The 49,774-nt window shown below is 64.5% G+C and carries 45 protein-coding genes, 1 tRNA gene and 2 pseudogenes; 14 read left to right on the top strand and 34 right to left on the bottom strand.

The window, feature by feature from the left end; translation table 11 throughout:
• Both AC13EK_RS01420 and AC13EK_RS01415 read left to right on the top strand, forming a co-directional pair.
• A pseudogene (locus AC13EK_RS01420) lies at positions 1–159 on the top strand (IS30 family transposase); the annotation flags it as partial.
• 54 nt (positions 160–213) lie between these two features.
• Positions 214–1,107, top strand: a pseudogene (locus tag AC13EK_RS01415) (IS110 family RNA-guided transposase); the annotation flags it as partial.
• Positions 1,108–1,520: 413 nt separating this feature from the next.
• On the opposite strand, the gene AC13EK_RS01410 reads toward AC13EK_RS01415, so the two are convergent.
• From AC13EK_RS01410 to AC13EK_RS01385, 6 genes are all read right to left on the bottom strand, one after another.
• Positions 1,521–2,375: a hypothetical protein gene (locus AC13EK_RS01410; RefSeq protein WP_069338094.1), complete on the bottom strand. Its 855-nt coding sequence runs from the start codon at positions 2,373–2,375 to the stop codon at positions 1,521–1,523.
• A 104-nt stretch (positions 2,376–2,479) separates the two neighbouring features.
• Positions 2,480–3,073, bottom strand: coding sequence for a histidine phosphatase family protein (locus AC13EK_RS01405; protein WP_069338093.1), 594 nt, complete (start codon positions 3,071–3,073; stop codon positions 2,480–2,482).
• Complete coding sequence (locus AC13EK_RS01400; RefSeq protein WP_069338101.1) at positions 3,070–3,870, bottom strand: 3-deoxy-manno-octulosonate cytidylyltransferase; 801 nt, start codon at positions 3,868–3,870, stop codon at positions 3,070–3,072. The genes AC13EK_RS01405 and AC13EK_RS01400 overlap by 4 nt, the downstream gene beginning before the upstream one ends.
• An 8-nt stretch (positions 3,871–3,878) precedes the next feature.
• Entirely contained in the window at positions 3,879–4,886 is a 1,008-nt protein-coding gene (locus AC13EK_RS01395) for a KpsF/GutQ family sugar-phosphate isomerase (protein WP_069338092.1), read from the bottom strand.
• A 150-nt stretch (positions 4,887–5,036) separates the two neighbouring features.
• Positions 5,037–5,195, bottom strand: a complete 159-nt coding sequence (locus AC13EK_RS01390; RefSeq protein ID WP_483021988.1) for a hypothetical protein — start codon at positions 5,193–5,195, stop codon at positions 5,037–5,039.
• On the bottom strand, positions 5,185–6,183 hold the full coding sequence (locus AC13EK_RS01385; RefSeq protein ID WP_069338100.1) for an NAD-dependent epimerase/dehydratase family protein: 999 nt from the start codon (positions 6,181–6,183) through the stop codon (positions 5,185–5,187). Before AC13EK_RS01385 ends, AC13EK_RS01390 begins: the two co-directional genes overlap by 11 nt.
• 172 nt (positions 6,184–6,355) lie before the next feature.
• Here AC13EK_RS01385 and AC13EK_RS01380 point away from each other — a divergent pair, with 172 nt between their 5' ends.
• Positions 6,356–7,507, top strand: a complete 1,152-nt coding sequence (locus tag AC13EK_RS01380) for a GNAT family N-acetyltransferase (RefSeq protein WP_069338091.1) — start codon at positions 6,356–6,358, stop codon at positions 7,505–7,507.
• Positions 7,504–8,376, top strand: coding sequence for a cupin domain-containing protein (locus tag AC13EK_RS01375; RefSeq protein ID WP_069338090.1), 873 nt, complete (start codon positions 7,504–7,506; stop codon positions 8,374–8,376). The genes AC13EK_RS01380 and AC13EK_RS01375 overlap by 4 nt, the downstream gene beginning before the upstream one ends.
• Here the strand turns inward: AC13EK_RS01375 and AC13EK_RS01370 are convergent.
• The 3 genes from AC13EK_RS01370 to bla form a co-directional block, all read right to left on the bottom strand.
• The gene (locus AC13EK_RS01370) at positions 8,354–9,424 is read right to left on the bottom strand and encodes a GNAT family N-acetyltransferase (RefSeq protein WP_483021987.1); all 1,071 of its coding nucleotides are present in this window, start codon (positions 9,422–9,424) and stop codon (positions 8,354–8,356) included. The two genes, AC13EK_RS01375 and AC13EK_RS01370, sit on opposite strands and share 23 nt — an antisense overlap.
• 150 nt (positions 9,425–9,574) lie before the next feature.
• Positions 9,575–9,940 carry an Mpo1-like protein gene (locus AC13EK_RS01365; protein ID WP_017498987.1) on the bottom strand — a complete coding sequence of 122 codons (366 nt, stop codon included), beginning with the start codon at positions 9,938–9,940 and terminating at the stop codon, positions 9,575–9,577.
• Positions 9,941–9,971: 31 nt separating this feature from the next.
• On the bottom strand, positions 9,972–11,039 hold the full coding sequence (bla, locus tag AC13EK_RS01360; protein ID WP_069338099.1) for a class A beta-lactamase: 1,068 nt from the start codon (positions 11,037–11,039) through the stop codon (positions 9,972–9,974).
• Between the two features lie 96 nt (positions 11,040–11,135).
• Here bla and ung point away from each other — a divergent pair, with 96 nt between their 5' ends.
• Positions 11,136–11,828 (top strand): uracil-DNA glycosylase, encoded by a 693-nt coding sequence (gene ung, locus AC13EK_RS01355; protein ID WP_069338088.1) that lies wholly within the window; start codon positions 11,136–11,138, stop codon positions 11,826–11,828.
• Positions 11,825–12,901, top strand: a complete 1,077-nt coding sequence (locus AC13EK_RS01350; RefSeq protein ID WP_069338087.1) for a D-alanine--D-alanine ligase family protein — start codon at positions 11,825–11,827, stop codon at positions 12,899–12,901. Before ung ends, AC13EK_RS01350 begins: the two co-directional genes overlap by 4 nt.
• 90 nt (positions 12,902–12,991) lie before the next feature.
• Here the strand turns inward: AC13EK_RS01350 and rpoZ are convergent, their stop codons facing one another.
• Positions 12,992–13,336, bottom strand: coding sequence for a DNA-directed RNA polymerase subunit omega (gene rpoZ, locus AC13EK_RS01345; protein ID WP_004208279.1), 345 nt, complete (start codon positions 13,334–13,336; stop codon positions 12,992–12,994).
• Between the two features lie 87 nt (positions 13,337–13,423).
• Here rpoZ and AC13EK_RS01340 point away from each other — a divergent pair, with 87 nt between their 5' ends.
• Positions 13,424–14,653 carry a phospholipase D-like domain-containing protein gene (locus AC13EK_RS01340; protein WP_069338086.1) on the top strand — a complete coding sequence of 410 codons (1,230 nt, stop codon included), beginning with the start codon at positions 13,424–13,426 and terminating at the stop codon, positions 14,651–14,653.
• Here the strand turns inward: AC13EK_RS01340 and AC13EK_RS01335 are convergent.
• Positions 14,613–16,703, bottom strand: coding sequence for an FUSC family protein (locus AC13EK_RS01335; RefSeq protein ID WP_234792459.1), 2,091 nt, complete (start codon positions 16,701–16,703; stop codon positions 14,613–14,615). The genes AC13EK_RS01340 and AC13EK_RS01335 overlap by 41 nt on opposite strands.
• A gap of 316 nt (positions 16,704–17,019) precedes the next feature.
• Here AC13EK_RS01335 and AC13EK_RS01330 point away from each other — a divergent pair, with 316 nt between their 5' ends.
• Positions 17,020–18,453 (top strand): M20/M25/M40 family metallo-hydrolase, encoded by a 1,434-nt coding sequence (locus tag AC13EK_RS01330; protein ID WP_069338085.1) that lies wholly within the window; start codon positions 17,020–17,022, stop codon positions 18,451–18,453.
• Positions 18,454–18,518: 65 nt separating this feature from the next.
• Here the strand turns inward: AC13EK_RS01330 and AC13EK_RS01325 are convergent, their stop codons facing one another.
• From AC13EK_RS01325 to ald, 6 genes are all read right to left on the bottom strand, one after another.
• A complete protein-coding gene (locus tag AC13EK_RS01325; protein ID WP_069338084.1) occupies positions 18,519–18,911 on the bottom strand; it encodes a hypothetical protein in 393 nt (130 codons plus the stop codon).
• Between the two features lie 175 nt (positions 18,912–19,086).
• A complete protein-coding gene (locus AC13EK_RS01320) occupies positions 19,087–19,650 on the bottom strand; it encodes a hypothetical protein (protein WP_026108717.1) in 564 nt (187 codons plus the stop codon).
• Positions 19,643–20,995 (bottom strand): sensor histidine kinase, encoded by a 1,353-nt coding sequence (locus AC13EK_RS01315; protein ID WP_483021986.1) that lies wholly within the window; start codon positions 20,993–20,995, stop codon positions 19,643–19,645. Before AC13EK_RS01315 ends, AC13EK_RS01320 begins: the two co-directional genes overlap by 8 nt.
• The gene (locus AC13EK_RS01310; protein WP_069338082.1) at positions 20,988–21,686 is read right to left on the bottom strand and encodes a response regulator transcription factor; all 699 of its coding nucleotides are present in this window, start codon (positions 21,684–21,686) and stop codon (positions 20,988–20,990) included. Before AC13EK_RS01310 ends, AC13EK_RS01315 begins: the two co-directional genes overlap by 8 nt.
• A 102-nt stretch (positions 21,687–21,788) precedes the next feature.
• Positions 21,789–22,619 (bottom strand): sulfite exporter TauE/SafE family protein, encoded by an 831-nt coding sequence (locus AC13EK_RS01305; RefSeq protein ID WP_004208288.1) that lies wholly within the window; start codon positions 22,617–22,619, stop codon positions 21,789–21,791.
• Positions 22,620–22,979: 360 nt separating this feature from the next.
• On the bottom strand, positions 22,980–24,095 hold the full coding sequence (ald, locus tag AC13EK_RS01300; protein ID WP_069338081.1) for an alanine dehydrogenase: 1,116 nt from the start codon (positions 24,093–24,095) through the stop codon (positions 22,980–22,982).
• Positions 24,096–24,270: 175 nt separating this feature from the next.
• Here ald and AC13EK_RS01295 point away from each other — a divergent pair, with 175 nt between their 5' ends.
• On the top strand, positions 24,271–24,738 hold the full coding sequence (locus AC13EK_RS01295) for an Lrp/AsnC family transcriptional regulator (RefSeq protein WP_069338080.1): 468 nt from the start codon (positions 24,271–24,273) through the stop codon (positions 24,736–24,738).
• Here AC13EK_RS01295 and AC13EK_RS01290 read toward each other — a convergent pair.
• Entirely contained in the window at positions 24,735–25,637 is a 903-nt protein-coding gene (locus AC13EK_RS01290) for a peptidylprolyl isomerase (RefSeq protein ID WP_069338097.1), read from the bottom strand. The two genes, AC13EK_RS01295 and AC13EK_RS01290, sit on opposite strands and share 4 nt — an antisense overlap.
• 138 nt (positions 25,638–25,775) lie before the next feature.
• Here AC13EK_RS01290 and AC13EK_RS01285 point away from each other — a divergent pair.
• Both AC13EK_RS01285 and AC13EK_RS01280 read left to right on the top strand, forming a co-directional pair.
• A tRNA-Ser gene (locus AC13EK_RS01285) sits at positions 25,776–25,866 on the top strand.
• Between the two features lie 576 nt (positions 25,867–26,442).
• Complete coding sequence (locus tag AC13EK_RS01280; protein ID WP_069338078.1) at positions 26,443–26,682, top strand: hypothetical protein; 240 nt, start codon at positions 26,443–26,445, stop codon at positions 26,680–26,682.
• Between the two features lie 27 nt (positions 26,683–26,709).
• Here AC13EK_RS01280 and AC13EK_RS01275 read toward each other — a convergent pair whose 3' ends face one another.
• The 16 genes from AC13EK_RS01275 to AC13EK_RS01200 all read right to left on the bottom strand — a co-directional run bounded on the left by AC13EK_RS01275 (position 26,710) and on the right by AC13EK_RS01200 (position 44,997).
• The gene (locus tag AC13EK_RS01275; RefSeq protein ID WP_069338077.1) at positions 26,710–27,354 is read right to left on the bottom strand and encodes a pentapeptide repeat-containing protein; all 645 of its coding nucleotides are present in this window, start codon (positions 27,352–27,354) and stop codon (positions 26,710–26,712) included.
• A 112-nt stretch (positions 27,355–27,466) separates the two neighbouring features.
• Positions 27,467–29,329: a methanol/ethanol family PQQ-dependent dehydrogenase gene (locus AC13EK_RS01270; RefSeq protein WP_080727114.1), complete on the bottom strand. Its 1,863-nt coding sequence runs from the start codon at positions 29,327–29,329 to the stop codon at positions 27,467–27,469.
• 105 nt (positions 29,330–29,434) lie between these two features.
• On the bottom strand, positions 29,435–30,145 hold the full coding sequence (locus AC13EK_RS01265; RefSeq protein ID WP_081331779.1) for a response regulator transcription factor: 711 nt from the start codon (positions 30,143–30,145) through the stop codon (positions 29,435–29,437).
• Positions 30,112–31,536 carry a sensor histidine kinase gene (locus AC13EK_RS01260; protein ID WP_170828732.1) on the bottom strand — a complete coding sequence of 475 codons (1,425 nt, stop codon included), beginning with the start codon at positions 31,534–31,536 and terminating at the stop codon, positions 30,112–30,114. The genes AC13EK_RS01265 and AC13EK_RS01260 overlap by 34 nt, the downstream gene beginning before the upstream one ends.
• A 284-nt stretch (positions 31,537–31,820) precedes the next feature.
• A complete protein-coding gene (locus AC13EK_RS01255; protein ID WP_234792458.1) occupies positions 31,821–34,274 on the bottom strand; it encodes a TonB-dependent siderophore receptor in 2,454 nt (817 codons plus the stop codon).
• Positions 34,275–34,399: 125 nt separating this feature from the next.
• Positions 34,400–35,374 carry a FecR family protein gene (locus tag AC13EK_RS01250; RefSeq protein WP_483021985.1) on the bottom strand — a complete coding sequence of 325 codons (975 nt, stop codon included), beginning with the start codon at positions 35,372–35,374 and terminating at the stop codon, positions 34,400–34,402.
• 84 nt (positions 35,375–35,458) lie between these two features.
• Positions 35,459–35,965 (bottom strand): sigma-70 family RNA polymerase sigma factor, encoded by a 507-nt coding sequence (locus tag AC13EK_RS01245; RefSeq protein ID WP_069338073.1) that lies wholly within the window; start codon positions 35,963–35,965, stop codon positions 35,459–35,461.
• 212 nt (positions 35,966–36,177) lie between these two features.
• The gene (locus tag AC13EK_RS01240; protein ID WP_037512581.1) at positions 36,178–36,537 is read right to left on the bottom strand and encodes a hypothetical protein; all 360 of its coding nucleotides are present in this window, start codon (positions 36,535–36,537) and stop codon (positions 36,178–36,180) included.
• Between the two features lie 83 nt (positions 36,538–36,620).
• Positions 36,621–37,433, bottom strand: coding sequence for an energy transducer TonB family protein (locus AC13EK_RS01235; RefSeq protein ID WP_069338072.1), 813 nt, complete (start codon positions 37,431–37,433; stop codon positions 36,621–36,623).
• A gap of 4 nt (positions 37,434–37,437) precedes the next feature.
• Positions 37,438–37,767, bottom strand: a complete 330-nt coding sequence (locus AC13EK_RS01230; protein WP_234792457.1) for a hypothetical protein — start codon at positions 37,765–37,767, stop codon at positions 37,438–37,440.
• Positions 37,768–37,796: 29 nt separating this feature from the next.
• Complete coding sequence (locus AC13EK_RS01225; RefSeq protein ID WP_081331777.1) at positions 37,797–38,624, bottom strand: DUF3325 domain-containing protein; 828 nt, start codon at positions 38,622–38,624, stop codon at positions 37,797–37,799.
• Positions 38,621–38,923, bottom strand: coding sequence for a hypothetical protein (locus AC13EK_RS01220; protein WP_004207408.1), 303 nt, complete (start codon positions 38,921–38,923; stop codon positions 38,621–38,623). Before AC13EK_RS01220 ends, AC13EK_RS01225 begins: the two co-directional genes overlap by 4 nt.
• Positions 38,920–40,548 (bottom strand): PepSY-associated TM helix domain-containing protein, encoded by a 1,629-nt coding sequence (locus AC13EK_RS01215; protein WP_069338068.1) that lies wholly within the window; start codon positions 40,546–40,548, stop codon positions 38,920–38,922. Before AC13EK_RS01215 ends, AC13EK_RS01220 begins: the two co-directional genes overlap by 4 nt.
• Positions 40,549–40,761: 213 nt before the next feature.
• Positions 40,762–43,275, bottom strand: a complete 2,514-nt coding sequence (locus AC13EK_RS01210) for a TonB-dependent siderophore receptor (RefSeq protein WP_139150066.1) — start codon at positions 43,273–43,275, stop codon at positions 40,762–40,764.
• A gap of 120 nt (positions 43,276–43,395) precedes the next feature.
• Complete coding sequence (locus tag AC13EK_RS01205; RefSeq protein ID WP_069338066.1) at positions 43,396–44,376, bottom strand: FecR family protein; 981 nt, start codon at positions 44,374–44,376, stop codon at positions 43,396–43,398.
• A 108-nt stretch (positions 44,377–44,484) separates the two neighbouring features.
• The gene (locus AC13EK_RS01200) at positions 44,485–44,997 is read right to left on the bottom strand and encodes an RNA polymerase sigma factor (protein WP_004207412.1); all 513 of its coding nucleotides are present in this window, start codon (positions 44,995–44,997) and stop codon (positions 44,485–44,487) included.
• A 274-nt stretch (positions 44,998–45,271) separates the two neighbouring features.
• Here AC13EK_RS01200 and AC13EK_RS01195 point away from each other — a divergent pair, with 274 nt between their 5' ends.
• The 3 genes from AC13EK_RS01195 to AC13EK_RS01185 all read left to right on the top strand — a co-directional run bounded on the left by AC13EK_RS01195 (position 45,272) and on the right by AC13EK_RS01185 (position 49,537).
• Positions 45,272–45,778: an RNA polymerase sigma factor gene (locus AC13EK_RS01195; RefSeq protein ID WP_037517457.1), complete on the top strand. Its 507-nt coding sequence runs from the start codon at positions 45,272–45,274 to the stop codon at positions 45,776–45,778.
• A 129-nt stretch (positions 45,779–45,907) separates the two neighbouring features.
• Positions 45,908–46,885 (top strand): FecR family protein, encoded by a 978-nt coding sequence (locus AC13EK_RS01190; protein ID WP_069338064.1) that lies wholly within the window; start codon positions 45,908–45,910, stop codon positions 46,883–46,885.
• Positions 46,886–47,020: 135 nt separating this feature from the next.
• Complete coding sequence (locus AC13EK_RS01185) at positions 47,021–49,537, top strand: TonB-dependent siderophore receptor (protein WP_069338074.1); 2,517 nt, start codon at positions 47,021–47,023, stop codon at positions 49,535–49,537.
• The last annotated feature ends 237 nt before the right edge of the window (positions 49,538–49,774 follow it).

The following is a 49,774-nucleotide window of genomic DNA, read 5'->3' as shown; positions in this document are numbered from 1 at the left end:
CTGCTGCGACAGTATTTCCCCAGAGGAACCGATCTGTCGCTATACAGCCAGGCCAAGCTGAGTGCCGTTGCACGGCAACTCAACGAACGGCCAAGGAAAACGCTCGAATATCAAACGCCCGCAGAGCGTTTCCAAGCATGTGTTGCCGCCACCCGTTGAACCCACCGTGGATTGCGGACGAGAGGCAAACTGCTCGACTTCTTCGCCGGTTAGCCAGCCTGCATGGTAGCGCTCGAGGCGTGCGGTGGCGCCTATCACTGGGCGCGCCAGCGGCAGACAATGGGGCATAAGGTACGCTTAATCCCACCAGCCTACGTCAAGCCGTTCGTGAAGCGGAACAAGCACGACGCGATCGATGCTGAAGCGATCTGCGAGGCCGCGCAGCGCCCTGGCATGCGCTTCGTGGCGGTGAAGAGCGAGCTCCAGCAGGCCGCAGGGCTCGTGTTCCGCACGCGAGACCTGGCGGTGCGTCAGCGCACCCAGCTGATCAACGCGATCCGCAGACATCTGGCGGAGTATAGCGGGGTCGCGCCGCGCGGCACCGCGCATATGACGATGCTGGTTAACCTTCTGGAAGATGATGAGATGGCCTCGCCCCTACCGGAAGCGGCGCGGCCTATGTTCAAGCTCATGGTCGACATGTTGGCCGGGCTCGACAGACAGATATCTGTGCTCGACCGCGAGATCGCACGGCGTGGCAAGGAGGATGAAGCGGCACGCCTACTGATGACCATCCCGGGGACCGGCCCCATCGCTGCGACGGCCATCATCGCGCTAGCACCGCCGATCGAGACCTTCCGCAATGGCCGCGACTTCGCCGCTTGGCTTGGCCTCGCGCCGCATCAGCACTCGACCGGCGGCAAACAACGGCTCGGCAGCATATCGAAGATGGATGAGCGCACGATCAGACGGCTGCTAATCATCGGCGTCAGCTCGATAGTGCGACAGGCCTACCGGTTCGGCGCGCCGGCCGGCTCGTGGCTGGAGCGGATGCTTGCGCGCAAGCCGCGCATGCTCGTCTCGGTCGCGCTCGCCAACAAGATGGCGCGCATGGTCTGGGCGTTGCTCGCAAAGAACGAAGGTTACAGAGCTCCGGCAGCGGTCGCGGCGTATGTCAAAGCAGCGGTCCGAGGCGTCGGGGACGTAGGCGGTCGAAGAAGGGTATGGCACAACAGTCGGCGAGACGGGGCGGAAGAACCAGAGAATAGCAGGGCACTAGCCAAGCGCGTAAACCTGAAATGGATCCGGTCCGTGAACTCCCATACTGGCTCGCAGCATATGGCGCTGCTCATCAAGGCCGGACAGATGACCGGATCCGACTACGTGCCAACATGCCCTAATTTACCGCTTGCATCCGATGGGGCGACCACAGATACCATTCCGCTAACCACCCATCGTGCCCATTCAGCTGGCATCATGTCGCGGCCGTCCCATATCCGGGGTAGTCGTCTCATGGCTCCGAATGTTGTTTGCTCCGCTCCAGGGACGCTGGCCCTCGGCTTAGCCGGCTGGGAAGCCCGCTATTTCTTCGGGAACAGCAGGGTGAAGATCATGCGAATGCCCCATTCGGGGCCGCCGTCGGGCGAGACGGCATAATATTTGCCGCCAAGGCCCACCTGCACCGCCTGATCGCCGACCTTGGTCAGTTGCGTGACGGTGAGATTGACCGGGATCAGCCAGTCCTTGCCCTTCCAGTCATAGGCCGCTTCGGCATTGATGCCATAGGTGGTGGCGTGGGACGTGGTGTGGCTGAAGAAGGGCTGCATGAAGCTGGCGCTGACGTCGGAACGGTCGTCCTTGCCGGCGATCGACCAGATATGGTTGCCGAGGAAACCGACCGTGTTCTGGCCCATCTGCTTGAGCAGCACGACGGTCGGGCCGGCGCCCCACTTGTCCCCGCCCAGATAGCGATCGGTTGCCGAGGGATAGAGGATGGCGGGCCCCACGCCCCAGATGATGCCCTTATTCTCCTTGGGCGAGAAGAAGAAGCTCTGGGTGATATCGCCAAGGCCGAAGGCATCCGTGCCCGGTCCCTGATAGCTATTCTGCGCGACGACCGGCACGATGGTGCGCACGATCATGTTCCAGTCCTTGCCGACGCTGATCGGCACCACCGGCTGGATGTTGAGCGTCGACTTGATGCCGTCATCCCCGGCGCCGAAGTCGAGATTTTCCTGGAACGGCACGCTGATCAGCGAGGCGACCGGGTTGGACAATTGCAGCGCCAGATCCTGGTCGCTGCCGCCCGCCGGCGGTGGGCCGGAGGTGATGGCAGGCGCTGCCGGCGATCCCGCATCCTGCGCGATCGCCGGCAGCGGCGCCATGGCGGCCAGGCCTGCGAGCCAGGCGATCTTGCGATGATATCCGGTCTGCATGGCCAAGCGCCTTCCCCTTTCGAACATTCTGCGCGGGGACAGAATGGCCCGAACGAGAGCGAGCGCCAATCGCGGGCTTTGCGGAGATCGGCCGGGAATAATCCCTAGGGGCGCTCGTCCCAGCGCAGCAGCCGCACCTGACCCGGCGCATCGACAACCAGTTCGCCAAAGCCCCCAGTGCGCAGCTTGAGCTGGCCATGGGCGAGGCCCAGCGCCAGCAGGGCGAAGCGGGCGGCGCCGTTGCTGGTGACCAGCATTTCCGTCCCCTCCCCTTCTGCGGCGAACCAGGTGCGCCAGGCAGCGATGCGCGCGGGGGCGTCGACGCTCCAGCCATCGGGCACGATGCCATCCCGGTCCCAGGCGGCGATCGCCGCTTCGCCTAGACGCGCCACGACGGCCGCCTCCGGCTGCCCCTCGTCCGGGCCATGGTCGATCTCGTCGAGCCAGGGCAGGATGGCGTCGACCGGATGGTCGAGCGCGGCCGCGATCGGCGCTGCGGTCTGGCGCGCGCGCTGCAACGGGCCGCTGTAGAGGCGCACGGTGCCCAGCGACCGGGCCGCGAAATAGCTGGCGAGACGCTGCGCCTGGGCCATGCCGCTGTCGACCAGCGGAATGTCGGTGCCGGCCCCGACCCGGCGCGCATCGGCGCTGGAGGCGAAGGTGTTGCCGTGGCGGATGACGAAGATGCGCCGGCTCATGACAGGGCCGGCGTCGGGTCTCCATGGGCGGCAATCAGCGCCTCGACCCGCTGGATGTCGGCCTCGGTATCGATGCCGCTGCTGTCGAAAACGGGCGGATCAACCGGGACGGTCATGATATCGATGCCCAGTTCCAGCAGCCGCAACTGCTCGAGCCCTTCCAGATTTTCGAGCGCCGTGGGCGGCGATGCCTCGAACCGGACAAGTGCGTCATAGGCATAGCCATAAAGGCCGACATGACGCCAGACGGGGGATATGGGACCGGCTGCGCGCAGCCTGTCCTCATCGCGGATGGCGGGAATGATCGTCTTGGAGAACCAGAGCGCCCGGCCATCCGCACCGCGGGCGCAGGTCGTGCCGCTGAAGGGCGAGCGTTGCTTATGCTCGCGCAGCGCATCGAGCGCGGCCCAGTCGAGCCCGATCACCGGGGTCGCGACCTGCGCGCCGGCATCCAGCGCCTCGATCACCGCGCCCAGCGCTCCCTTGGGCTGGAAGGGGGAATCCCCCTGGAGATTGACGACGAAGTCGGGCTGCGTGACCTGCGCGCGGGCGGCAGCGAGCGCGCGGCCCGAGCCGGTGGCGATCGCGCTGTCGGTCATCACCGCGTCGCAGCCGGCGGCCTGCGCATGGGCCGCAATCTCGTCATCATCGGTGGCGACGACCAGAGCGACGCCGGCGCGCACGCCGATCGCCGCGCGCGCCATGGCGATCGTGCGATGCAGCAGGCTGCGCCCCGCAATGAGGCGCAGCGGCTTGCGCGGCAGGCGGGACGACCCCGCCCGCGCCGGAATGACCACCAATATGGTCAGGCGACCCCGGCGTGCAGCAGATCATGCATGTGAAGCGCGCCGACCAGATCGCCATCCTCGCACACGAACAGCAGGGTGATGTTGCGATCGTGCATGATGCGCAGCGCTTCTGACGCCAGTTCGTCGGGACCGATCGACTGCGGCGTCACGGTCATGAAACGGCCGACCGCATCGGTCAGATTCTGCTTGCCGGTCACGGCCCGGCGCAGATCGCCATCGGTGAAGGCGCCGATCAGCTGGCCACCCTGGTCGACGATGGCCGTGCCGCCAAGACGCGCACGGGTCATCTCGATCGTGGCGTCGAGCAGCGAGGAATCCTCACACACCCGCGGCACGTCGCTGCCCGCCGACATCAGTTCGCGCACCTTGACGAGCTGCGCCCCGAGACGGCCATTGGGGTGGAATTTGTAGAAATCGTCGGCCGAAAAGCCGCGCATTTCCATTAGCGACATCGCCAGTGCGTCACCAAAGGCCATCTGCAAGGTGGTCGATGTGGTGGGCGCCAGCATATTGGGGCAGGCTTCACGCACCGCCGGCATCAGCATGCAGACATCGGCAGCCTCGGCCACGGTGCTCTGCGCCTGCGCCGTCATCGCCAGCAGCGGGACGCCGAAGCGCTTGCAATAATGGATGATCGGCCCGAGTTCGGTGGATTCACCCGAATGGGACAGCATCAGCACCACATCGTCCGGGGTCACCATGCCCAGATCGCCATGGCCGGCATCAGCCGGATGCAGGAACAGCGCCGGCGTGCCGGTGGAGGTCAGCGTCGCCGTCATCTTGCGCGCGACGATGCCGCTCTTGCCGATACCGGTAACGATCACGCGTCCACGGACATTGATGATGATTCCGACGAGCCGCAGAAAGGCAGCGGAAAATTCCCGGTCGGAAAATTTGGCTTCGAGTGTATTGAGCCCCCTGGCTGCCAGGGCGAGACTGCTGCACGCTGTCTCCACAATATGTACACCCGAGCCGAACGGTACGATCTTCGAAACTGTCGACACGCTTCTTGCCCTTTTTTCCGCGCATCGTCGCCGATATGTTCCGACTGACGCCCGCGGTGTCGATGCGCCTTGACCAGCGCAACGTCCATCCCTTGTTCCGCGACCCCAAGCCGATTTCTCAATCAGCACCCGGCAACTGTCTACGCCGTTTCAGGCACTTATGGCAATGCGTTTCGCAAGTGCAAAAAAGGCTCGCAGCATTGCGCGTCGGGCGAATTTACCGAAAATTTCCGATGAGACGCCCCAAATCAGAGGCGAGTTGAGGAACTTTTCCGCCTTTCGACACATGCCGAAATAGTCATCGGCCATGATAGTCGCGATACCAGCTGACGAATCGGGGTACGCCCGACTCGATCCCGGTGGTGGGCGCAAAGCCGATATCCTGGGCAATCGCACTGATGTCGGCGAAGGTCGCCGGCACGTCGCCCGGCTGCATCGGCTGGAAGTCGAGTTGTGCCTTGCGCCCCACAGCCTCCTCCAGCACGGCGATCAGGTGCATCAGTTCCTCGGGCCGGTTATTGCCGATATTGTAGAGCCGATGCGGCGCCCGGCTGCCGCCCGCCTTGAGCGCGCCGTCGTCGCCCGGCGGGGAATCAAGGCAGCCGATCACCCCGGCGACGATGTCGTCGATATAGGTGAAGTCGCGCTGCATCCGGCCATGGTTGAAGACCGGGATCGGCTCGCCGGCGAGGATCTTCTGGGTGAAGATCCACATCGCCATGTCGGGCCGGCCCCAGGGACCATAGACGGTGAAGAAGCGCAGTCCCGTCATCGGCACGCGGAACAGATGGGCATAGGTCTCGCTCATCAGCTCGTCCGCCCGCTTGGTCGCGGCATAGAGGGAGACCGGATGATCGGTGCGATCCTCCACCCGGAAGGGCAGCACCTCATTGCCGCCATAGACGGACGAGGAAGAGGCGTAGACCAGATGACGCACCCGCCGTTCCCGCGCCAGTTCGAGCATGTTCACATGGCCGGCGAGGTTGGAGCGGACATAGGCATGGGGGTTGATCAGCGAATAGCGCACGCCGGCCTGGGCGCCGAGATGGACGATCGCCTCGATCGGATGATCGGCGAGCAGCGCCTGAAGCGCCGGCATGTCGGCAAAGTCCAGTTCGGCGAAGGTGAACAGCTTGCCATGGCGCTGTTCGAGCGCCGCGATCCGGTCGCGCTTGAGCGAGACCTGATAATAGTCGTTGAGATTGTCGATGCCGATCACGGCGCGCCCATCGGCCAGCAGCCGGTCGGCCACCGCCATGCCGATGAAGCCGGCCGCGCCGGTTACCAGGATCGTCAAAGCGTCATCCTCCTTGATCGGGCCGGCAGGCGCGTCGCCGCCAGAGCCATGGCCGTTCACAGACAATCCGACGCGCGATGTAAAGCCCTTTCCCTCATAAGCCGTTCGATACAGGCTTCCATGCGGCGGAATACTTAGGCATTCCCTAATCTTTCCCGGCTAAGGCGAGGCGATGGACATGGCAGCGCACCCATCTCCCCCCTTTCCATCCGACAGCCTGCCGCTGACGGACCCGCGCGCGCGCTGGGCGGCGCTGGCGGCGGATGCGGCCGAACCCAATGCCTTCTACGCGCCCGACCTGCTGGCGGCGGCGATCGACCATCTGGCCGGCAATGGCCCGACCAGCCATAGCGACGTGCGCCTGATCGAGGCGCAGGCGGATGGCGAGTTGATCGGCCTGTTGCCGGTGACGGTGCAGGCCCGCCATGGCCGCTTGCCGATCGGCTGCATCGCCAACTGGATGCACGACCATTGTTTCTTCGGCGCGCCGCTGATCCGGCGCGGCCAGGAGATGGCGGCGTGGCGCAGCCTGCTGGCGCAACTGGACGCGGCCGAATGGGCGCCCCATTTCCTGCACCTGCGCGGGCTGGACGCGGCCGGCGCCAATGCCGCCGCGCTGGAAGCGCTGTGCGTCGAACAAGGGCGCGGCCGGCGCGAGGTGCATCGCCTTGACCGGGCAATGCTGCGATCCGACCTGTCGGCCGACGCCTATTGGGAAACCCATGTCCGCGCCAAGAAGCGCAAGGAAATCCGCCGCCTGCAGAAGCGGCTGGCGGAATTGGGGACGGTCGAGCAGCGATTGCTGGACGATGGCACGGACCTGGCGCGCTGGTGTGGCGATTTCCTGGCGCTGGAGGCGTCCGGGTGGAAGGGGCGAGAGGGCAGCGCACTGGCGAGCAGGCCGGATGACATCGCCTTCTTCCGTGCCGCCTGCGCCGCGGCCTTTGCTGCGGGACGGCTGCATTTCCTGCGCATCGACCTGGATGGCCGGGCGATCGCGATGCTGGTCAATTTCCGCCATGGCGACGGCGCCTTCTCCTTCAAGATCGCCTTTGACGAGGAAATGGGCCGCTTTTCGCCCGGCGTGCTGATCGAGATCGCCAATCTGCACGCGGTGCAGGATGATCCGGCGATCGGCTGGATGGACAGTTGCGCCGCCGCCGATCATCCGATGATCGACAGCCTGTGGGCCGAACGCCGCAGCATCGTGCAATATCGTATCGCCCTGCAGGGCAAGGGCGCGACGCGCCTGCGCCGGGCAGCGGCCTTTGCATTGGCCGGCGGGGTCGAACGGATCGCCAGCCGCATGAAAGGACAGGAATGACCGTGCATAGCCCGATGGCGCCCGCCACCGACGCGCCGCATTTTTCGGACAGCGCGCGCGCCGCCTTTGCCGCCGCCTATCCCGACCAGCCAACCAAGCTGACGCATCAACTGGTCGGGCATGAGTTGCTGACGCTGGATGCGCTCGCGACGCTGGCCGAGCGGATGCCGGCGAGCGCGGTCGAATATAATCTCGGCAAGCTGCCGCTGGGCGTGCGGCCGGAGGATACGCCATCCAATGGTCTGAGCCTGGGCGAGACGATCCGCACGATCGAGAGCAATGGCAGCTGGGCGGTGCTCAAGAATGTCGAGCGCGACCCGGCCTATGGCGCGTTGCTGGACGCGGCGCTGGCGGAGCTGGAGCCGATCGTCGCGCGCAGCACCGGGCCGATGCTGCACCGCGAGGCGTTCATCTTCCTGACCTCCCCCGGCAGCGTCACCCCGTTCCACATGGACCCGGAGCATAATATCCTGCTGCAGATCATGGGGACCAAGGTGATGACCGTGTTCCCGGCGCGCGACGAGGAACTGGTGCCGGCGCGCAAGAGCGAGGAATTTCACAATGGCGGCCATCGCAACCTGATCTGGCAGGACGGGTTCAAGGCGCGCGGCACCCCCTTCCCGCTTGCGCCCGGCGAGGCCGTGCATGTGCCGGTCAAGGCGCCGCATTTCGTGGAAAATGGCCCAGCCGTATCGATCAGCCTGTCGATCACCTGGCGGTCCGAACGCAGCGTGGCGGAGGGCGAACTGCACAGTTTCAACGCATTGCTGCGCAAGCGCGGCCTGCCGACCGGCGCGGTGAGCAAACGCCCCGAGCAACAGGGCATTCGCCGCTTCGTCTATCGCGTCATGCGGAAGCTGGGCGTTTAAGAATCCTGCGCGCCAGTGCCTCGGCCTCCAGCCGGGGACTAAAACGCTCGACATGCCACCATTCCAGCGCTTCCTCGCGCGTGGAGAGGCTCTGCCTGTAGCGATCCTTGCCGGCGAGCAGCGAATAGAGCCGGAAATCCTGCGCGGCATAATGGCCGACGGCAGCGGCGTGACAGAGCAGGCCCGGCTTGTCCTTGGCGGTGCGTGGCTGGGCGAAGGCGGACTGATAGTTCATCGCCTGCCCGTCCTGCACGAAATTGACCAGCAGGCCGACCACGCCGCCGGCATCGGTGAAACGCAGCAGTTCGACCGCGCCCGACGGCAGGCCCCGCGCCGCGATGGTCGCGACGAACTGGCGAAAGCCCTGATCGTCCCAGGCATTGTCGGCATGGCGCCCCATGTTGAGCCCGGCCATCTCATCCAGCCAGGGGGCGATGTCATCCAGCGTGCCGACCGTGACGTCGGGCAGCGGCCCGCCATGATCCTTCATCGCGCGGCGGATCTGGCTGCGCGTATTGCTGCTGAGCAGCGAAAGATAGTCGCCGTCGGCGGCGCGCACGGCGTCGAGATCGACCTGATAGACGGGCGAGGCATCGACCCGCAATTTCCGCCGGGCCGGCAGGCCAAGCAGCGGCGAATCCGGGGCGATGCCGCTCAGCCGCAACACGCGCCAGTCACGGCGCCGGGCGATGGCGTCGATCGCGGCAGCGACGGCCGCCGCCTCCTGCCCGTGCGCGGCGAGCAGGCCATTATATTCGACATATGGCCGGTCGATCGCCGGGTCGCCCGACTGGTTGAGGCTGAGCGTCGCCACCGGGCCGAGCAGGCGCGGGCGCATCGCATGGCCGACCAGCGCCAGCGCGACATCCTGTCCGTTTTTATCGGTGACGGCGAGCAGTTCGGGCCGCACGCCATAGCTGTCGAGCCAGGCCCCCACCCAGGTCCAGCGCTGGAAGAAGGACGCATCGCTGCGCGCCTCCAGCGCCTGCCAGCGGGCGGCCAGCGCCGACCGGTCGGTCGGCAGGGAGAATGTCGCGGTGAGCCCCATCGCGCCCCTCTTGTGACAGAGCGGCGGCGGGAATCAAGCGCTTGCGCGGTGGCTAGAGCCTGTTCCCCCGCCCAACCACCCGCCCCAGTATCATCCTGTCGGGTGGCTGGGCGGGGGAGCGGGCTGGAACTGGCCTCCTCAATCGGACTCTCACCCTCGAATGCGACGCTGCGGATCGACCGTGCCGTCGGCGCGGATGCCGGCACGGGCCAGATCGCGGCGCATATGGCCGGTCAGGAAGCGCTGGAGCATCACGAAATCGGCGCGCAGCGACCAGAGCGGATAGCGGAAGGTGGCGGGGCGATTGCGCTCGATCAGCATATGGCTGACCCAGGCGAAGCCATAGCCGGCGACCGGCAGCGCGGCGGCCAGCCACCATCGACCCGTAATGGCCGCCGTGGCCGCGATACCGACCACCAGGCTGGTCCCGGCATAATGCATGGCGCGCGTCGCGGGCCGGGCATGTTCCTGCAGATAATAGGGCCAGAAGTCCCGGAACCGGGTGATCTGGGTCATAAGGGGCATCCTCTCTGTTATGCCCCATCTTTTATACGTGGACGTTCAACTTGTTAAGCGCCACGCGCCGCTTGGGCGCAAAGAGGAAATAATCATAGGCCGCGCGGGCGGCCTGGGCCATGATCTGGTCGCGCGAGACATGACCCCGGCTGTCCTTCATCACGAAGACGGTGATGGCGAAGCGGCGGCCATCGGGCAGGCCGATGATGCCGACATCATTGCCGACGCCGTTGAGCGACCCGGTCTTGTGCGCGACCGGGGTGCCGGGCGGCAACATGCCCGACAGGCGCAGCTTGCCGGTCTGGCAATGGCCCATGATGGTGAAGAGCAGTTGCGTGCTTTCCGGCTTCAATGCCTTGCCCGATTCATAGGCAACCAGAAGCTGGTTCATCGCCAGCGGCGTCGCCGTGTCGCGCGGATCGAGCATGAAGTCCATGTTCGGCAGGTCGCGCACGTCGCGCCGCTGGATCATCGGATCGGCGCGACGGGCGGCGCCGGCATTCTGCTGGAAGGTGCCGGACTGGGGATTGATGCCCATGGCGCGGTAGAGAAGATGCGCGGTATCGCTGTCGACGCGCAGGCCATGGATGCCAAGGCCGGCAACGAAATCGCTGACCGCCTTCGGCCCGCCGGCGCGGGCGACCAGCACGTCGGTCGCATTATTGTCGCTGCGCGTCAGCATCAGGTCGAGCAACTGGCTGACCGGCAGGGTCGCGCCGGGGCGCGAGAACATCCAGGCGATGCCGCCCTCGCTCGCCAGCGCGGGATCGAGCGCGAGCCGGTCGTCGAGCTTCAGGCTGCCAGCATCGACCAGCGAGAGGATACGGCCCGCGACCGCGACCTTGTAGGCGCTGGCCATGGGGAAGAGCGTGTCGCCATTGCGCGACTGGACCTCGCCGGTCTGCAGATCCTGCACCGCGACGCCAACCGTGCCGTCCGACAAAGCGGCGAAGCGGTCAAATTCGGCCAGGAGATGCGCCTCCGCCGTCAGCAGCACCTGTGGCCGGGGCGGCGGACCGAAGGCATCGGCGCTCGGCAAGGGCGCAAAGAACAGGCCAAGGGCGGCGCAGCTGGCGCCAATTTGACGGAGAGACGGCATGGTCCGTCTGTCGCCCATCATGGGTCGGGTGGCAAGATATTTGATCGGCTTTTCCCGCGGTTGACGCAGGCATGCCGGGGGTTCATCACGCCGGCCATGAACGACACCATCAAGCTGCACGAAAGCTGGCGCGCGCCGCTGCGTGACCAGTTCGCCAGCCCCCATATGCAGGGCCTGAAACAGTTCATCGAAGCGGAAAAGGCGGTGGGCAAGCGCATTTTCCCCAAGGGGAATGAATATTTTCGGGCACTGGACCTGACCCCGCTGGACCAGGTGAAGGTGGTGGTGCTGGGGCAAGACCCCTATCATGGCGAGGGCCAGGCGCATGGCCTGTGCTTTTCGGTCCAGCCCGGCGTGCGGACGCCGCCCTCGCTGGTCAATATCTACAAGGAACTGGAAAGCGACCTCGGCCTGCCGCGCGCGCGGCACGGCTTCCTGGAGCATTGGGCGCGGCAGGGCGTGCTGCTGCTCAACAGCGTGCTGACGGTCGAGATGGGCCGCGCCGCGTCGCACCAGGGCAAGGGATGGGAGACATTCACCGACGCGATCGTCCGGCTGGTGGCGCAGAAGGAGGAGCCGGTCGTGTTCCTGCTGTGGGGCGCCTATGCCCAGCGCAAGGCCGGCTTCGTCGATTCCGGGCGCCATCTGGTGCTGAAGGCCGCCCATCCTTCGCCACTGTCGGCGCATAACGGCTTTCTGGGCTGCCGCCATTTCTCACAGGCCAATGACTTTCTGGAGGCCAAGGGGCGCGGTGCGATCGACTGGCGCCTGCCGGAGGTGGTGGCATGAGCGGGCCGGCGGTCGCCCTGCTCTACCAGGCGCTGCCGCCGCCGGTGATCGACGGGCTGCGCAAGGATGCCAAGCCCGGCGGCTATTCCGACGGTGGGGCCGATATCGGCTTTGCATTGAAGGGGCTGGGCCGCACGGTGGTAACGCCGGTGCCCGCGCCCGATCCGGCGCAGGCGATGCAATGGGTATTCCCCGACACGGCCGACGGGATAGCAGCCGCGATCGCGGCGGGCGCCGACACGATCTGGGCCAATAGCGTGCTGTTCGAGGGGCATCCGATCGAGGCCGTGATGGGTCAGGTCGCGATCGTCGGCCAGACGCCGGCTGCCACGCAGAAGTTCGACGACAAGTTCGCCACCAATCGGATGCTGGAACAGGCCGGCTTGCCGGTGGCGCGCGGCTTTTTGCTGGCTGATCGGCCGAGCGAAGGCGTGCATGCGCTGGCCGATGTCAGGCAGGTTCTGGCCGATCTGGCCATCCCCTTCCCGCTGATCGTGAAGCCCGTGCGCGGCCGGGGCAGCCAGGGCGTGACGCTGGTGCGCGATGGTGATGCGCTGAACGCCGCGGCCCGCAGTCTGATCGATGAGGGCAAGTTCGGCACGCTGCTGATGGTCGAGGAATTTCTGGACGGCGAGGAAATGACCATCACCGTCCTGCCGCCCGCCGCGCCGCGCCCGTCAGGCGAAAAGGGCGATCGCCATTTCGCGCTGCGCCCGGTGCTGCGCTTCGACCAGAAAGACGGTGTCGCCCCCTATAATGGCGATGTCGCGGTGACGCAGAACAGCGTCGCGATCGGCCCGGAACAGATGACGGAGGCGCCGGTGCTGGCGATGCTGGATGCCTGTGTGCAGGCGGCGGCGCTGGTGGAATCGCGCGCGGTGATCCGCATCGACTGCCGCGCCGATGCCAGCGGCCGGTTCAAGCTGTTCGACCTCAACATGAAGCCGAACATGACCGGTGCGGGCCGGCCGGGCCGCGCAGACCAGGATTGCCTGTCGGCGATCGCCGCGCGGGCCGATGGCTGGTCCTATGCCCAGATGCTCGACGCGATGCTGGCGACGGCCTGGAAATAACGCAACAGAATCCAGTGCCCAGAATCATTGAGGCCCGGTCCCGCTTGCGCGGGCCGGACCCCTTCCCTCTCCAAACCGGAAAGTGGAAAATCAGCCGTCGTAATCGCCGCCGATATTCTGGTTGCGCGGCGGCGCCGCAGCGGTCAGGCGCAGGGCCTCCGCCGACTGGGCGATCGAACCGATTTCATCGGGCGTATCGTCATCGTCAATCTGGACCTTCTGCAGCGACGCAACGACCGAATCATGCAGGTCGGCGGGCAGAATGGTTTCCTCGGCGATTTCGCGCAGGGCGACGACCGGATTCTTGTCGCGGTCACGCTCAAGCGTCAGCTCGGCGCCACCGGAAATTTCACGCGCGCGCTGGGCGGCGAGCAGGACGAGATCGAAACGGTTGGTAACCTTGTCGACGCAATCTTCGACGGTGACGCGGGCCAATCGGGCCTCCTGAAAAATCAATAGGGAATCTTGAACTTGGCGCCTAGCAGTGGCGGCCTGTCGAGTCAATGAAAAGCCCATAAAGCCATGGCGCGCCGCGGCAAAGCGGCGCATGAAGGGGCCATGGCGTCGCGACAACAGGAAGCCCCGACCAGCCCGATCAGCGTCACGCTGAACGGCAACCGACTGACCGTCATCGAAGAAGGCGCGGCGCTGCGCGATGCGCTGGTCAGACTGATCGACGGCGCGCGCACGAGCCTGAAACTCTATTATTATATCTTCGCCGACGATGGCAGCGGCCGGCTGATCTGCGAGCGGCTGGTGGCGGCGCGGGGGCGCGGCGTGGCCGTGACGCTGATGATCGACGGCTTCGGATCGTCCGATACGCCCGACAGCCTGTTCGCCCCGCTGATCGCGGCGGGCGGCCATTTCGGCCGGTTCGGGACGCGCCGGTCGACCCGCTATCTGATCCGCAACCATCAGAAGATCGCCCTGGCCGACGACAAAAGACTGATGATCGGCGGCTTCAATGTCGAGGATGGCTATTTCGGCATACCCGCCGAAGATTGCTGGCGCGACCTGGGGCTGCTGCTGGAAGGGCCGCAGGCCGAGGCGATGGCGCGCTGGTATGGCCAGCTATGGCGCTGGGTCACGAGCAAGGGACAAAGGTTCCGCACGCTGCGCGCGATGGTGCGGCACTGGCACCCATCGCTGCATCATGATCCGGCCGATCCGTTCCGCTGGCTGATCGGCGGGCCGACACGGCGGCTGAGCCCCTGGGCGCAGGTGGTGAAGCATGACATGGACCGGGCGCAGCGGCTGGACATGGTCGAGGCCTATTTCTCGCCCGGCCGGGGCATGATGAAGCGGATCGCCCGCGCCGCCCGGCGCAGGGGCGCGCGCCTGATCCTGCCGGCCCTGTCGGACAATGGCGCGACGATCGCGGCGGCACGGCTGCTCTATGGCCCACTGCTGCGACGCGGGGTCGAGATATATGAATATCAGCCCTGCAAGCTGCACATGAAGCTGATCGTGATCGACGATGCGGTCTATATCGGATCGGCCAATTTCGACATGCGCAGCCTGTTCCTCAACCTGGAGCTGATGCTGCGGGTGGAGGATGCCGGCTTTGCCGAGGCGATGCGTGGCTTCATCACCCAGCGGACGGGCGAGAGCCGGCAGATTTCGCTGGAAACCTATCGCGCCAGCCGCACCGGCCTGACGCTGATCAAGCAGTGGATCAGCTATCTGCTGGTCGGCGTGCTGGACTATACCGTCACGCGGCGGCTGAATTTTCGCGATCCCGACGCGGACTGAGCGGAATATCGGGCGCGATGTTGCGGCGCAGGCTGGTGAGCGCCAGCAGCGCCAGCCGCCGATCATCGACCGCGCCGTTCCGGCCGATCGTGGCGAGCGCCGTATCGATGGCCCGCACCAGCGCAGGATCGGGGTCACCCTGCCCCCTGGCGCCAAGCCGATCGAAATGCTGGCGCACCCGCCCCAGCACGACATCGAGCAGCCGGTCGTCGCGGGCATGGGCGCGCACCCGGAAGCGGTGGAGATCGTCGAGCGACATGCCCACGCGCGTGTCGCGCAGGATATCGAGCAAGGGCGCGGTGGTGTCGCTGCCCAGTTCGGCAAGGCGCGGGGTCAGCAAGCCGATACGGTCGAGCATGGTGTTGATCCATTTGACCGTGTCGGGCTGCTGGCGCGGATCGGTGCGCAGGGCAAGATCGCGCCAGCCCGCGCGCAATAGGCGCAGCGCGGATTGTTCGGCGCCCACGGTGCGGACCATCTTGAGCGCCCAGACCGCGAGCAAGGCGCCCAGCATCTGGGCGATGGCGGCATTGGCGAAACTGTCGAATTGCCCGGTATAATAGCCATCGAGGCCCATCAGGCCGGGCAGCGACAGGATCATGCCGATCGCCATCGCCGCCAGCCGCCGCCGTACCATCATCGCGCCGACCAGCAGGAAGGCCGGCGCCAGCACCGCGACCAGCACCGGGAAGTCGGACACGCGCGGCAGGATGGCAAAGGCATAGGGCGCGGCCACCAGCACCGCGCAGCAGGTGCCCTGCCACACTTTCCAGGCGGCGGGCGCGGGATCGTCCATATTGCTGAACAGGGCGCAGATGATGCTGGCGATGACGACCGCCCCTGCCCCGGCCGGCCAGGCCGACAGGATCCATAGCAGGCAGCCGATCAGCACGGTGAGGCTGGTCGCCAGCGCGCCGCGCAGCGCCAGGCCATAGTCGCGGTGCAGGACGCGGCGGCGGGCGTTGCGGATCGCTTCCCGCGCAGGCGGTGACAGGGGGATGCGATCGGCCCCCATCGCCGCCTGCAACTCGCGGCAGATGGCATGGACGGCGATCAGTTCGGCCAGCCGGTCGAGCATGCTGAGCTGCAATGCCGCGTGCCAGGCGAAGGGCAAGCGACAATCGGGCTCGCAGGCACGAGCGCGGGCGCGCAGCGCTTCAGGCAAGACCCCTTCCCCGTCCGGCGCGCCCAGCCAGGCGACGACATCGTCCAGCAGGACATGGACGGCCGGCGGCAAGGCATCGGCGCGCTGCAACTGGCGACAGCGATCCTCTACCGCGCTGGCCAGCGGAAGCAGCAGGCAAAGCTGCGTTTCCAGTGCGCGCAGCACCCCGGCCTTCAGCCGCAGCGCGCTGCTTTCGAACGGCAAATGGGTGGCAAGCTGGTGCAGTTCGTGGATATCGGTCGCCAATTGCCGGCGGTCGCGGGTCACGACCGCATCGCCATGGTCGACCCGCAGGGAATCGCGCGACCAGCGTTCGGCATCGATCATGATCGCGTCGATCCGCGCCTGGAGGCGAGCCGACACGGTGCGCGGGAAGACGAGGCTGTGCACGAGCGTGGCCGAGGCGATGCCGATGCCGATTTCCTGCGCGCGCAGGCTGGCGGCGGTGAAGATCGTCGCCTGCGCCTCGACCGCCGGGAAGGCGACGATGCCGGCGGTATAGCCCGCCAGCAGGAAGGTATAGGCGCGCGGCGTCCGGTCGAGCAGCGCGACGAAGGTGCAGAGCCCAAGCCACAGCGCCAGCGCGAGCGAGAGAAGTTCGGGGGCATTGCCGAGCAACGGCACCAGCACGATCGCCACGCCCGCGCCGATGACGGTGCCGAGCAGGCGGAACATCGCCTTTGACGACACCGCGCCGGCGAGCGGCTGGGCGACGATATAGGCGGTAATGATCGCCCAATAGGGCCGGTCCAGCCCGATCCGCAGCGCGATATAATAGGCCAGCATCGCCGCGAGAAAGGCCTTGAGCGTGAACAGCGCGTCATGGCCGCCGTAGCGATCGGCCATCCAGCGCGCTTGAGGCAGGGCAGGCGTCACGCGGCACATCCAGCATCATCGGGCGGGGCCAGGCAGGGCGGCGACGCCGGTCGGGGGAATGAAAGCCGGACGCGTCGGCCCGCCACGCCGGATCGGGCGCGCATTGCTGGAGCTTCAGGCAAACCCTCTATGCGCCTGTCCATGTGGCGAAACAATATGAGCCCAAGGCACAGTCATTGTGCATGATATGCACAACCAAACAGGGCCAGCGGGCATCAATCATCCCCTTGCCGCCGCCCCCGGCTTTCTGCACAGTCGCGCCGCCCAGCCGGGCCAGGGAGACGCATTTCCAAGCGTCGCACAATCAGAACAAGGACATCGCCCCATGCCATCCCGTCGCTTAGTTGCCGCCTTGCCCGCCGCCGCGCTGCTGGCCGCCAGCCTCAGCCCGCTGCACGCCGCCACCGCGGCCGATACACAGGCCCGCGCCGGCGAGGCCGCCTTCCGCACCCTCTACAAGGAACTGGTGGAGACCGATTCGAGCTGGCCCAATGGCAGCTGCACGCTCGCCGCCGAACAGATTGCGACGCGGCTGAAGGCGGCGGGCTATGCCGATGGCGACCTCGATGTCGTGGTCGATCCGGCCCATCCCAAGGAAGGCAATCTGACCGCCATGCTGCGTGGTTCCGACGCCAAGCTGCCCGCGCTGCTGCTGCTCGCCCATATCGACGTGGTCGCGGCCAAGCGCGCCGACTGGACCCGCGATCCCTTCACCCTGATCGAGGAAGGCGGCTATTTCTATGGCCGGGGCACGTCGGACGACAAGGCGATGGCGGCGAGCTTTGCCGACACCATGATCCGCTTCAAGCAGGAAGGCTACAAGCCCAAGCGCACGATCAAGATGGCGCTGACCTGTGGCGAGGAGACGGAGAAGGCGCTGAACGGCGTCGAATATCTGCTGAAGAACAAGCCCGATGCGATGGCGGCCGGATGGGCGCTCAACGAAGGCGGCGGCGGGTCGCTGGACGAAAATGGCAAGCCGGTCAGCCATGGCGTGCAGGCGGGCGAGAAGGTCTATCAGGACTTCACCTTTACCGCGACCGCGCCGGGCGGCCACAGTTCGCGCCAGGAACCGCATTTCAACGCGATCGGCTGGATGGCGCAGGCGCTGGCCAATGTGAATGCCTATGATTTCCCGGTGAACCTGACCCCGGCGGCCAAGGCCTATTTCGGTGCATCGGCGCCGCTCTATCCCAAGCTGTCGCAGCCCATGGCCGCGGTCGGCGCAGGCAAGGCGACCGAGGCGGACTATGCCGCGATCTCGGCCGCCAATCCCAGCTGGAACGCGACCCTGCGCACCACCTGCATCCCGACGCTGATCAATGGCGGCCACGCCCCCAATGCCCAGCCCCAGTCAGTGACGGCCAACGTCAATTGCCGCATCATTCCGGGCGAGGATGTCGAGGCGGTGCGCGCGAAGCTGGCGCAGGTCGGCGGCGACGAGAAGGTCAAGGTGACGCTGGCCGATCCGCCGCAGCCCAAATCGTCGGCGCCGCAGCTGACGCCGCAGATCATGGCGCCGATCGAGGCGCTGACCAAGGAGATGTGGCCGGGCGTGCCGGTGATCCCGCGGCTCGCCACCGGGGCGACCGACGGGCGCTTCACCAATGCGGCGGGCATCCCTACCTATGGCGTGTCGGGCATGTTCGCCGATCCCGATGGCCAGGGGGTCCATGGACTCAATGAGCGCATCCGGGTCAAGTCGCTGCTCGACGGCCGCGCCTTCCTCTATCGCCTGACCAAGGCCTATACGCAGTAATGCGAAAAGGGCTGGCCCGGATGACCGGACCAGCCCTTTCTATATTTGGATCAGCGCCGCGCGGATCAGCGGCCGCTGCTGCCCAGCACCCGGACTTCGCCGACCGGATAGCCCTTCTCGGCCATTTCCTTGGCATAGTCACCACGGGCATCGGCCAGTTCGGTGCGATATTCCTCCCAGGCGTCGCGATTATCCTCCGCATCGCTGGAATGGCGCAGATCCTTGGTCAGTTCCTTGCGCGCCTCGGCCAGGTCGGTCTGATAATTGAACCAGTAGTTGTTCTCCACGCCGGCGATCGGCGCTTCATAGACAAGCTGGTCCTCGACCGACGCCAGCTGTTCCTCATAGCTCACCGGGCCTTCCCCCGGAGCCGGGCCACGCGCCTGGGGCTGGGCCATGGCGGCCATCGGGGTCATGCCGACCATGGCGATGGCGGTCAGAAGCATCGAACGGTTCATGACGTTTCTCCTCTTTCCTCATCGAACCTGCGGCAATAACGCACCGGGACCGGCATTTTGCGCCTGAACGGATGTGCAGAATGGACGAAGCGAGGCGCGGCGGCGGTGGGCCGCAGCGCCCAAAAGGGCCTAATATCGGGCTTTTCCGCCCTGTTTTCAAGTGATTGGGATCAGATCAGCGGATCACCAGATAGAAGGTCGCCGGCGCGCTGCCGCCATTTTCTATCTCGATCGCATAGCGTTCGGTGAACAGCGGCAGCCAGGCGCAATCGGCCTGCGGCGCGGCCACCGGCTTGGCGCACAGCGTGCCGCCATCGGCATTGCGCACCCGGACCGACAGGGATGCGGCCATGCCGGTGGCGCGTGCCACCGAAATCTGCGCGCGCTGGCCGGCAAGGAACAGCTGGCGCAGCGTCACCCGCCCGCCGGCCGCCAGAGACCCGCGGCGATAGGCGGGGCCGAGCGCGCGACCGCGATAGACTGGCCCTGCATGGACGGCGCCGCCGGCCTGCGCCTGCTGCGACCAGAGGGTGGACAGGTCATCCTGCCCCTCGGCCGGGCGCGCGCCGAGCAGCTTGAGAGTGTCGGCCGCCGCCGCGAGTGCGGCTTGATCGCCGCGCGCCTGCGCCAGATCCCCCTCCGCCAGGGTGCGCATCAGCGCATCGGTCGGCATCGGCTCCTCGACCACCGCGACCGGACCGACGCCCAGCATCAGCAGGGGCAGGAAGAGCCTAATCATCCGCCATCTCCGGCTGCACGACGAAGCAGGCGCCGGGCGCGGCATCCTCGACATGGATGGTCAGGCCATGGCGTTCGGCAATCGCACGGGCCAGCGCCAGCCCCAGACCATGGCCGCTGCCGGGCGACGGATCGAGCCGGACATAGCGGTCGAAGACCAGTTCGCGCGCGTCGGCCGGGATGCCCCGGCCATTATCCTGCACGATGATCAGCGGCCCCGGCGCCAGGCTGAGCAGCACGCTGCCGCCACGCGGCACATATTTGAACGCATTGTCGAGCAGGTTGGACAGCAGACGGGTGATCTGCATCGGATCGGCGCGGAAGGATATGCCCGGTGCCACCATCGCATGGAAGGCGATGCCCAGATCCTCCGCGCTGGCGCCATAAAGGTCCGCCAGATTGTCGGCGATCTCGCTGAGATCGACATCGGCGAGACCCCGGCGATCGCCGCGCAGCGCCTGGGTGCCGGCAATGTCGAGCAGGGAATCGAGCAGCCGGACGACGCTGCGTATCTCATCGCGCGACCGGCCGAGGGTCCGCAACAGCCCCTCATCCCCAGTCCGCTCCATCGCCTTCAGGATACGCGTATCGAGATGCATCAGCGGGGTGCGGATCTCGTGCGCGGTCTGATCCGACACGGAGCGCTGGGCCTCCATCAACCGCTGCACCTGATCCAGCATCGCATTGGTGTTCGCCGCCAGTTCGGCCAGTTCGTCGCTCGCCCCGGTGGCGCGGGCGCGCGCACCGATATCGCCGGCGCGCACCGCGTCGAAGACATGGTTGATCCGTTCAACCCGGCGGCGCAGGCGCCGCGCCGCGAAATGGCCGGCGGCAAGGCTGAGCAGGGCGACGATGGCCCCGGCAATGGCAAAGGCGATGGCGAGCCGGGTCTGCAGCGCCCGCGCGCGAACATTGCTGCGCCCCACGATCAGCCGGGTGTCGGGACCAAGCAGCGTCGCCCGCGCGAACATGCGGTCGCCGCCCGGCAGGCGGATCAGCCGGGCCTCGGACACTTCGGACGCCAGGGCGGGCCAGTGATCGATATTGCCCGCCACCCGGCGCCCGGCCGCATCGGCGAGCAGATAATAGGCCTTTTCGCTGTCGCCGCGCTCCATTGCCAGCCGATCGGCGATGCGTGCCCTCAATTCCGCCTCGCCGCTGCTGACATAGATGTCGGCCAGGCCCGCCAGATCGGTATCGACCTCTCGCCCCAGCATCACGCGCCCGTCGGTCTCGACGATCCGTTCGACCACCAGGAACAGCACCAGCGTGGACGCCAGGCTGACCAGCAGGGCCGACAGCGTGACCCGGCCGAAGACCGAGCGCAGCAGGCCGAACCTAGCCATGGGCGGCGATCAACCGATAGCCGGTGCCCCAGACCGTCTCCAGCACGGCGCTATCGAACCCTTCCTCCAGCTTGCGGCGCAGGCGCCCGACATTGACGTCGACGACATTGGTCTGGGGATCGAAACTGAGTTTCCACACATGGCGCAGCAGCATTTCGCGCGTGACCACTTCGCCGGCATGTTCCATGAGGTAGCGGAACAGCGCGAATTCCTTGGGCGACAGCGGCACATGGCGGCCCGCGCGATGGGCCGTGCGCGCCTTAACATGGCATTCCAGATCGCCGAACAGCAGCACCGAATCCTGCTGCAACCGCCCCGCCCGGCGCCACAAAGCGCGCACGCGGGCGACCAGTTCGTCCGGCTCGAAGGGCTTGGCCATATAGTCATCGACGCCGCTTTCCAGCCCCTCGACCCGATGCTCGCTGCGGCCGAGCGCGGACAGCATCAGCACCGGCGCCTCGATCCCGGCGACGCGCATGCGCGTCACCACGTCGATGCCCGAAAGATGCGGCAGGGTGCGATCGAGGATGATGACATGATAGCGGCCCGATGCGGCGCGCTTGAGCCCTTCGGCGCCATCCTCGGCCAGGTCGACGACCATGCCGGCGCGGACGAGGATTTCGGCAATATTGGCGCGGGCCGCCGGGTCATCTTCCACCAGCAGCACGGAAATCGGGTCGGTTTGCGCCATCTTCACCGCCTGTCAGATAGCGCGAACGGCCGCCAGTGACAAAGCCTGTTAAGGCGGTCACTGGCGGCCGTTAAGAAATACAGCCAGATTATCAGATCATTATCAGATCTTGAGCCCCGCGCGCAGCATCAGCGCACCGATGATCAGCAGATAGACGCCGAAGATCTTCTTCAGCGGCCCGGCGGGCAGGCTGTGGGCGGCGGCCACGCCCAGCGGCGCGGTCAGCATCGACATCGATGCGATCGCTATCGTCGCGGGGATGTTGATATAGCCCAGCGACCCCCAGGGCAGGCCGCCTTCGCGGAAGCCGATGATGGCAAAGCCGATGGTGGTCGGGATGGCGATCAGCGTGCCGATGCCCGATGCGGTGGCGATGGCGCGGTGGATGGTGCGGCCGCACAGCGTCATCGTCATGATGGCAATGGTGCCGCCGCCGATGCCCAGCAGCGAGGAAAAGGTGCCCAACCCGCCTGCAATGCCGATGCGCGCCAGTCCCGACGGCATCTGGTCGCTGATCACCTTGCCGTTCAGCACCGGGATCAGGAAGTTGAGCGACATCAGGATGACGCCTGCGCCAAAGATCATCTTGAGCGTGCGGCCATCGACATGGCCCGCCAGCACGACGCCCGCGCCACAGCCCAAAATGATCCAGGGCGCCCATGTCTTGAGGACGTCGAACTCCACCGCCCCGCGCTTGGAATGCGCCAGCAGCGATCGGATCGAGGTCAGGATGATCGTCGCAGCCGACGTGCCGATCGCGACATGGGCGATGCCGTCCTTCGTCCCGCCCAGCAGCGGCAGCACGACCAGCAGCGCCGGCACGACGACGAAGCCGCCGCCGATGCCGAAGATGCCGGCGGCAAAGCCGGCGAGCAGACCGGCGGCCAGCATGGCAACCAGCGGCACGAGCCAGGTCATGATATCACCGGACATCAGCACGCCCCTTTCTGCAGTGCGCGACCGGCGCGCATGATGGAGCGATCGCCTTTTTGGATCAAGGCGGCGAATGTGGGGAAATCGACCATGATGTTAAACCATGCCTCTCTTCGGCGGAACCAGGATGCATGGGGGGCATGTGGTCATGTCCCCCTGCCCGACTAGACGAACGAGATCTTGGAACCCGCAAGAGAATCCATGGCGTTTATTTGACAATCGGGAAACAAAGCCCGGCGACGCGACGTCGCGCCAGACGAAAAACGGCGCAAAATAAAAGGACGCCAGCCCCGCAAGGGAGGGCTGGCGTCCTTTTGCCCGGCGCCTGTCGGGGACGCCGGGAAACAGGGGGTGGCGCGATCAGGCGATCGCGTCTTCCGCCGGGGTGTAGGGCAGGCCCAGATCGTCGGCGACGGCCTTGTAGGTGACCTTGCCGTCCCAGACATTGAGGCCCGCGAGCAGGTGCGGATCGCGGCGCAGGGCGTCCTTCCAACCCAGTTCGGCGATGCGCAGCGCGTGCGGCAGGGTCACGTTATTGAGCGCATAGGTGCTGGTGCGGGCGACCGCGCCGGGCATGTTGGCGACGCAATAATGGACGATGCCGTCGATGATGTAGGTCGGGTCGGCATGGGTGGTGGCATGGCTGGTTTCGAAGCAGCCGCCCTGGTCGATTGCGACGTCGACCAGCACCGCGCCCTTCTTCATGGACTTGAGCATGTCGGCGCTGACCAGCTTGGGCGCGGCGGCGCCCGGAATCAGCACCGCACCGATCACCAGATCCGCCTCGGCCACGCATTCGGCCAGGTTCGCGCGGTTCGAGAAACGGGTCTTGGCCCGCGCCTCGAAATACATGCCCAGCTTTTCGAGCACTTCGGGATTGCGGTCGAGAATGGTGACGTCGGCGCCAAGGCCGGCCGCCATCTGCGCCGCGTTGAAGCCGACAACGCCGCCGCCGATCACGACGACCTTGGCCGGCAGCACGCCCGGCACGCCGCCCAGCAGCACGCCGCGGCCGCCATGCGCCTTTTCCAGCGCGGTCGCGCCGGCCTGGATCGACATGCGGCCGGCCACCTGGCTCATGGGCTTCAGCAGCGGCAGGCCGCCGCTGGCGTCGGTCACGGTTTCATAGGCGATGCAGGTCGCACCTGAGGCGATCAGGTCGCGGGTCTGCTCCGGATCGGGCGCGAGGTGGAGATAGGTGTAGAGGATCTGGCCGGGGCGCAGCATCGCGCGCTCGACAGCCTGGGGCTCCTTCACCTTGACGATCATCTCGGCGCGCGCGAACACTTCGGCGGCGGTGGCGATGATGGTGGCGCCGGCCCGCTCATAGAGCGCGTCATGCGCGCCAATGCCCTCACCCGCGCCGGTCTCGACCAGAACCGCATGGCCATGGGCCGTCAGTTCATGGACGCTCTCGGGGGTCAGGCCGACGCGATATTCGTGATTCTTGATTTCCTTGACGGTGCCGACGATCATGAGACGCTCTCCATTTTGCAGCGGGATGGCCCATCCTGAAAGGACAACGCAGCCCCGCCGGTTGTGGCCCCATCATATCGCCAAGCGGGTGGCGATTGTTCCCTGATTTGCGCTTGCGATCGCCCGCATGCAGGATGATATATCGCGAAATCTTATTTCATCGGGATGACATTGCATGGATCGGTTCGACATCGCGTTGCTGGAGGCGCTGCAGAGCGATTCCCGCCGGTCGATGAACGAGCTGGGCGAGCAGATCGGCCTCTCCTCCTCCGCCTGCCATCGCCGCATCCGCGCGCTGGAGGATGCCGGCATGATCGAGGGCTATGCCGCCCGGCTCGATCCGGCCGCGCTAGGCCTGACGCTCCAGGCCTTTGTCGAGATTTCGCTGACCAGCCAGAGCCGCGAGGCGATGGAGCGGTTCGAGACGGCGGTCGCCGGCTTCCCGGAAATATTGGAATGCCATCTGATGGCGGGCCAGGCCGACTATCTGCTGCGGGTCGCCGCCGCCGACCTCAAGGGCTTCGACGCGGTCCATCGCGACTGCCTCGCCCGCCTGCCCGGCGTGTCGGCGATCCGGACCAGTTTTGCCATCCGCCGTATCCGCGACTGGCGCGGCTATCGGCTGCGCGATCTTCCTCTTTAAGGCGCCAATCGCACCGGCACCGGCGCATTGCACAGATCGACGCCACCCGCCGGCCAGTCGTAGAAATCATCCTTCCGGTTGGCGCGCAGCCGCAGATAATCGGCGAAGCTGGCCGAGCCGGTATCCAGCACCTGGACATGTGGCTGCTCCGCCTGCGGCAGATCGCTTGCGAGGCGCACCGAGACGATCGGCAGCTTGCGCTCGGCATCGGTATAGAAGCCCAGATCACCACTGCCACGCGGCAGGCTGGTGAGCGCCGTCATCCCCTCGACGATGCGACCGACCACGGCGATGTTGCGATCGAGCTGGCGCGGCGCCTGACCGATCACGGTATAGAGTTCCGCCCCCGTGCCGGCATCGGGCGACATGTTGCGGCCGACGCCGATCATACCATAGCAGTGTGGCAGCCAGGCGGCGTCCCCCTCGATCGCCACCGGCCAGCCATCGATGAAGCCGGTCGCGCGCGCATAGGGATCGGGATAGGGCAGCGGCGTCAGCTTCGCCTTCATGCCCCCAAGCGGCTGGACATAGTCGGCCGGACTGGTCGGCGCGAGGCCGGTAGGCAGCGACTTCTTCTCGGTCGCGTCGCCCCATTGGACGACATAATTGTCCTGCACCCGGTTGATGCTGGTGCCGTCCCACCAATGCGCGGTGGCGAGCGCGCGGATATTGGCGACATGGCGCGGCCCGAATTGCGGCGCCAACTGGATCAGCACGCGCTTGCCGCCCTCGATCGTCATCACCAGCAGATCCTGCGCCGGGACGGCACGCCAGGCACTGGCCGGCGCCTGCGCCACGACCGCGCTGGGCGTGGCCGGCGGATCGGCCGCATCGGCAACGGCAAGGGGCAGGATGGCGATGAAGGGCGCGAGCAGCGCGGCACGGCGGGGAAGGGTCATGACCCGATCAAACAATTGCCGCGCAAGAAAGTAAAGCATCCCCTTGCCTAGTGCGTTGTCGCGCGATAGGGAGCCGCCTCCAGTGCGATGGAATATGAACCCGATTCACGCCGCTTACAGCGACGATGGGGTTCCTGCGGAGCGGTGGCCGAGTGGTCGAAGGCGCTCGCCTGGAAAGTGAGTATACGTCAAAAGCGTATCGAGGGTTCGAATCCCTCCCGCTCCGCCAACATCTTCAACAACTTGTTTATTTTAAACGCTTGTATGAAGTGTGTTGATTTCCAATCCACATATTGTTCCACATACTTGTCAGGAACGGCCGGGAACCACCAGGACGGTAAGGCTTTTCAGGAACCAGAGCTGGCTGCACCGACGGCCTGCCAATCCAAAGGCGACGTCGGAAGACTATGGCCGTGGGTTTGGAACCTTAGTCGGCGACAATTGGAGCGTGACCGCTGGCGACGAGCCATCACCGTAGCTGAACTCCGAAATCAGCCTCCCCCCATCATAACTAGCACGATGATATCGAAGAGCTCCAGCGCGATGTCGAGATCAGATGGGGGGGAGACCACCCAGTGCGTCGACGAACCCGGTTATACGGTGGTCGATATGTTCGGCCGCTGGCAGCCTTTCGGCACCGGACGCCTTACCCTGCTCACGTATGTCCATAATCTGTTCGACGTCAATTCTCGCGCGCATACAAGTGTCGCCGATTACACCACCATTCTCGATTTCGAGGGCGTCGTCGGGGTGCGACATCCGCCTGGCCGCATCCAAGCGCTTCTGACGATGCCCAGTGCGCACCATGCGCTTCGGCTATGGCATCGATGCCGAACTGTGGCTATTGCTGCTGGCGATGACCTGCTGCGCCATCATCATCTATGATAAGGTCGACCGCCGGCTGACCCCGAAGCGGAGCGCCCAAATTTGGCGGGGTTTCAGCGCCCGCTTTGCGCCAACCTTGCGTCCGGCGTTCCACGATACCCGCTCCCGGGCGCTGGGATCAAATTCTGATAATCCCATGACATGCCTCCTGAGGCTATGATGGCCACGGGACAAACGCGCGACACGTCTACTGATTGCGTTGCCGCTCCCGTTCCTCCGTCTGCCAGACGGTATCGCCGCTTTGCCAATGGGTCGGGCAGCCCCTGCAATCCTTCATCCATGCATCCTGGAACACGGCAAAGCGCAATTGCACGCCATCCATGACGGCGCGTTCCAGGTCGGCTTCGTAGAATTTGGCTTCCATGAGGTCGGTGTTGATGAAGCGCGCATCCTGGAAGCTTGCTCCCTTGAGCAGTGCCTTTTCCAGCGTGGCGGCAGTCATGTCGCTGCGGTCGAATCGCGCTTTGGCTGCGCGGACGAAGGACAGATCGGTGCCGCGCAGCGATGCCCCTTCCAGACGGGTGCCGCCCATGAAGGCGGTGCTCATCCGGGCGCCGTCGAGGTCGGCGTTGGTCAGCTTGGCGCCAGTCAGATTGGCATGGCGCAGATCGGCGCGCGCCAGTTGTGCTCCGGTCAGGTCGGCGCCGCTGAGGTCGGCATTGGCCAGATCGGCAAAGCGCAGGTCGGCGCCGGGGCAATTCGCCTCCGGTCCGATCCGGCAGCCGTTGACGATCCAGGGATCGGGGCGTTCCTCGACATTGGTGATGAGCATCTGGGCAGTGGCTGGCGGGACAGTCAGCGATGCGGCCAGCAGGGACAGGATGATGCGCATGGCAGGTTCCCCATGAAAACGGAGTCCGCCCGGTCGGTCGGCAAGGGAGGCGCCGGCCGACCGGGCGGATCGGCACCAGGGGTGATGAATCCCCGGTGATGCCAGAAGGGGATCAGCCTTCGGGCAGTTCGAACACCCAGAATGAGCCACCCTGGCTGACCGAGCGCGTGAGGTCGGCCATGTCGCCACCCCATAGCGGCACCGCGCCGCCATAGCCCGACGCAAGGCCGATATATTGCTTGCCCCCCATCTCCCAGGTGATGGGCACAGACACCACGCCCGACCCGGTCTGGAATTTCCACAGCTCCTCGCCAGTCTTGGCGTTGAACAGCTTCACATAGCCGTCGCTGGTGCCCTGGACGACGATATTGCCCTTGGTGGTCAGGTTGCCGCCCCATAGCGGCAGATGTTCCTTTGCCTCCCAGGCGATCTTGCCGGTCTTGGGGTCCAGCGCCCGCAGCACGCCGACATGATCGTCGAACTGCTTGCGGATGCGGAAGCCCTGGCCAAGATAGGCGGCACCCTTGTTGTAGGTCACATTCTCGGTCCAGTAATCCTCCGACCAGTCGTTGGACGGGATGTAGAACAGTCCGGTTCCCGGATTGTAGGACATGGGCATCCAGTTGGTGCCGCCCAGGAAATTGGGGGTGACCTTGATCACGTCCCCCTTGTCCTGGCCTGGTGCAGGCGGCGGCGGGCGTTGCCCCGGATTTTCGATCGGCCGGCCATTGGCTACATCCCATTTGCTGGCCCAGCTGATGTTCGGGACGAAGGGATAGATGCCCAGCGCCGATCCCTTCTGCTTGCTGATCTTGCCGTCGCGTTTGGTCAGCTTGTCGAGATCGGTCAGGAAGAAATAGCCGTTGCGATCGGCATGGGCGCCGGCGCGGATCGTCTTGCCGTCCTTTTCCAGATCGAACAGCACGATCGGATTATTGCCCGAAAAGTCCCAGGCGTCGTTGGGCGTATGCTGGAAGAAGCCCACCGGCTCGCCGGTCGAGGGTTCGATATAGACCTGGCCTGATGTATAGAGACTGTCGCCCGGCGAACGCTTCCAGGTATTCCATGGCGCGGGATTGCCGGTGCCGATGACGATCGTGTTGGTCTTCACGTCAAAGGTCGCCGACTGCCAGGGCGCGCCGCCGCCATGGTTCCACGCCTCGACTTTCTTGCCATCCTTGTCATTGGGCCAGCTCGGCGCCTTGGGATCGCCGGTGAAGCTCGACGGCTTGCCGTTGAGGCGCCCCTGATGCCCCTCGACCATCGGGCGCATCCAGATTTCCTCGCCAGTGTCGGGATCGCGGGCATACAGTTCGCCCACCACGCCGAATTCATCACCGGACGATCCGTGGATCAGCATGACGCGGCCGGTCTTCTGGTCCTTCACGATCGTCGGCGCGCCGGTCATGGTGTAGCCGGCCTTGTGATCCTGGAACTTCTTGTTCCACACCACCTTTCCGGTCTTGCGATCGAGCGCGATCATGGAGGCGTCGAGCGTGCCGAGGAAGATCTTGTCGCCATAGATGGCCGCGCCGCGATTAATGACGTCGCAGCAGGGACGGATGTCATCGGGCAGACGTGCGGTGTAGGACCAGATCTTCTTGCCCGTCGCCGCGTCCAGCGCAAATATCCGGCTGTAGGATGCGGTCACATAGATGACACCGTCATAGAAGAGCGCCTGGCTTTCCTGCCCGCGCTGCCGCTCGTCGCCGAAGGAGAAAACCCATTTGGGCACCAGTTTCTTAGCGGTGTCGCTGTTGATCTGGTCGAGCGTGCTGAACCGCTGGGCCCGCACGCCTAGGCCGTACATCAGCACATTGTCGTTGCTCTGCTCGTCATTCAGGATGTCGTCCCAACTGACGCCTGGCAGCTTGAAATCATGCTTGGCCGCGGCCCCATTCTGGCCCAGCGCCGGCCCCGCCAGCATCGTTGCCAGCGCCGTCATCGCCGCCAGCCGCCCCCTTGCTCCTCGCATCGCATCCTCCTTGGCAGTGCGGCTTGATCGCCGCTTACCCGGAGAAGTGTAGGAAGGCTTTCTGAGAGCGTCCTGAGCGCTTCATGAGATCCCTCTCAATATCGCTCATGCTTTGGTCCCATGCCGTAGCATGAAACCGACCCCACGCACCGTCAGCAGGTCGGGCGCGCAGGCGTGCGCGGCCAGGCGCTTGCGCAAATAGCCGACATAGACGTCGACGCTGTTTTCCGTGACGTCGGCGTCGGTGCCCCACGCTATGTCCAATATCTGGCTGCGCGATACCACCTGCCCCGCCTGACGGGCCAGACACAGCAGCAGGTCGAACTCGCGCCGGCTGCAATCGAGCGGCTTCCCCTCGATCTGCGCCGTCCGGGCACGAATGTCGATCGCCAGCGATCCCAGCGACAGGCGCTCGGCATCGCGGCCTTCGCGACGTCGAACCATGACCGCCAGCCGCGCCAGCAATTCCTCGAAGGAAAAAGGCTTGGTCAGATAATCATCGGCGCCGCAGCGGAACCCCTCCAGCTTCTCGTCCAGGCTGGCGCGCGCGGTCAGCATGCAGATCGGCAAGTCGACCCCGTCCTGCCGCAACTCACGGCAAAGATCTGCTCCATCCATATCAGGCAGGCCAAGGTCCAGGATCGCAGCATGGAACAGGCCGGATGCCAGTCTTGGACGAGCCCGCCGTCCCGATGTCTGCCATTCCACCATATAGCCTTCGGCCATCAATCCGCGATGGACGAAGCGGCCGATGCCCGGATCATCTTCCACCAGCAGGATGTTCATGACACCACCGGCAAGGTCAGCGACACGCACAGGCCCTCCCTCATGCGGTGATTGGCAGCGTCCAGTTGGCCGCCATGCCGATCTGCGATCCATCGCGCGAGCGCGAGCCCGAGCCCGGTGCCACCCCGGCTGCGTCCGACATCAGCCTGGAAATAGGGATCGAAAATCCTGACCAGATCGGCTTCCGCTACGCCCGGCCCATCGTCGCTGATCGCGATACGCGCGCGATCGCCGTCCGATCGCATATCCAGCCGGATCATGCCGTCGGGCGGCGAGAATTTTATGCCATTATCGATGATGGCAACGAGGGCCTGGCGCAATCGATCGGGGTCGCCGACGACCGGCACCGCATCGCTTGCCGCTTCAAGTTGAAGCCCGATACCGCTTGATCGGGCGAAAGGGGCCACCATGGCATGGGCGTCGCGCAGCACGAGGGCAAGGTCGATCGGCCGGGGCGCGACCGACAAGGCGCCGTCTTCCGCTTGGGCCAGCGCCAGCAGATCATCCAGCCGCCGATGGAGGAACTGGCCGCTGTCGACGATATGGACCAGCGCATCCTCTAGTGCGGCGCGATCCTCCGGCCGGCGCAGCGCCACTTCCGCTTCACCGCGCATCACAGTTACGGGCGTGCGCAGTTCATGGCTGACCTTGGACAGGAACAGCCGACGCCGGCCATCGATGTCGCGCAGTCGCTGATTGGCCTGTTCCAGGGCCGTCGTGCGCGTGGCCACCTGCGTCTCGATCGCTTCCGCCATGTCGTTGAACTGGGCGGCCAGATGCTGCAGTTCGTGCAGCCCCTGCAGCCGAACGCGCGCCGGGGCCCGTTCTGCCCTGAGCCTGTCTGTGCCATCGATGAGCGTAGCGATGGGCGCCACAATGCCGCGCCACAGTAGCCAGCCGGTTGCGCCACACAGCAGCAGGATGAAAAGCGCCACGCTGCCGATCAGCCAGCCGCTCCAGCGCTGGGCTTGCGCGATCGATTGCGCGGCCTCCCGCGCCTCCTCCTGTTCCCGGACGGCGATGTCATGCGACAAAGCGCGTGCCACCCTCCATCGCGCCCGATCGGGATCGGCGATGACCCCGGCCAGTTCTTGCGCTCTTGCCCACTCATGGGTTTGCTGGGTCTGACTTTCCGCGTCGGTATCGATCAGGTGGCGTTCGTTTTCAATACTGTCCAGATAGGCCCGCATGCCGACCGCGATGGCCTGATCCATGGCAACATGCTGTGACCGATCGGCCAGTTGCCGGGCGACAATGTCCGTCTCCAGCCGGGTGACCAGCAACGCCTGATGCTGGGCCATTTCGATCCGCGAAAGTGACCGAGCGGCGAGCCTGTGATGCCAGATCGATGTCGTGATCAGCACAGCGAGCGACAATGTCAGCGCCAATGCGCCCGCGACCATCGCCTTCCTGAAGCTCACCGGCACCTCCCCGATGCGCAGTCATCCGCACCTGCATGGATGCCGAGCATAATGGGCCAGGCCGCGCGGTTGGATCATACTTTGGTCCAATAAGGTTTTCCGGCCTATTCGAGACGTTCAGCCGCCGATTTTCCACTCCCAGGTGCGGCCGGTCCGCTATGCCATTCTGGATAGCCAAAGTTGGCCTTAGGGAGGCAGCCGGGTTGGTCCCGTCGGCGTATCAATTTTCAAGCATGCGATGATGCGGCGATCCGGTACTTAGTCACGCGGATCGCCGCGATCGCTCAGATCTTGCCGCGCAGCGTCAGGCGGAAGTTTCTTGGTTCACCGTAGATGTTGTAGAAGATGGCGTAGCCAGGAATGCGCAGATAGGTGCGGTCGAACAGGTTGTTGACCACCAGCGACAGGTCCCAGTTCTCCGAAACCCTGTAACCTGCCTTCGCGTTTACAATGGCATAGGCATTCTGCCGGATCAGATCGGTATACATATTGCTCTGCGCCTGCACGCCAGCACCCAAGGTCAGCCCGGATGCCCAGCCCTGCACACCGGCCTTGCCAAGGTCGAACTGCGTCCACAGCTTGAACATCTGTTCCGGACTTTGCGCGGGCAGGAAACGCTGGCCGACATTGGTCGGATCGGTATCGCTCAGATATTTCTGCTGGTTATAGGTATAGCCCAGCGTGATGTCCCAGCCGGGCAGCGGACTGCCGCCGATGTCGACTTCGACGCCCTGGCTGCGGACCTTGCCTGCGGCACGCGAGCAGGTGCCGTCGATAGTTCCGCCACAACCGACATTCACTTCGTCCACGATGGCGCGGTTACTGTCATGGATACGGAACAGCGCGACGGAGGCGTTGAGCGCATCGTTGAAGAAGCTGCCCTTGACGCCCGTTTCCATCTGCCAGCCGACGCGCGGCGCCAGCGTGCGGTTGTTCACATCCTGCGCTGTCTGGGGCACGAACGTGTCGGTATAGCTGGCATAAAGGGTCAATTGGTCGGTCACGTCCAGCACCACGCCAGCATAGGGCGTGAACCGTCCGCTACTCTTCGCGCTGCTATCGATCCAGGGCGTCACCTCGGGGACCACATCGCGATCCTTGATCTTGAAGTTCGTCAGGCGACCGCCCAGCACGATCGTGAGCGGATCGGCGAGGCGGATCCGCACGGACCCATAAAAGCCCGTCTGCGCCGTCACGGTTTCGTAGCGGTAGGTTATATTCTCGTCGATGATGGCCGACAGGTCATGATCGTTCAGCACATCCCAGGCACCAGGATTGACGAATTTCGTGCCGCCGATGAAGTCGTATCGCGACCGATTGACGCCAATGGTCAGGTCATGCGCGCGTCCGAACAGGTGAAGCGGTCCCGTCACATGCGCGTCGAAGCTGTGCCATTTCGTTTCCTGCTCGACCCGGCCTGCGGACAGGCTGGGCACGAGGCCCGTCTCGCGGTCGATGGCGTCGCCGGGAAACACGGAATAGCCGCCATAGTCCATGCGGCGCAGGCTGTAGGCGGCCTTGAACGACCAGTCGCCGCCAAAGTCATGACTGAGGTCCACGAACATCTCGCGCGACCGCTGGCGGGAGGTCGCATCGGACCCGGTGAACGATCCACGAGCCGGTACGCTGTTATCGTCGTACAGAGGAAGACCGAAGCTGTTGATGAACTTGCGCTGCGAGTAGATGCCGCTGACGCCGATGGTCGTGCGGGGCGTCAGATCATATTCGACCACGCCATAGATGCCGCGATCCTTGTTGAAGCCGACGTCATAATATTTGTCCTCGTCCTGATAGACGCCGACGATGCGCGCTCGCAGATTGCCCGATGCGGTCACCGGGCCGCCGACGTCGATTTCGCCACGATAACGATCCCAGGAGCCTAGGCTCGCCAGCCCTGCAATGGCGAGCACATCCGTCGGGCGCTTGCGCACATAGTTGATCGTGCCGCCCGGTTCGCCACTGCCGGTGAGCAGGCCGGACGGGCCTCGCAGCACCTCGATCCGGTCGAAAAAGGCCAGGTCGTCCGTGTTGGAACTGGCCTTGTCCGACCCCTCCTGCTGCGGCACCCCATTATATTGCGCATTGGCTGCATAGCCGCGGATGATATATTGCTCCTGCCGTTCATAGCCGAAGCTGCGCACGCCCGTGACCTGATCCAGCGCTTCGCTGACGGTCGTCATATTCTGGTCGTCCATGCGCTTGCGCGTAATGACGCTGACCGACTGGGGGATTTCACGCAGTGATTGCGCGCTTTTGCCTACCGTCACCTTCGTAGGCGCGTAAGAGCCAGTCCCCTCCGTCGCGCCGGGATCGGAGGATGCAACCAAACCGGCTCCTTGCGCGCCCTCAACCCGAACCGGGCCAAGCTGAACCGCGTCGACCGAAGCGTGCGGCGCAGGCTCCAATATCGCTGTCGTGCGACTGGTAAAGCGGAAGGTCAGGCCTGTGCCCGCCAGCAACATGCTCAATGCCTCGGCCGGGGCATGATTGCCGGACACGGCAGCACCGGTTTTACCAGCGACAAGCCTGGTATCGGCCGTCACCTGAAGACCCGACTGACGTCCGAACTGCATGATCGCTTCGGTCAGGGGCTGGGCGGCGATGTTGAAACTGCGCTGGCCAGCGGGCTGGGCCTGCGCGCTCGGCGCGAGCGTCATGGTGGCGCTGGCTGATGCCAGCAATAACAGACCAAGCGCCTTCGTTCCCGCCACCATCTTATGGCTGTTGCCCCCGAACATGATTACTCCTTCGTTTGAATGAATGTGGAACGAGCAATCGATAATGCGTCGCAAGAACCACTCATTCATTCCACGCTGGCGAAGTCGGGCTTTTCAAAAACAGGGAGAAAGAAATGTGAAATTTCTCAGGAAACGATCATCAGCCAGGGCGTAATCCGGGTAATGCTTCCGCCATGCGGTTCCACTAGGGCACGCAGTGCCTCTTCCGGATCGGACAGGCGGTAGATGCCGGTCACGCGCTTCGCCCCCACGCCATCGTTGGCGAGAAGGATCCGGCCCCTGTACCAGGGGCGCAGTTCCTCGATCGCGTCGGCGACCGTTCGGCCGCGAATGATGACCGATCCTGACTGCCAGATACCGGCCAGGTCGCTTGCCTGATGGCCTTTGTCGATGCCTTTTCCTGACACCGCTGCGATCCAGTCTCCCGCGTTCAGCACCGCTTTCGGCGCCGCCTGCCTGCTATCGTTGCGTGCGCTTTCGTCGATGCGGACACGGCCATGCCCCACGGCCACGCTGCGATCCGTTCCGATCATCCGGACATCGAATGCCGTACCGAGCGCCGTCGCGCTGATCCGGTCGGTCCGCACCCGGAAGGGACGGGATTTGTCGGGATGCACTTCGAACCATGCCTGTCCCTTCAGCAGTCTGACATCGCGGCGTTCCACCGAATAGGCGACGGCAATCGCGCTGTCGGGGCCGAGATGTATGCGGCTGCCATCGTCCAGCCGGATATTCGCCAGGTGCCCGGCCGCCGTCATATGGTCGGCCTGCATCCGCAGAAGCAATGCGGGACCGACGAGGATGGCGAGGCAGGCTGCGATCGCCGAGATCGCAGTCACCTTCCACAAGCGCCGCAGGCGCGAGGCGCCGTAGGCTGGTGGCGGATCGGACGCTGGCACCAGATACTCCGGATGGCGGGCTTCGACATCACCGATCAGGTCGAACAGCGCCTGCATTTCACTCCAGGCCCGCAGATGGTCCGGATCGGCATCGCGCCAGACAACGAACCGTCGTTCCAGATCCCTGTCGTCCGGCGCCTCGCGCAGGCGAATGAGCCACTCGGATGCCTCCATACTGATATGATCAGCCTTATCCGACATGGACAGTCTCTCCACAGCGCGACGGATGGCGCTTCTCCATATGCGCACCGCTCCATGGATAGCACGTTCGGGCGATCTGCTTTTTCAAGGCTGAGTATCCATGCGGCACTGGCGATGGCATTCCGCCAGTCCCTGCGCGATCAGCAGATGGGTGAGAGACACGGAAATACTCAGTCGGTCGGCGATTTCGCGCAGCTTGAATCCGCCCAATCGATACATCTCGATGGCGATGCGCTGCCTTTCGGGCAGACTGGCAAGAGCTTGCTCGACACAGTGCAATTCCGCCTGCGCGGCAACAACTGCTTCGGGAGACGGAGTGTCGTCGGGCACCTCTGCCAGATGTGCATCACCGCCCTCCGCCAGATGGCGCGACTGCCGGCGCGCGCGTCGCTGGACGTCGATAGCCAGATTACGGACGATCCGGTACAGATAGGGCACAGGATCCCGCAGCACACCACGCCCCAGCGCTTGCCGCAAATGCAGCCAGGCGTCCTGAACGACATCCTCCGCCTCGGCGCGGCTGCCCACTATACGCTCGGCATAGTCGATCAGCGCGCGTCGATGCGCGGCATAGATATTCAGGCCGATCATGTCGGGACTCAAGACCTGCCCTTCGTCTCACCAAGTGCGCTGTCGCAGCGGCACGCTCAGGAAGCGGGGCTGATTATTGCGATCAATTCTCAATTCATAGAGGCGTCGAAGCTGAGTTGCAACCAGTGCCAGCGGCTGAAATCGGAATGCGAAGGTAAGCGTGTATGACTGATATGGGGCGCGTAGCGGCACGCGCCGCGCGAGGTGGGACGTTATTCGGTCTCCTCGACCGTCGACGCATGCTGGAGGGTGAGAGGCGGCAGTTGAATACCCAGCGCGTTGAGAGTGCCAGCGCAGTGAACCACGGTGAGCGTAAGCATGGCGTCGCGATGGAATGATTTCGTATAGCTCAGTACCCGCTGCGCCTGCGCCAGCCAGGCCAACAGCGAAAGCTCATCACGGCCGAGCCAGCTAGTGCCGGGCACATTGACCCGCATGCCTGCGCGGTGCGCCAGATCACGAAGTCGACCAAATTGCGCCTCATAGAGGAACAGGGCTCGATCGTCGGTCTGGTCTCCCCGCAGCATGCGGATGACGCGCTGTTCGATAAACGAACGGCGCTTGAGCGCCATCGCCGTTCGACGCGGCGATCCTCGGGCGATTGTTGTCAATGCGACACTCTCCCAATGAGGGTTTTCAGGCCCAATGAGGGTTTTCAGGACATGAAAAACTCTACGGGGACCACCAGTTCGATGCTGTCGCCCTTCACCTCTTCAGGCGGTCTGGGCAGCGGCGAGGCCCGCTTGGGCAGGCTGAGAGCCTCGTCGTCGAGGGAGCGGACGCCCGAGGACCGCTCCAGCCGGACAGACAAGACCTTGCCATCGCGGTTCATGACGAAGCGGATATAGGGCACGCCCTGCTGGCGCCGGAACACCGCCTCCCGCGGATAGCGCTTCACCTTGTTGAGCGCGCCCAGCACGAGGCCTTCCCAACTGGGTTTGGCATCGCTGGCCTTCTGCGCGGGCGGTGCCGGCTTGGTTTCCGGCGCCGTGGTCTTCTCGACCGGCGGGCCGGGATCGATGACAGGCTTGGCCGCAACCAGCGTGACCGGGTTCTGGCTTGGGATCTCGATTTCGGGAACCTCGATCCTGGGGCGATCGGGCTGAAGCTGCGCGTTTTCCTTCTGGACCTGTTCGGGGCCTGGAGACACCTGCCGCTGTGGTTCGGGCGGTGCGGCGGGAGCAGCAATATCGAACACGCTGAGCGCTGGCGTTGGCTTTACTGCAGTGTAGACCTGCCAGGACAAAAACAGGCCAGCGGCTATGACCATGGCGACGCAGCAAACCCCGGCCATTCCGAACAGCCGCGTCTGAAGGCTTATGGGCTGGTCCGCGTAGCGACCCGATGGCCGCCATGCTGACGCTGCTGATATCGCCCCCATCTCGACGAGGCCCGTCTGGCGGGCAGGATCGTCCGACGCATCATAGGCCAGAGGAGCCACCCGCGCGCTGCTGCGATTGACCGTCATGCTCTCATTTCCTCACCCAACGGGCTCGGTCGCTTGCCCTCGGCAGGCTGATCTCATCATGTTCGACGATCGCCTGATGGCCGGGCCCTACGTCGAACAGGACATAATAGGGGCCTTTGGGCCGCACAAAGGTCAGCGTGCCATCCTTGCCCAGCTTGCCGGCCAGCAGCCTCCTGTCGGCATGATCAACCACCTCAAGGCGCTCGCCCTGTGCTGTCTCCCCTTCGGCGTAGCCTCCCCGGCACCGGACAGTCGCCGGGTCCAGCAACACGCATTTGAGGATCGGTTCATGCGCCAGTACGGGCGTCGACAAGACGCCGATGATGACGGCCACCCCACAGGCTAGAGGTCTTCTCACGGCTGTCATTTCGTGCGCTCCTGATGGGCGAACCAGGTGACGGTCGCAGGCGAGACAGCGGCCATCGGCCACGATGTCTGATGGACCGCGCCGTCCTTGCCCACAACCGTCATCCATAATTCACTCCTGGCGGTGAGATTGGAGGGCAACTGGATCTGTGTCGAACGCTCCCAGCGCGCGCCCTCGAACGCGACGCCCGAAGCGCGCATGGCGCGTGGGCGATTGACCTTGAGGGTGACGCGCAGGATCTGGTTGTCGCAGCTTTCGCAAAAGCGCAGGCGATAGGCTTTCATCGGCACATCCATGTCGACCAGTTCCGGGGCATCACGGTCAGTCTCGGCAAAAGTGAAAGTCCAGGGGCCGACCTGACCATGTATCGCATCCTCGCGTTGCAATGGCTTGGTCTCCACCTGTGCGAAGGCAATGGCAAAGGCTGCAGCGGTCGAAGCCAGCAGAAGCCAGCCGATCCAGCGCCGGGATCGGCGGATCGGTTCGTCGTCCACCAGCGCGGTCTTCCTGCGCGGGCTACGGTCCGCGCTGGCCTTGACCGGCGGCTGCCACGGCCATTTCGGCAGGGCGAAGACGAGTGCGACCGCAGCGAGGCCAATCCATCCGGTCCAGATGGCAATGCCGACTCCGGCCGTCACAAGCCCGGCGATGCCAAGCGCCAATGCGCCCGCCAGTAGCGCCCAGCCACCAATTCGCGCGCCCAGGCGCCAATGCGGCGCGGGCACGATGCGCAGCAGATGTTTGGCATGGCGCTCCATGCCCACGGCCAGCGCCACGAAGCCAAGGAAGCTCAGCACCAGCATGGCGAGATGCACGCCGCTCACGCTGCACCTCCCGCACCGAGCAGCCATGCCGCCGCGCTCAGCAATGCAGTGCCGCCCAGCACGACGCCCCAGATCCACCGCAGGCGACGGACATGGAAGGCCCAGATGACGAACCCCGCATAGAGCGCAAAGCTCAACATGGATGCGCTCAGCACCGCTTGCGCCTTAGGAAGCGGCCAGACGAGCGCGAGCAGCACGGTTGCGGCGGAGATCAGCGCGTAACCGCCCAGAAATGCGCCTGCGACCCGCGATGCGACCGCCAGGCGGTAGCCAACGGAAACGGACTTGCCCCGGCTCATGCCTGCGCCGCCCGCAGCACGGGTTGCCGCGCCGGAACCGTCACTGGGCGCAAGCGCCGCTGCACCTTGCGGGCTGTGAAAGCGAAGGCACCGGCGAGGCCCAGCATGGTGAGGTCGAACCCGGCGAACACCCAGTCCCCCTCGGCAAGCGAAATTGGCAAGCCGCGCCCGGTCGTCAGCGCATTCAGCAGCGGCACGCAGGCGAAAGCGGCGCAACTCGCCCACAGCAGTTCGATCCATGCCCGACGCAGTGGACGGCCCAGCGCGTAGAACAGCGTGCCCAGCCATAGCGCGAACAGACTGTGATATTCCCAGGCCGCACGGTCCATCATGTCGACCGGAAGCAGTCGGTTGGCCCAGAAGAAGCCCGCTACAGCCAGCGGCAGGCCCGCAATCGTGGCGACGTTAAGGCTCTCGACCAGACGCACGCCGAACTGCTCCTGATGCCCGCGGTCTTCGTTCAGATGAAAGCGGCGCCGCTTGACCGACCACAGCACCAGTCCCGTACCGACCATCGCGCAGCCAAGCAGGCCAGACGCAAAATAGGCCCAGCGCCCCCAGATATCGACGTAGAGGCCTTCATGCAGGTTGAATAGCACGCTCTGTGTCACGCCCGGCGCGCCACTGGATGCCGGCTCATCTGGCAGGCGCTGGCCGGTGTCGGCGTTGAACCGCATGGTTGCCGCATCATTGCGCCCAAGGCCCATCGGGACATGGGTCAGTTCCACTGCCGGCACCTCGCCTTCCATCCGCTCGACGGTGATCCAGGCGATCTGGTCCATGCCCCACGCCTTGCCGGCCTGTGCGATCATGGGCGCGAGCGGTGCTGCCGGGCGGCCTATCGGCGCATGCCTATGCTCTCCGCCTTCGTACAGTTCATCATAATAGGCCCCGCTCGTTTCCGGGTCGGTGCCGTAGATCACGTCCTTGCCGGCGGGCATGTAGGCGAAGAGAAAGAAGACCAGCCCGCTATAGGTGATCATCAGGAAGAAGGGCAGCGCCATCACGCTGACCACATTATGCGCGTCCAGCCAGGAACGCTGGCCCTTGCCGGGGCGGAAGGTGAAGAAGTCCTTGAAGATCTTCTTGTGGGTGATGACCCCGCTGACGATCGCCAGCAGCATCAGCATCGTGGCTATGCCAACGATCCGGATCGCCCAGTCATAGGGCAGGTAATGCAGTGCGTAGTGCATGCGGTAGAGGCCAAAGCCGCCCGCCGTCTCTCGCGGTTCGGGATCGGGCGGCAGGACGGCGCCGCTGGCCGGGTCAAGGCGCTCATTGCTGCTGGCGCCATAGTCATGCGTCCCGCTCGGCATTTCCTCCCAGCGGACGGAGAAATTCTGCCAGTCGCGGTCCCCCGGCTGCCGGTAGGGGAAGGTGATCTGCCAACTCGCGGCGACCGGTGCGACTGTGGTCAATCGTTCGATGGCCCGGTCGGTCAGGATCGTGCGATCGACCTCGACGGGCGCCACCGTGACCACCCGCTCGGGCTGCATCCAGCGGCTAATCTCCTGCTGGAAATAGCCCGCCGTGCCGGTCACGAAGACGAAGAACAGCAGCCAGCCTGCCACCAATCCAACCCAGGTGTGCAGCCAGGCCATCGACTGGCGGAATGCGTCTTTCATGCGATTGCTTTTCAATACCGTTTGGAGAGCGTCTGTCAGTTAGACGTTTGACCGCTGCGGATTTTCACATTTTCTCTTGCAACGTGAAACGGCCCATGCCCGCGCGTGGCTTGCCTGACCGAGCAAAGCAGCCTTTGGAGCGCGGCCTTCGCCGCCATATCCCGCGCGAAACCTTCGACTGGGAATGTCGGAGGTTTCGCGCGGGTCATCGGCTCAGTAGGTTCCGCGCAGCGTCACCATGAAGTTGCGGGGATTGCCATAAGTCGCCGCGCTGCTGGTGGAGACGCGGTACGTCTTGTTTGCCAGATTATCGAGGTAGACACCCAGCGTCAGATGCCGGTTGATCTCGTAATCGGCACTGGCGCCGATCACGGCATAGCCCTTGCGCAAGTCCGAATTGCCGAACACGCGGACGCCGGCACCAAGGCGCAGCCCCTCCAGCGCATCAGGAAGCTGATAGGTGCTCCACACCCGCGCCGAATGCTTGGGTGCCCAGAGCAGGATCGGGCCGCCTTCGTCGTCTTCCTTGTTCTTGGTCACGTTGAACGTGTATCCGGCGGAAACCTGCCAGCTCTGCGTCAGCGCGCCTTTCAGTTCGGCGTCGAACCCCTTGCTGGTCTGAAGCTTCGCCACGCGCTGCATATAGGTGGTGCCATAGCCGGGGATGACGACCTGCCCCTGCGTTTCATCATTCACGTAGACGTTGTTCTTCTCGATGTAGAACACCGAAAAGGCCGCCTGCAATGCACCTCCGTTGAGGTCACCCTTGACGCCGCCCTCGAAGTTGCGGCCGGTGGTCGGCTTGTCCGAAAAGCTGATCTGCGTGGCATCCTCGTGCCACTGGCCGATCGGCACGATGTTCTGCATCGGCTCGAAGATTTCGGAGTAGCTGGCATAGGTCGTCCAGTCGGACGAGACGTCATAGGTGACGGCCGCGTAAGGCACGAACTTGCCGATCGTCTGGCCCCGGAAATTCTCGTTGCGGCTGTAGCGCCCACCGATAATCACCTTGACCGGATCGGCGATATGCATGCCCAGCGTGCCCCAGAAGCCGTAACGGCTCGTGACCCAGCCGTCTTCGCTGTAGACGCTGCCCCAAGTGCCGTAACCGCTCCAGGTGGCGATTTCGGCCTTGGTCGGCTTGGCGTAGCGATAATAGGTCAGATAGTCTTCGACCGTCACGCCGGCTATGCTGCCGATCGGATTGGTCGAATTGGCGTCGCTGCGCGACCAGTTCGCGCCGACGGCAACGTCGTGCTGTCGGCCGAACAAGGTGAACTTGCCCTTCAAATTGGCGTCCGCCATCGTCTGGTTGGAATAGCCGTGCGACATCCAGCGCATGAAGAAACCGCTGGGGACTGCCGCATCGGAATTGATGCCGATGCCATAATAGCCATAAAGCTCGTCAGAATCGACTTCGCTGCGGGTGACGTTTACGGTCAGGTTCCAGTCGGGGCTGAAATCGTGGCTGGCCTTGGCGAAATATTGCAGGGTCTGCGCCTTGTCATAGGACCATTCAGGCATCCAGGAATCCCGCCTCGACAGGATCGGCAGATTCTCCGGCGTGCCGAGACTGCCCGAACGCCATGCCAATGTGCGTTCATATTTCTGTGTGTTCAGATCGTCATAGCTCAGGCCCGCCGACAACGTCGTATGCGCGCCTGCGTCCCATTCAATGATGCCATAGCCGAACTTGTCCTTGGTATAGGCGCCGGTGAAATAGGAATCCGCGTCCTGCCAGCCCGCCACCACGCGCGCCCGCAATGTGCCCGAAGCATTGAGCGGCCCGCCCACGTCAAGCTCGGCGCGGTAATTGTCCCAGCTTCCCGCATAGGCGGCGAACTTGATTTGGCGCTTGGTCGTCGGGCGCTTGCGCACAAGGTTGACCGTGCCGCTGGCGTCCCCGTTTCCCGAACAGAGCCCATCCGCACCGCGCATCACCTCGACATGGTCATAGGCGAGCAGATTGGGCAGGCCGACGCCGTTGATGATCGATTGCAGGCCGTCATGCATGCGCATGGGGCTGCCGCCGTCTATCGTCAGGTTCTGCATCAGAAAGCCGCGCGAATAGAATACGGGGGTACGGGCATTATAGGAGGCCACGTAGACGCCGGTCACCTGATCGAGCGCGGCGGTCACGGTGGTGATATCCTTGTCCTCGATCTCCTGCGCGGTCAGCACCGTGACGCTGCGGGGGATGTCGCGCAGGCGCTGCGCCGACTTGCCACCGACCTGTGCATATTGCCCGGCAAGGGACTTCGTCCCCTCGGTCATCGTCAGGGCAAGGTCCGCGCCATCGGTGCCGTTGGCCGTCATGGTTGCAGTTGCGCCCTCTACCCTCACCGGCCCCAGCTGGACCGCCCCCTCAGCCGACCTGGGCGCTCTTTCAAGCGTATAGGAGCGCGCACCGCTCTGCCGGAAGGTGAGGCCTGTTCCGACTAGCAGGCGCGATAGCGCCTCGGCCGGGCCATAGCTGCCCTGAAGGCCCGGACTGGCGATGCCATTCGTCAGGTCTGCATCATAGATGATTTCTATGTCGGCTGCCTCGCCAAGGCGGTTGAGCGCAACGGCCAGCGGCCCGGCAGGCACATTATAGCTGCGTCCCTGGGCATAAGCGCTCGTTGGCATGACGATCCCGGCGCCCAGCGCGGTCGTCGCGAGCAACGTCGCCGGAATGACAGTGCGAAATCCCGTCACAGCAGCCTTGCCGGCCTCTACAATCTTCACGTGTCAACCCCCAAAATTCAGGCATCTGATATGAATGGCAATTCGCTAATGCGAAGCGCCTTCAAGAACATGACGTCTCAAATCTCGAAGTGAGAACCGGGGAGCCGAATTTTTTCGGGTTCAGCCGTGAATGAAAATCACCCGGTCGGTGAGACGGATGGACGCCAGCTTCAAGGATGCCTGGAGTGTGTCGAGCGCGGCGATGGGATTGTCGGTGCGGAAAATCCCGCTGACGCGCCGGTTGCCCAGATCGGTGCCGATGATGCCGATATATCCCGGATGATAGCGATTAAGCTCCGCCACCACGGCTCGTAGCGGCTGGTCCACGAAGACAAGCCGTTTGCGGGTCCAGGCGGAGACCGCATTTGCATCGACGGTGCGAACGGAACCAACGCCGTTCCCGTCATATCTGACGGACTGCCCTTCCTTCACGATCGCGATGGAGGCCCCGGCGCCCGGCGCTGCCACGCGAACGCTATGCAGGGTAACGGTAACCTGCGTCCTGTCGGCATGACGATCGACGATGAACCGCGTGCCCAGCGCCGTGGTCGATCCGCCTTTCGCTTCGACCGAGAATGGGCGCCGGGGATCGCGCGCCACTGAAAAGGCGGCTTCGCCTTTCAGCACATGCACGATCCGGCGGTCCGGCTGGTAATCGATGGATATGGCGCTGTCGGTATTGAGCTGGACCTGCGATCCATCGGCTAGGGTAATGGTGCGCTGTTCGCCCGTCGCCGTCATCGCATCGGACCGCAGTGCTGTCGGCCAGTCCCCGATCGCGCCCGCGACAAGGAGGGCGACGCTGGCCGCGACGGCCGGCGCAATCCATTTTCTTTTGCCTTTCAGTCGGCCGACCGGCGGATAGCCTGGCAATGGCGGCTCGCTAAGCCTGCGCTGCGTCACTTCCGAACGAATGGCCGGATGCCCCATGAAGCGCCACGCCGCACGGGCCTTTTCAAAGGCCGGTGGGTGACGGGGATCGCTGCCCAGCCATTGCTCCAGAGCCGCAATGCCATCATCGGTCAGGCCGGCATCCTGTTCGATCGCCCAGCGCGTCGCGGCATCCTCGATCGGATCCGGGGCATCCTCGTCAGCGCCCATAGTGCATTCCGATCGCTTTTCCCGCCTCAACCATGGAAATTTCACACTCTCCATAATCATTGACGTTCGAAAGCGGCATCCGGACACTCCGCAAGCCAACAAATCGCCTCATTCACTTTCCCCTAGTCGGGTCATGCAATGTCGCAAGGCCTGCTGGAGATGTCGGACGACCATGCTGCGGGAAATCCCGATCCGATGCGCAATGTCGTCCAGAGTAAGTTCGTCAAATTTGCGCAGAATGAAGATTTCTCTGGTTCGCGCGGGGAGTTCGTCGATGGCGGTCATCGTCACGGCCAGACGCTGGCGATCGGACAGTTCGGTATCGGCTCCAACCATGTCGGCCGGGATTTCCTCGGGGAGCGTATCGGCGGCGTGGAACAGGGCAGCATATCTGCCGTCCGCCCTGATGCGATCCTTTGCAAGATTGGCCGCCAGCCTGAACAGATAGGCCCGCTTGTTCAGGATTGGCGGATCATCCTCGATACGCTGCACCCTGAACCAGAGGCTTTGCGTGACGTCCTCCGCTGCCGGCCGATCGCGCAATATGCTTTCGACAAGTCGCAGGAGCGACGTGCGCTCTTGCAGGAGCAGGCGCGTAAGGGCGGCGGCGTTGTTGAGCATCGCTATCTGCCGCCGCATTACGTGCATTGATAATCGTTCGCAACAACTCATGTGCCGCTTGTGCGTGACTGCGATCGGGGCGGAGCGTTCAATCACATACCGCGTTGTTCCTTGCTTTTGGCTGATGGACAGGGGCAGTGGTTGGCAACGACCCGACGTCCGCTGCAGGATGGATTGCAGCGGTCAGGCTCTTCCTCTATGCGCCTTTTTGAGAATCGATCGCAAATGCTCTTCGCCGGACGGGCCTTGCGCATGTTCGCAGGAGCCGTGGGCGTTGAAACAAGCGACTATAGCAGCGCGATTATATGCGGCGCAGCGCCCGGCGCTGGTTGACTATGCCGCCAGCATCCTGGGTGATCGGGCCAGGGCCGAAGATATCGTACAGGATGCCTGGATATCGTTCGCATCGATCGAAGATCAGAATGGGATCCAGAATCCCGATCGCTTCCTGCGGCGGATGATCCGCAACCTGGCGATCGACGCCCTGCGCCGGACAAGGCGCTATGATCGGATCGCAGGCGGCGATATGGAAGAGGCCGAACGCACGGTGCAGGACAATGCGCCAGGAACGGAACAGGCCCTGATCGCCCGTCAGGAACTGGCTCGGGTGCAGAGGGCTTTGGCGCGCCTCCCCGAACGGCAGCGGCTGGCCATAGAGATGCACCGCATCGGCCGCTACAAGCTGCGGGAGATTGCGGAACGGCTGGGCGTGTCCATTCCCTTTGTTCATGGCCTGATCGTGAAGGGGCTGGCGGCTTGTGACGACTATCGCGATGAGTGAACGGCCCATGCACCTTTTCCTCGCCCCGCTTAAATTCCGGGCAGCCCGATCGTCTGTGGTCCTGTGGAGGAGCGCCATGCCCAATCGTCCGATTTTTCGGGCGTGTCGGATTGGCGATGGAGGTGGTCTGTGACGGAAGAAAGCTTGCGCCTTGCAGCCGCCGACTGGCTCGTCCGCCTGCAGGAGCGCCCCGACGACGCAGCATTGAAGGATGCCTTCGACGACTGGCTGGATGCCGATGCCGGGCATGTCATCGCCTGGGCCAGGATGGCGGAAACGGCCGATGCCATCGCCGATGGCGAACCGGCGTTTCGGGACCGGTGGGACGCGGCTCCCGGCGTCATTCCGCCATCGCGTCCGGCGCCCGAGGCCCGTCATGCGGGTTGGCGGTTCCATGGCCGGCGCAGATTGACCATCGCGGCTGTGGCGGCAGTCTGCGTGGGCGTCCTGGCTGGGCCATCGTTGCTGCTGCACCTGCGCGCCGATCATCGCACCGGCGCGGGCGAAACCCTCATGGTAGCGATGGACGACGGCAGCCACATCCGCCTGGGTCCGGACAGCGCCATCGCCGCATCCTTCGACAAGGGACATCGCGACATCCGCCTCCTGTCCGGGCAGGCATGGTTTGAGGTCCGATCGGACAAGGCCCGGCCTTTCCGGGTCATGGCGGGCCATGTCACCACTAGCGTGCTGGGCACCGGCTTCGACGTGCGGATGATCGGCACGGCGACGTCGGTGGCGGTGCGTCACGGTCGCGTGCGGGTGGAGGCCCAAGGTGCACCGGCGCGGGAACTGACGGCCGGCCAATGGGCCGTGGCCGCCGCCGACACTGCGCTGAAAACCGGGACCGAACAGCCCGACCTTATCGGCGCCTGGCAGAGCGGCGATATCGTGGCGCGCAGACTGACCATAGCCGCCGCGATCGACGAACTGCGCCCATGGTTTGGCGGCCATATCATCGTCACCGACGCCAGCCTTGCAGCCCGCCCGATCAGCGGCATCTATCATGCCAATGATCCGGCGAAGGCGTTGGAAACCATGGTCCATCCCTATGGCGGGCGGGTCACCCGGATCACGCCTTGGCTGCTGATCGTTTCCGGCCACTGACCACGCGGAAAAGATTTTCGACGGAAAATTACGGTCGCTGGTTAAAAGCTCCACCGCTCAGGCGTCCAGCGAGGGAGAGGAGTTCTTGCGAGGCAATAGCATTTCCGCAACCTCCTCGTGCAGTTGGAGGCAGAATTGACGGACGTTAGCATATTGGGGCAAAATTTCGGGCGCGCTTTGGCCATCGGCCTGCTCGCATCAACGGTGACGGGGGCAGCGCTGCTGTCGCCCGCCATGGCGCAAGCATCGCCCAACAGCGCGCAGCGCCGCATCAACGTGCCCGCCCAGCCATTGACCGATGCCGTCATCCTGTTCGGCCGCCAGTCCGGGGTGGAGGTGACGGCCGGATCCGATCTGCTGAACGGCAAGATCAGCAGCGCAGTTGCCGGCAATTTCGCCCCGGCCGAGGCGCTGAGCCGCCTGCTGAGCGGCACCGGCCTGACCTTTCGCTTCATCGGCCCCAAATCGGTCGAACTGCACCCCGCTCCGCAGGCTGCCAATGGCACCGTGCAGCTTGGTCCGGTGCGGGTCGAAGGCGCGGATGGCGGCAGCGGTTCGGGCAGCTTCGCCGGCATCACCAGCGATCCGGTCGCGACTGAAGCCACTGGTTCCTACACCATCCCCGCGATGAGCACGGCCACGAAGCTGTTGCTATCCCCGCGTGAAACGCCCCAGTCGCTGACGGTCGTCACCCGCCAGCGGATCGAGGATCAGGGCCTTGCCACGTTGAGCGACGTGGTGCGCGCCACGCCCGGCCTGTATCTCACCAAATGGGGCGGCGAGCGCTATCGCTTCAATGCCCGCATGTTCCAGCTCGACAACCTGATGATCGACGGCATGCCGGTGCAATATGAGGAGGCGGCGCTCTCCACCGGTATTCTCGACATGTATGATCGGGTGGAGGTTGTGCGCGGCGCCGCAGGACTGATGGAGGGCGCGGGCACCCCGGCCGGATCGATCAACCTGGTCCGAAAGCGCCCCACGCGGGAGACGCAGGCGATCTTCACGCTCAGTGCAGGAAGTTGGAACAATTTTCTGGGCACGATGGATGTGGGGGGCGCCGTCAACAACGCAGGCACGCTGCGCACCCGTGCCGTGGTAACGTATCAGGACAAGGACAGCTTCATCGACGATTACCATAATCAGCGCATGTCGCTTTATGGCATAGTCGAGGCGGATCTGGGTTCTTCTACCCTGCTGACCGTGGGCGCCAGCTACAGCAATGAGGATAATCCCGGCGTCGACTGGAATGGCCTTGGCACGGCCGCGGACGGCAGCTTTCTGGACATAGCCCGCTCCACCCGCATGAGCCCCAGCTGGTCCTATTGGGACAAGAAGAGCGCGACCTATTTCGCCAATCTGGACCATGAATTCGGCAATGGCTGGAAGGCACGGCTGGCCGCCACCGCAATCCAGAGCGAGATGTCGATGATCGGCACCTTCCTGTCCTATGCCAGCTCCACGGCCGGTGAAACGCGCTTCAATCTGGGCGGCGCGGCGCTGGCCTATCATTATGATCGCGACCAATTGAGCCTCGATGGCTATGCCTCCGGTCCGTTGACCCTGTTCGGCCAGACCCATGAACTGGTCGTCGGCGGCAGCTATCGCAAGGCGACATGGGACGATATCGGCGCACCCACCGATTTTACCGCTGTCAGCTTCGACCCGCTGGACTGGGACCCGCGTTCCGTGCCCGCGCCCACCATCACGGGCGACTGGACCATGTATCTGCGTGATCAGAAGCGCGAGCAGATCGGCGTCTACTCCACCGCCCGGTTGACAGTGGCCGAACCCTTGACGCTGATCCTGGGCGGGCGTTTCGACTGGTTCAAGCAGCAACTGGCCAATGGCTGGGCCGGCGCCATCTACAGCACCGCTGATTACAAGGTGAAGGGCCAGTTCACGCCCTATGTCGGCGTGGTCTATGATTTCCACCGCAACCACTCGCTCTATGCCAGCTGGACGCGGATCTTCAATCCGCAGAACAACCTGACCCGGACTGGCGCGATCATCGCTCCGCAGGAGGGCGCGAATTACGAAGTGGGCGTCAAGGGCAGCTATTGGGATGGCCGCCTCAACACCAGCCTGGCGCTGTTCCAGATCGAACTGACCAACCTGCCCATGGCACTGCTCGCCTCGGAATGCGCTGCCGGTCTCACCGCCTGCTACGCCCCCTCCGGCAAGGTCCGCAGCCGCGGCGTGGAGTTTGAAGTGTCGGGCGAACTCGCCAAGGGCTGGCAGCTTTCGGGCGGCTATACCTACAACACTGCAAAACATCTGAGCAGTTCGAGCTATAATCCGACCGGTATCTATACCGATGGTACGCGCTACGGCACGAACCTGCCGCGTGGGCTGTTCAAGCTTTCGACGACCTACAATCTGCCTGGTGCCTTCGACCGCTGGACGCTGGGCGGCACGTTGCAGGCACAGAGCAAGATTTACAGCGCGCCCTATGGCGGCCTCGTCCAACAGGACGGTTACGCGCTGCTCGACCTTTCGATCAAATATGCTGCATCCAGTCGGGCGACGGTGACGGTCAATGTGAACAATGTTTTCGACAAATATTATTACGAGAATGTCGGGGCGCCTACCGGTTCCAACTTCATCGGGGCACCACGCAACGTCCTGGCGACGCTGCGCTACAAGATCTGATCGTCGCAGCATATGGCGCGCTGCTGGCGGCGCGCCACATGCTGGCGGACCATCTGCTTACAATGGCGGCCATCTGTATCGCGAAGGAATGGAATGGGGAGGTCACGTCCGTCAATGTGGTGTAATTTCGGTGCTGGCCATCGGGCTGCATTTTCAGGCGGCCTTGGGTGTAATCTGTAGCGGCTGAACCTCCTCGGTTATGGGTGTGGCAAGGGCGGCCATGCCCTCGATCTGCAT

It is taken from the genome of Sphingobium sp. L-44 (assembly GCF_056859495.1).
Note: the sequence above shows the minus strand (reverse complement) of the source record. Positions and strands in the feature narration are given on the sequence as shown.

Excerpts from the sequence above, each read along its gene's own strand:
- AC13EK_RS01240 (WP_037512581.1), bottom strand. The coding sequence starts at position 36,537 with ATGGCGCTCAAGCGCCGTTCGTTTATCGAACAGCGCGTCATCCGCATG.
- AC13EK_RS01290 (WP_069338097.1), bottom strand. The coding sequence starts at position 25,637 with ATGACCCTTCCCCGCCGTGCCGCGCTGCTCGCGCCCTTCATCGCCATC.
- AC13EK_RS01305 (WP_004208288.1), bottom strand. The coding sequence starts at position 22,619 with ATGTCCGGTGATATCATGACCTGGCTCGTGCCGCTGGTTGCCATGCTG.
- AC13EK_RS01410 (WP_069338094.1), bottom strand. The coding sequence starts at position 2,375 with ATGCAGACCGGATATCATCGCAAGATCGCCTGGCTCGCAGGCCTGGCC.
- AC13EK_RS01365 (WP_017498987.1), bottom strand. The coding sequence starts at position 9,940 with ATGACCCAGATCACCCGGTTCCGGGACTTCTGGCCCTATTATCTGCAG.
- AC13EK_RS01235 (WP_069338072.1), bottom strand. The coding sequence starts at position 37,433 with ATGACGGTCAATCGCAGCAGCGCGCGGGTGGCTCCTCTGGCCTATGAT.
- AC13EK_RS01310 (WP_069338082.1), bottom strand. The coding sequence starts at position 21,686 with ATGGCGCAAACCGACCCGATTTCCGTGCTGCTGGTGGAAGATGACCCG.
- AC13EK_RS01215 (WP_069338068.1), bottom strand. The coding sequence starts at position 40,548 with ATGAAAGACGCATTCCGCCAGTCGATGGCCTGGCTGCACACCTGGGTT.
- AC13EK_RS01245 (WP_069338073.1), bottom strand. The coding sequence starts at position 35,965 with ATGATCGGCCTGAATATCTATGCCGCGCATCGACGCGCGCTGATCGAC.
- AC13EK_RS01315 (WP_483021986.1), bottom strand. The coding sequence starts at position 20,995 with ATGGCTAGGTTCGGCCTGCTGCGCTCGGTCTTCGGCCGGGTCACGCTG.
- bla (WP_069338099.1), bottom strand. The coding sequence starts at position 11,039 with ATGCCGTCTCTCCGTCAAATTGGCGCCAGCTGCGCCGCCCTTGGCCTG.
- AC13EK_RS01255 (WP_234792458.1), bottom strand. The coding sequence starts at position 34,274 with ATGTTCGGGGGCAACAGCCATAAGATGGTGGCGGGAACGAAGGCGCTT.
- AC13EK_RS01405 (WP_069338093.1), bottom strand. The coding sequence starts at position 3,073 with ATGAGCCGGCGCATCTTCGTCATCCGCCACGGCAACACCTTCGCCTCC.
- AC13EK_RS01280 (WP_069338078.1), top strand. The coding sequence starts at position 26,443 with ATGCGCTTCGGCTATGGCATCGATGCCGAACTGTGGCTATTGCTGCTG.
- AC13EK_RS01325 (WP_069338084.1), bottom strand. The coding sequence starts at position 18,911 with ATGAACCGTTCGATGCTTCTGACCGCCATCGCCATGGTCGGCATGACC.
- AC13EK_RS01330 (WP_069338085.1), top strand. The coding sequence starts at position 17,020 with ATGCCATCCCGTCGCTTAGTTGCCGCCTTGCCCGCCGCCGCGCTGCTG.
- ung (WP_069338088.1), top strand. The coding sequence starts at position 11,136 with ATGAACGACACCATCAAGCTGCACGAAAGCTGGCGCGCGCCGCTGCGT.
- AC13EK_RS01320 (WP_026108717.1), bottom strand. The coding sequence starts at position 19,650 with ATGATTAGGCTCTTCCTGCCCCTGCTGATGCTGGGCGTCGGTCCGGTC.
- AC13EK_RS01205 (WP_069338066.1), bottom strand. The coding sequence starts at position 44,376 with ATGGGCGCTGACGAGGATGCCCCGGATCCGATCGAGGATGCCGCGACG.
- AC13EK_RS01270 (WP_080727114.1), bottom strand. The coding sequence starts at position 29,329 with ATGCGAGGAGCAAGGGGGCGGCTGGCGGCGATGACGGCGCTGGCAACG.
- AC13EK_RS01370 (WP_483021987.1), bottom strand. The coding sequence starts at position 9,424 with ATGGGGCTCACCGCGACATTCTCCCTGCCGACCGACCGGTCGGCGCTG.
- AC13EK_RS01200 (WP_004207412.1), bottom strand. The coding sequence starts at position 44,997 with ATGCTCAACAACGCCGCCGCCCTTACGCGCCTGCTCCTGCAAGAGCGC.
- AC13EK_RS01350 (WP_069338087.1), top strand. The coding sequence starts at position 11,825 with ATGAGCGGGCCGGCGGTCGCCCTGCTCTACCAGGCGCTGCCGCCGCCG.
- ald (WP_069338081.1), bottom strand. The coding sequence starts at position 24,095 with ATGATCGTCGGCACCGTCAAGGAAATCAAGAATCACGAATATCGCGTC.
- AC13EK_RS01380 (WP_069338091.1), top strand. The coding sequence starts at position 6,356 with ATGGACATGGCAGCGCACCCATCTCCCCCCTTTCCATCCGACAGCCTG.
- AC13EK_RS01220 (WP_004207408.1), bottom strand. The coding sequence starts at position 38,923 with ATGAGCCGGGGCAAGTCCGTTTCCGTTGGCTACCGCCTGGCGGTCGCA.
- AC13EK_RS01275 (WP_069338077.1), bottom strand. The coding sequence starts at position 27,354 with ATGCGCATCATCCTGTCCCTGCTGGCCGCATCGCTGACTGTCCCGCCA.
- AC13EK_RS01390 (WP_483021988.1), bottom strand. The coding sequence starts at position 5,195 with ATGGCCGATGACTATTTCGGCATGTGTCGAAAGGCGGAAAAGTTCCTC.
- AC13EK_RS01375 (WP_069338090.1), top strand. The coding sequence starts at position 7,504 with ATGACCGTGCATAGCCCGATGGCGCCCGCCACCGACGCGCCGCATTTT.
- AC13EK_RS01295 (WP_069338080.1), top strand. The coding sequence starts at position 24,271 with ATGGATCGGTTCGACATCGCGTTGCTGGAGGCGCTGCAGAGCGATTCC.
- AC13EK_RS01340 (WP_069338086.1), top strand. The coding sequence starts at position 13,424 with ATGGCGCGCCGCGGCAAAGCGGCGCATGAAGGGGCCATGGCGTCGCGA.
- AC13EK_RS01335 (WP_234792459.1), bottom strand. The coding sequence starts at position 16,703 with ATGTGCCGCGTGACGCCTGCCCTGCCTCAAGCGCGCTGGATGGCCGAT.
- AC13EK_RS01250 (WP_483021985.1), bottom strand. The coding sequence starts at position 35,374 with ATGTCGGATAAGGCTGATCATATCAGTATGGAGGCATCCGAGTGGCTC.